Genomic DNA, 57,671 nt, shown 5'->3' on the forward strand with positions numbered 1-57,671 from the left:
CGTGGCGTTCTGCTCTCACGTGGAAAATGAACCGGATGTGGAGTTTATTCCGTTGGCTCAGCAGGAACTGGTGGTCATTGTTTCGCCTGATCATCCACTGGCTTCTCTGGACCAAATTGATCTCAAGGATACAGCAGATTACCCGGTGATCTTCTTCAACAAAAAGAGTGGGGTTCGGCCCATTATTGAGAATTTGTTTGCCAAGGCGGGCGTTACGCCACAGATTATTTGCGAGATTGAAGAAGATACGGCAATGGCAGGACTGGTGTCTATCAATTACGGGATCGGAGTTATGCCCCGCATTTCATCGTTAGATTATTTTAACGTCAAAACATTGCCTATTATTAATCCAGAATACGAGCGTTTTATCTACCTAGCCAGCATTAAAAATAGATATTTATCCCCGGCAGTAGTAGAGTTTCGGAACTTTGCCCTAAGTTACGGCAAGGAGTTTTATCTGAAAACGCATCAGCGTGTCTAAGCCGGAGTCTCGCAATATTTAAACTTGATAAATTTTAAATTGTGTTCTATACTTCATCATCGACACAAGCAATGTGAAATGATTCACGTTTTGATACTACAAGACTTACTTACAAAAGCAGGTGAATTCATGATGAAACGTACTTCTTTTCCAGTGGCGACAGGACTTTATGTAAACTATCTTTTGTTCGGCATGTTTAATATTATGCTGGCATCGCACATGTCCTTTTTAACAGAGCATTTGCATACAGATCAGGCGGGCATCAGTCTCTTGGTTTCTGCGATGGGATTTGGCAGGTTGTTTACCCTGTACATATCCGGGGTGCTCTCCGACCGTTATGGTCGTAAGCCGTTTATTGTGGCAGCCGGGCTACTGATGGCTGTATTCTTGGTCGGTATACCGCTGAGTTCCAGCTTTGAGATGGCGATCGTACTGGCTGTGCTGGCAGGCGTAGCGAATTCTTTTCTTGATTCAGGTACTTATCCAGCGCTGATCGAAGCTTTCCCCCAATCCTCTGGTTCGGCTACAGTATTGGTGAGAGGTTTTATATCCGTTGGGGCGGCATTTTTACCGCTAATGATTATCTTTTTTATGAATCACGATATTTTCTACGGGTTCTCTTTCTTTTTACCTGCCCTCATATTTGCTTTGAATGCAATGTACTTGTTCAAAATGAAGTTCCCAGACATGCGCGTGCAGCCCGCCAAGGGGCAAAGTGGCGGTAATTCTGTATCAAGCCTAGCGGGAAAATTGGAGGCAAATGACCGGAGTAAGCCGCGGTTTTGGCAGGAAGGGCTATGCCTTATCTTGCTCGGATTTACGGGACCTACCTTGCTTTATATTGTGCAGTTATGGTTGCCTACTTTTGGACAACAGTTTATCGGTATGACCGAATCAGAGTCTCTCAGATTATTAGTTTATTACAATATGGGTTCGCTGGTTTCCGTGTTTGTATTGGTCATTGTGTTAAGAAAATGGGTTAAACCAGTTCACATTATTCTTATTTATCCATGTATTTCCCTGTTGGCTTTTGGAGCGCTTCTCCTTTTCAAGTCAGGGGCTGCGTCCATTATTTGTGCGAGTGTTATCGGGTTTTCAATATCAGGTGTACTTCAGCTGACATTAACCGTAATGAGTGAATTTTTTAGTCAACGAAAAGGACAGATTACCGGGTTTGTTTATACAGCAACCTCGCTTTCATACACGATCATTCCTGTGTTTACAGGCTTTCTGTTGAAACATTCTCAGATATCGAGTGTTTTTATGCTAGCTATTATTGTGAATGTGCTAGGGATCGTACTGGCGGTGTTTGTTAATTTTCGGTACAGTTTAGTTTTTCCAGCAAGTCGCAAATTGTCGCCTAAAATTGCACTTGAACCCAAATAACGACGACTGGATCATATCATCTGCATGCTTATTCAGAATGCGTTATACTATGAATTATTGTACATGTTCGACTTGAAACTGTAATTTGGGAGTGAGAAAGAGATGGCTAAAATCGTAAAGGTGAAAGATGTCCTGATTGGTGAAGGAGCGCCAAAAATTTGTGTGCCCATGGTGGGAGAAACGTTGGAGCAGTTGAAGGAAGAAGCTACTTATTTACGTACGCTCGACCTGGATATCGTGGAGTGGAGAGTCGATTTTTTCGAACATGTGGAGGATCTGGAAAAGGTAAAGGCTGCCTTACATGAAATTCGGTCTATTTTAGCCAATATTCCACTCGTATTTACGTTCCGTAGCGCTCGGGAAGGCGGAGAAAAGGAAATCAGTGCGGCGAGTTATGTGGAATTGAATCGTACAATAGCCGCAACGGGGCAAGTCGAACTTATTGATGTAGAGCTTTTTAATGAGGAGGCTGATGTGAAGACGCTGGTAGAAGCAGCACATAAGCATAACGTGTATGTGATTATATCTAATCATGACTTTCATAAGACGCCGTCGAAGGAGGAGATTGTTTCCCGATTATGCAAGGCGCAGGAATTGGGAGGCGATCTGCCTAAGATAGCAGTGATGCCGACCAATACAGCCGATGTGCTCACTTTGCTGGATGCCACGCGTACTATGTCAGAAGAGCATGCAGATCGGCCGATTATTACGATGTCGATGGCGGGGAAAGGTGTCGTGAGCCGCCTGACCGGAGAACTGTTTGGTTCGGCTTTGACCTTTGGTGCCGCTAAGAAAGCTTCCGCACCGGGGCAGATTCCTGTCACTGAACTGAGAGAGATATTGACGGTGCTGCATAGCCATTCTTAAAAGACGGATGGCATGCTCGCCAGTCAGTAATATATCCGCAGTGAACCAAAAAGGAGGGCCCCCATGCGATAAGCATGCTGGAGCCCTCCTTTTTGGTGTAACTCTTAATTCAATCCCCGAGTAGGTTCATATAACTCCCAACCTAGATTCAGCGTTTGAATAATATAGTCTGCGACTTCTTCCGCATCCAACTGATCTGTATCGATCTTGGAGTGATTCACCGCGTAGATGTCCTGTCTGGAACGGAATAAATCCTCAATTTCCCCTAAAGTCTTGTTTTGTAGATTAGGACGGGTGTCAATCAGCATCTTGAGCCGATCTTTCCAGGAATCCCAATTTAAATCCAAGAAGAAAACAATCGATGAAGCCAAACAAGCTTGCTTCACCTCTTCCTGTAAAAATGCACCACCGCCAACGGAAATGATTTTAAGGCGTGTGTTGCTGCACAGCTTCAAAATATGCTCTTTTTCAATCTCACGGAAACGCTTCTCTCCATAAGTCTTGAAAATCTCTGTTGTTGGCATGTTGTATTCTTGTTCAATCTCCTGGTCAATATCCACGAAATCGCGATACAGCTTGCGCGCTAGATGGGAACCGATCGTTGTTTTGCCTACACCCATAAAGCCGATGAGCACAATATTTTGTTCTTTTAATGGAATCTCACTATTGTTTTGCACGATAACCACTCTTTTCTCACCAGTAATGTTGAGATGTAACGCTTCAAAGCACTAAATACATTATACGTTCATCAACCGTGTCATTCAATAGTATAGAGCACATCAGCAATGAGGTATACGATAAAAGAGACTCTGAATACCAATTAAGTGATAAACAGCAGGCAAACGAAACAAGGTATTTAAGTATTGTTTAATGCGTAAATTGAAGAAAAACAAACTTGCACAAGTATAAAAGAGGCAATTTTGTGTACTTAATTGAAAAAAAGGACATATTTTGGCGGAAAATATATTGAAATTACTGGAAATAGGATTATAATAGAATTATACAAATTGTAAATGTAATCGCTCTATTTACAATTTGTTCTTTATATTTTTTATAAAACGAAATTACTTTGAACCAAAAACCAAGTATACATATGCAAATAGTTGAATGATGCTTTATAGACGTGTATCGGTCATTGGGTTCATTGTGCGAAGGTGGTGATACGGTCTACACGTTCTAGTCAACGAAGAGTTGGAACAATGAAAAATATCTACGAGAGGGATGAATTGACATGAAAACAAACACAGCTAACGTATTGAAAAAGGGAATCAGTATCGCTTTATCAGGAATGTTGGTCGCCTTATTTGTCGGCAATTATTCTGCACATGCAGCTCCAGAAGTCGTTCATAAGACCATACTTGTTAAAGCTGGAGAAGTTTACGATGGTAAAGGCAAGACTGTAGTGGCTGATCCCGATACCTTGGGAGATGGAAGCCAGAAAGAGGCCCAAAAGCCTATTTTCAAGCTTGAAAATAATGCAACACTGAAAAATGTGATCATCGCTGCCCCTGCTGCGGATGGGGTGCATGTATATGGCAACGGCACAATCTCCAACGTAACGTGGGAGGATGTCGGTGAAGATGCCTTGACGCTTAAAGAACCAGGCACGGTAAACATTACGGGTGGTGGAGCGTTCCACGCATATGATAAAGTATTCCAAATTAATGCCGAAGGTACGATTAACATTAAAAACTTTAGAGCCGATGATATCGGTAAGCTGGTTCGCCAACTTGGGGGCTCTACATTCAGAGTGAATATGACTTTGGATAACTCGGATATTTCCAATGTAAAGGACTCGATCCTGAGATCGGACGGTCCTAACAGCAAAGCTAAAATTACGAATACTCGTTATCATAATGTAAAACAATTGTTCAAAGGTTTTAAATCCAGTAATACGAGTGAATCCGGCAATACTCAATATTAATTGGTATAGAAGAGAGTAAGGATAGGAGTACGGATGTGATAAGGGGCTGCCCAACAGGTCGTATGATCTGCTTGGGCAAGCCCCTTTTTGGGTGCAGCGAGTTACCCCAAAATGATCTGGGCTTCGTTCGGAACGAGGACTGTGATATGATCGTGCTATTACATTTTATACAAAAAAGTTGGGTGGCTATGAATCCTTTTCATAAATATGTGAATGTTGACGGTACCTTAAATGATACGCTGGTGCGGAATCGTGAGGTTTTATATACAGGTACGAATGGCCGGCATGTGGAACGTTTTTACGTGTCATCCTCTGAAAGTTATATATTTAAACCGCTAACCAACGATGATCAGAAGGGGCGGGAGAGATGGGTGTATGAGCATGTGCTTCCTGCGTTATCACCGATCTATCCCCGATTGCTAGCCTGGTCTGATGCAGGTGTGGATGGCGGAGAAGAATGGATTGTTTTTGAGGATCTTGGTCCGTTACATCATCTACACGCAGACGAAACTTTATTGCGAGCTGTTAGACTTGTTGCATGGTGGCATGCTTTGCCGACGGATCGTTTTGCTGGGATACCGCTGCGGGGACCAAAGCCACTCATTCAGGAGATGGTGTCCGAGCTATACACGCGCAAGCCGGATGTGTTACAGCTTTGCAGCTCACTAGGATTATCTAAGCAACAGATGCAGCGTATGTATGTACAGCTGGAGCATGTATCTTTTTCACAGCAGCTTGTACTGTCTCATGGTGATCTTCATCCGGGGAACTATGCGCTGAGCGGGGAACGGCTTATGGTGCTGGATTGGGAGCATACTCATCTGAACACACCGCTGTGGGATGTATATCACCTGATCGACATGTCCCATCCGTTGTTTCCCCGACGCATGACGTCCGAATTGCGTATTCGTATACTGGACACCTACGTGGAGCAGCTGGAGCTGTTGGGGATAAGAGTGGATCGAACGGCTTTTATGCTGGAATATGGCATGTTTGCTGTGGTATTTTCGCTCTGGATGCTGTTGTTAATCACAAGTGATTTGCAAAGGATTGGAACGCACCTGCATAGAAACGGCGACAAATGGTCAAAAGAGCAATTAGAGTCCCAGTTGGACGAAACGTTAGCCTGTTTGAACCAGTGTGCTGCGATGATGGATTGGGGACAAGCCCAGCGATGTAGATAGTAGCTTAAGACATAGACTGTATTTAGTTAGCCAAAGAAGGTAGGGAATATATCCATGAAAAAAGTTGGTTTGGTCATGAGAAAAATACAATTTGCTGAAGCACAGGGTCCGCGTATTTTCGCAGAACGTCTGAAGCAAATCGGGTTGGAATTGGGGGTGAACATCGTATTTGTATCACCGGAGCGCCATGTGAGCAGTCATGACTGGCTTCCGGGTTATGAACACGAAAAAGGCGACCTGGTCAATTATGACGTCGTACTGGACCAACTCCATGAGCAGCAGATTGAGCACGTTATTTATACGGTATCTGGCTTTACCTATTTGAACATGTTTTTTAAAAACAGCGTGCTTTTTCCGCATAGTTTTCCTGATCCGGCACTGACAGGCTATGAAATGATGAAGCCTTTTTATCAGATCGTGGACAAGGCTATCGTACAGACTGCCTTTCTCAAGCAGGAGATGGCTTCGAAGTTTGGCGTAACCGATGTGACAGTCATCCCGATCGGATTTAATGAGCGGCTGGTGGAAAAGCATTTTGATCCCTCGCAAGTGGTAGAGAACCGGGTGATGTGGATTGGTAGAGATGAGGAGAACCGACGTCCGGATTTGGTACTGGAGTATGCGAGGCATAATCCTGACAAGGATGTCTATATGGTATTTGGCGGTGAACGCTACAAGGAAAGTATGAAGAAATATGATATCCCGGACAATGTTAAACTTCAATTTGCGTTGACGCAAGATGAGGTGTTTGCGCTGATGAACACGGCGAAGGTGTACTGGAGCTGCTCCAAATTTGATACGTTCGCCATGCCGCTGACCGAAGCGCTCGCTATGGGTAAAATCGTGGTTAAGCCAGAGCATCCTTGCTATGGACATATCAGCTCTACGCATTCTTTTTCAGGGAATGAGAAAAACTGGTTTGAGCTGGTCAATATGGCTGCCGCCTCACCCCGTCGGGTTTCTACAGAAAATCAGGCATACGCCATGGAACAGTTTTCAAGTCAGGTGATGAAGCAGGGATACCGAGACTTTTTTGATCATTGGTTAAGCTGAGCAGCGAGGCATAATACTGTGGTTGCAACTCGCGTTTGGGTATCCAGAGTGAAATAAAAATAACCCGCAAGGGGGTCACTTTTTTTCAAAAATTCCATCTTGCGGGTTACGGTTCATCATTGACTTATCGTTTGGACTTTACTGGAACCGGGGTTCCTTTTTTAAAGCGAACCGGTCTTCTCGGAATTCTGTTAATGCCGGAGTCCTCCGATTTGGAAGGTAATGCTCTACGAGTTTTCTTTGTTGACAGTAAGCTTTGATTGGTTCTGCTGAACTCAACAGTGTAATTGTCTACAGATGAATCAATGGCAAGTCGGCGCATCCCCACTCGTCTGGATGATCCACTGCTATCGTTCCAACACCAATGAAAATCATGGTCAGTACTTCTCGGAAGCCGTGTGCGGTACGTACCACGCCACCTATTGGAGTGATTCTCAGCATAATAATAGAATGTGGTTCCCCCTACAGACCCGCTCCATACTTCTCTCGTATCACCAGGCTCTAGCCGATACCAGCCCATTTTAGAATAATTCATGGGATGACAGTCGGAATCAGGATAAGCATAGGCAGCATAGATGGTGTTACTCGTGTTGTTTGTAAAAAAAAGGCTCATCATGCACACTTCTTTCCTCATAAATTGGTATTACAATGTCATACTATGAGGAATGTAGAAGAAGAGAGTGGACAATATCTCTCAATCTATGAAAAATGAACCATTCGTTTACGTCCAACTTGCTAAACGATTCTATGATTGTATCTCCGCTATCGCTTCAGTATGAGCTGTCTTGCGATCCACAATGTAGCTAACTACCATGAGTAGCAGACCGCCGACAGTAATTAGCGATGCAACCCATGGAATAGCGGCTAGCCCCATTTGATTAATAACAACTCCCCCGATAAAAGCGCCGCCTGCGTTGCCCAGATTCAATGCGGAATGGCTGGAGGTAGAGGCAAGCAAAGGAGCCTCATAGGCCAGATTCATGATGCGAACCTGAATACCCGGCATGATGCCGAACGCAGCAATGCCCCAGATAAAGACAGTAATAACCGCCAGTACCTTGTTTTGAAGCGTAAACGTCAGAATGGCCAAAATAATAGCCAGTACAGCATAGTTTGCGATCAGGGATGGCAGCAGTTTCCAATCTGCAAGCTTGCCGCCAACGATGTTGCCGATCGTTACCCCTAGGCCAAACAGGACGAGAATCCAGGTAATGCTATGCTCGGCAAAGCCACTAATATCCGTAAGCAAAGGCGTAATGTACGTAAAGACAGTGAACAGACTGCCACAACCGACTGCACCTGTGAGCAACATCAGCAGCACTTTTGGATTAAACAGGCTTCGGACTTCTTGTTTGAGACTGGAAGGCTTGTCCTGATGAATCACCGGAATATAACGAATGATACCAAACAGAGAAATCAAGCCGATGACCACAATGGCTCCAAAGGAAGCACGCCAGCCGAGTTGTTGTCCGATAAAGGTACCAAAGGGTACGCCTATAATGTTCGCCACGGTCAAACCGGTCAGCACCATAGAAATAGCACCCGCACGCTTGTCAGGACGAACCAGTCGGGCAGCGATCAGGGAACCAGCTCCCAAAAAGGTTCCGTGCGATAATGCAGTAGCCATACGGGCCGCAATCAGAAACTCGTAATTGGGAGCAATGACGGAAAAAAGATTGCCTAAAATGAATATGATCATTAGCAGACATAGCAGCTTTTTCTGTGGTACCTTATGGGTTAATACGGTAAGCACAGGTGCACCAATAGCCACACCAAGTGCGTAACTGGTAATTAACTGCCCGGCTTGCGGAATTGTAACATGAAGATCATGGGCTACATTGGGCAGTAGTCCCATAATGACGAATTCGGTCATGCCAATGGCGAAGGCACCAAGGGTCAACCATAGCAAGGAGGGAGGGAAGCGGTTTGCTGTCATATTTTCTTGAGTACTCATAAGTGTCTTGTATCCTCCTGAAAAAATAGTAATGCGAGTATATCACTACAGGCGATATCTGGCGACCCATTTTGCAAGAATTTTACATACTAAGTTGATAAGTTTTATGTAATTTACAAAAGCGACAGGTAGGAAGGAGCCAAGTGTGTTATTTTGGTAGTATGATATGAAGATCGTAAATAACGTTGTAAGGAACGATCCAAGGAGGATACAACGATGGCACCTAAAGTGGTATATAGTATTACAGATTTAATAGGAGATACACCTTGTGTAAGGCTCCAACGGCTCACAGGGCCGCAGGATGCGGAAGTGTATGTGAAGCTGGAGTATTTTAATCCAAGCGGCAGTGTTAAAGACCGGGCGGCGGGCAACCTGATTGCCGAAGCGGAAAAGGCAGGACATCTAAAGCCGGGAGGCACCATTATTGAACCGACGAGTGGCAACACGGGAATTGGCCTTGCGATGAATGCGGCAGCCCGAGGTTACCGTGCGATTTTGGTGATGCCCTCGAATATGACGAAGGAACGGGTCAACATTTTAAAAGCCTACGGGGCTGAGGTCGTACTGACACCAGCAGAAGAACGGATGCCAGGAGCAATTCGCAAGGCACTTGAACTGGAGGCTGAAATTGATGGGAGCTTTATCCCGCATCAATTTGAAAATGAGGCAAACCCCGATATCCACCGTACGACCACAGCACTTGAAATTTTGGAACAGACGGAAGGGAAACTGGATGTGTTCGTCGCTTCTTCGGGAACGGGCGGTACCATTACGGGAACGGGTGAAGTGCTGCGTCAGCATTTGCCAGATCTGCGGATTGTTGTAGTTGAGCCGAAGGGCTCGCCAGTACTATCTGGGGGAAAACCCGGTCCACATAAGCTGGTTGGCACCAGTCCAGGCTTTGTTCCCACCGTGCTGAATACGGAAGTGTATGACGAAATCGTGCAGGTTTCGGATGAGGATGCGATTGCTACGACACGGGCGATTGCTGCCCAGGAAGGGATTCTGGTGGGCCCCTCTAGCGGAGCTACGATATGGACGGCGATTCAGGAAGCTCGGCGTTTGGGAGCAGGCAAACGGGTACTTTGCATTGCCCCGGATACCGGAGAGCGATATCTGAGCATGGGGATATTCGGATAAAAAGATGTGGATTGGGACCAAAGTGATTCGACTCATTTATATGTAGTATGATCCAGCCTCATTAAGTGAAGTAACAAAAGTGAATTGGCGATATGGCAATCAAGAATACACAAGTATAACAAGATGACTCCTGGAGCGCCTACTTCTTCACTAGCCTATTATAGCTCGACCTTGAAATATTATCTTTGAAAGAATAAAGGATGATGGGAGCGATATAGTAGATTCTTTTTCAATGGAGGAACATAGACATTGAATACATCCTTTTCATAATTCATAGGTTAATTTCACTCCTGACAATTAATAAGCCACAATCCATAAGGTTGTGGCTTATTAATTGTCGATTATAGCTTATATTCGTGAGAATTTTAAAAGTCTCACGGTTCATGCTCCGTTCTTCGATCTTATTTGTCTCTTCAGGATCCTCTTGAAAAACCCAAATAATCAGAGAAGGAAACACCGAGCCTATTATCCATTTCAGCAAGAGCTGCCTCAAACGGGTCAACTTATTAGTTGACTGCTTAAATGGTTGTGGAAAATAGTATAATGTACGCTGACATTTTTTGGCTTCTCTAATATTCGTGCAGCGATTATACCCAATTCAAGCTATTTATCAAAAATATGCAGCGGCTACGCAAGTGGGTTGATCGGTTGTCCACGTATCGATTGTGACCACTCGCACACCATCAGGCCACAACTCTTCCGAACGCACCTATAGAGGTTAAATGGACTGAACAGCAAACGATCGCTCGCTGCCTCACTTTTCATATTTTTGGCGGCTAGTACGTTTCCACTAAAGACTTCGCGCAAGACGTACAATTTTTCATTGCCTTTTTCCGGCTGGACTCCACCCATAGACAAGAGAACGTCACCGTTTTGTTCCGTCGTTTCGGCCAGTATCGTACGAATATGGTCATCGAGATGCAGCAAAAAGAGCTTGATATCGCTCAACAGATTTTGGGTACTTGTTGGGATGCCTGTAGTGCGTCAGTCAGTTCCTTTACAGTCATGTCCTGTTTGAATCGCAGTTCGTCCACAAGAGCCAGCACATCGTAGCCATAGGACGAGCGCTTCATGCTAAGCATCTCTTCTTCAGCCGATTTATACGAGACACCTGTATAAGAACATATCGGATTCTTGCAAGCATACGCCATGCTCTAAGCGTCAATCGTTTCGCTCTGTGTCGGTATTTTTTTATGCCATGCCGCATGGGCAGCAAAATGACTGCAATTTAGGAGGTTTGGAATACCTTTCAGGAATAAAGTATAAAAAACGGGAGAATTAGATATATTCTTTATTCATCGACAGCAAGATATGACATACGGTCACTCACAATAAACGTGATTTAGGGGTACCACTGAAATCATGTTTATTATAATCTAATTCAGAGAGGAAGAGGAAAATGAAAGTAGATCAAATGTTTGACCTTGATTTAAGAAAGAGCTATGAGGCCAGTGAGCTTAGCCCACAAGCTTCAATCATCAAAACAACCATTAAGGTATCCAAAGCAGTATGTAAAACTCTTACCTGTATCTGTACCGGTTCTTGTTCCAATTGTAAATAATTCATAAGCGATTCGTAAGTCAGGGGTAGTGAAATAGGCTACCCCTACTTACATTATGGAGATTGCATGATAAAACCTAATATATACAATTGGCATGTAGCCCGGCTGACCGATCATTTTAGTTGTGGTGCAACTGTTGGTCAGCCGCTTACTATCCTGTTTATTGATACAGGCGTCGATAAATCCCACTCAGAGATCCAAGGTAATCTAGTTGAGGCAGAATGCAAGTCATTTGTACCTTATGAGCCTTGTCTAAGCGATTACGTCGGGCATGGTACACAAATGGTTAGCTCTGTTACCGGCAAATATATATTGAAGGGGATATGCCCTTTCGCTCGGGTTGTTGTCTACAAAATTACGGACAAAAAAGGAATAAGCAAGCTTGAATGGTTGTATAGAGCGCTGGAAGAGGGTATTGCTAAAGGATATCCAATTATCAACGTCAGCTATCGTACAGAATATGAGGTCGACTTATTCGAGTTCAATAGGTTTCAGGCTTTGGTTGACTGCGCCAATGCGCAAGGCATATGGGTAGTCTGTTCCGCAGGAAACGATGGACGCGATATTACGCAGGAGTACAGAGTACCTGCGAATTTAAAGGGAGTATACCCAATTGGATCAACTAATAAGAACGGGGATATCTCCGGGTTCAGCAATACGCTCAACGATCAATTTTTTGCGCCGAGTGGTGATGAGTATGAAATCAATTACAACAATGATTGGGTAATGGTTGCCAAATCGAGCTTCGACACAGAGGATTACTTATATGAAGTGCTGGGATTTGACAAAGCATACACAGTGGGTATCGGTACGAGTATTGCCAGCGCCTTATTCAGCGGAGTTGTTGCCTCTCTTAGCGGAGAGCTTATCGCGCAGGGGATGAATGCCGGACGCACAGAAATGGAGTGTCTGCTCCGTCAAGGCGCGAGACTGATTGATGTTCAGCGGAATTATTATGAAGTAAGCCTTGCCGGTTCAATTCGTGCTTTAAGACAGATGAGAGGTTGATTGCATGTTGGAGAACTTTGAAATCTCGGAAAATTACATGTACCGGAAAACGTTGCTTGGCATGGAGTATTATACGCAGATATTTGATCATGAACAACTAGATGATGATGAATACCTTGACAGACTTGTACGGTTCGTTCAGCAGCAGGGGTTGATAGATTCCATTTATGTCTCCAGCCCCTCGACCTACGCTGCACTGCAAAGCCTGGAACAAGGCAGAACATTGAAGTCCAAAAAAAAGCGGAATCTTATCCTAAGTCTAAGCAAGTTCATTTCGCGGGCAATTTGTAGACCAACACCGTTTGGACTGTTCGCGGGAGTAGGCATTTCCCGATTTGGAAAAACGGGAGGCGCCGGGGAACATGTCGTCTGGGCAACTCCGGATTATAGCCTAATTTACCGCTTAATAGGGCTTTTCCATGGGGATGCGGATGTCCGCAATGAATTGAGACTGAGTGTAAATAACACCTCTTACATTGACCATCACAGGCTCGTCATCTCTTATCAGACTCTGTTTGCAGCAGATCAGGAGGAACGAAGCACTGAAAATATATCTATTCTCAAAACCCCGGTCATAGATTTCATCATGAAGATCCTTGATAAAGAGCAGCAGACTTTTCTGCAGCTTATGCAAGCTATAAAAGACGCCTTCGGCGTGGATGACACGATCAGCACAGATTTTTTGCAGCAATTGATAGAACAAGGCTTTTTGGTAAGTGAGATGATTCCCAATCCTCGGGATAGCGCTCCTCTGGCGCATCTGATACGTACACTAAAGCTGCTTGCTGCTCCCAAGGCAGCATATTACTCAGATATTTTGGAGAGAGTTGGACAAGCCATTCAGGACATTACAGTTGCTGCGGTCAAACGCGAAGGCATTGAGGCTGTCCGAAAACTAGTCCAGCTTATCCTTCCCGATTATCAGGGCGACTTGGTCAAAATAGACGTAAGACTGAATCAGGTAAATGAAATTCTATTGTCGGACAGCGATAGGCAATCGTTGGCCCAAATAGCTTCAATATTGAGCATGCTTTCTACGTACAGGAAAGAGGATACACTTTCCGACTATCGTCAGCAATTTACTGAGAAGTACGGAGTATATGAAGAAGTGCCCTTATTGCAGTTGTTCAGTAAAGCCTTGGGGCTCGGCAAACCTGAAGAGTACAAGAGCCACTACCAGAACGGAGATAAGTACAGGCACAAGGATGAAGGCAGGTTCCGACAGCTTAAGGCGCTAATTGCGGAGTGGCAGACCGAAGCGCTTGTCAATCATTCGGATATCGTGCTTGACGAGGTCAAAATCCAACAGCTGTCTGAATTGAGTCTGGAGAATGTCCATGTCTCGTTCGATTTGTATTATTCCTGCATGGAGAATGAGCAAGGTGAAGTTACGTTTTATTTAAACAACAGAGCCGGATCATTGGAAGCGTGTCAGAGCTTCGGAAGATTTGCCTACATGTTTGACAAGGATAGCCGTGATGAAATCTTCAATTTTGTCAGGAACCCGAAGGATCAGAAAGCAGGGGAGAGCGCCGCTGAAATCTCATTTTACCCATTCAGTCCCAAAATAACTAATATTATGACGGCAGGCCCGACACCAGACCAATCTATGGATATGGCCACGTTTCCCGAGAATCGGAAATTAGATGTTTCCCAGCTGCTGGTAGGGGCGGAGGATTCGGGATACTTTTATCTGAAGCACAGGGAAACAGGCGAACTGGTATTTCCCAAACTCAGCAGCATGTACAATACAGAGCTGGCGCCTTATCTGATCCGGTTTCTAAATGATATTAATCTGCAGTATCAGACCGGATGGTCCCATCTGGAGGAGTATCTCTATGATTCTTCTTTTACACCGAGAGTAACCTATAAAAATATCATCATCTGCCCCAAAAAATGGACATTATATGCGGATAAACAGCTCCAGAGCGAAGAACAGTTTCTGGCCTTTCTGGAGGATTGGATCATAAAGTATAACATTCCGCGATATGTATATTTGGTGGAGCTGGACAATAAGCTGTTGCTGGATTTGGATCGCCATCATCATCGAAAGCTTTTGCACAAAGAATATACCCGGAATCCGGAAGGCAAGGCGGCCGTTATTATGGAAACGGAGAAAGAATTGTTCGCTTCCGCTAACCGATATATGGAGGAGTGCGTATTTTTTTGCAAAAGCCCGATGTTTCAGTACTTGCCGATAGACAGATTGTCTGCACAGGCTACCGATAAAAGCTTAAATAAAGTGCTGAGTTCTTCGGTGAATGCCGTTTATTATCCAGGTTCGGATTGGATATCCCTGCAGGTATATTACAATCAGGAAATGCTAACCGATTTGCTGGGCAGTGCATTTAAGACATTCATGGACAATAGCGCCGAGTACTTCATTGACCAGGTTTTTTTTGTCCAGTATGCAGATAAGGAGCCGCATATCAGGCTAAGGTGCAAAATGTCGGGAAGCGTAGAGCATCAGCGTTTCACGGCCTTGAACTATGTTTTTGATTTCCTGAATACTGTAACCTCGTCCGGATTGGTTAGTTCCTATTCGGTTGTTCCTTACCGGCCTGAAATTTTGCGGTATGGCGGCGCAGCCTTCATTGAACAAGCGGAGAGGTTATTTGCTATCGATTCTTATCTAGTTTCAGGCTATTATGCAGGCAAGAGGTCAATTAATGCAACCGATCAGATGTTATTTTGCTGTACCGGACTTTTTGAGGTTGTGAACTGCGCGTATCCGCTGGCAGAAGATCAATTGAAGGCTATGGCTGCGATTATTGATCCAAAGAAATTCAGACAGGAGTATCGGGAACACAAAGAAGCGCTATTCCAAAGAATTCAACAGACCCGTTCCATATCCTTGCCAGCAAGCGATACAGGCGACAGGTTGCGGCAATACGCTGCATATTTCACGGCTATCCGGGAAGCTGACGACAGAACCAATTATTACGATGATATTATGTTCAGCATCATGCACATGTTCTGCAACAGAGTGTTCGGCCTGGACCGGGAAAAGGAAGAGCTTGCCCTACACCTGTGCTACTACAGTTTGGAAGATTATTTACAGGTAAGCAAATACCATGTTGCTTATTGAGGAGGAGCTTATGGCGGTCAAACAAGTCCCGGGAAATTTATCTGAAATAGTCAGGCAAAGCGCAGAAATTTACAAAGATATAGATACTGTAACCCTGCTAATCAAGAAGCACGCCATGCATGATTACCCTGAAATGGAGCTGATATCATTGGCTTCAGGATATCCCGGGATCAGCCTTCTTCTGGATAAACTAGATGAAGTCTACCCGGGGGAAGGGTGGGATGCGCTTGCTTTCAAGTACAATCAGGAGATTGTGCGCTTAATCGGCAATATACCGTTCCATTCATTGTCACTGTATACCGGATTGGCAGGTGTTATTTATCTGTTTAACGAGTGTTCAAGAGGTTCAACAAGATATACGAATGTGCTCTCACAGACGCTGGATATGTTTCTTAGCAGCTATGGGGAATTCTATGAGGAGACAAGGGGGAAATTGGAAGACTCCTTGATTGAGGATAGCGACTTGGATTTGATTTCAGGATGGACGGGGATTGCAGCTGCATTAATGGAGGTTAAGGAACGCCAAGACAGATACGCTAGGAAGCTGGATGCGGTGCTCCTTAAGATCCTTCAACTGATTACGGATGCTGTAGGCAAGCTGAGACATTTCGGGGAACTTCCCGAACAGACCATTTACTATAATCTTGGCATGGCGCACGGAATTACAGGAGCCATTAATTTGCTGGCTGTTGCACATCTCCGCCGCTACCCGTTAACAGGATTGAGAGAAGTACTGGAAGTTGCCAAGACTTTTCTACTCGGAAATATCAGAGAGTGGAACGGCACCCTTGTCATACCTAATATGTTCACACCGGATGAATCCGCAGAGACTAGTCGGAATCCAGGTTATCACAGAGATGCATGGTGTTACGGCACACCGGGAGCTTCTGTGGCTATGTTCCGGCTGGGATTGGCCCTGGAGGACAAAGCGCTGCAGCAGCAGGCTCTGCAATTGTTCAATACCGTCTACTCCAGACCAGATTCGCTAAGAAAGGTAATTTCACCGACGATCTGTCACGGCTATGCAGGCTTGCTCCTGATTCAGCACCATTTCAGCCGTACGGCAGCCATACCGTTCAAGAATGATTTTTTGCATCGTATGTTATCATACCGGAATACTCAAGAGGCAGTACCCTTTACAGACCTTGAGGGAAGCGTCGATGATCCGTTATCTCTCGATAAAGTAGGGCTGCTCGATGGATGTGCAGGTGTATTGCTGACACTGCTGACCTGTGATAATGAGAACTTGAGTACATGGAAGCAGATGCTGGTATTTAGCTAAAAGGAGGAGACGGTAATGTTCATTTTATTAAAAGAAATTATTACAGTCATGGTGGGACTGATTACCGATTTTCTCTCTTTTCAACTGGATGCATATTTTTATATTTGGTTTCTGGTCCTGTTTATTTCAAGCTTGGCAGCGACCCTGGTTCAACGAAGCGAAGGGACTATTACCTACAGCACAGCCGAATGTGTCGGAATAAATGTGCTAGTTGTCGTATTATACCTAGTAATCGGTACAATTTTGGCCAGATACTTTGCAAGTTTTGAGGATCAGCAGATTGTTGCTGGAGATAAGATTATGCTGTATAAAATTTCTTTTATGCTTACATCCGCTGTAATTATAGTGGATATTATACTAGATAGGTTGAAGAGAGGGCGGAAATTCTCCTACTCTTTGGAGTTTCTTGCCGGAAGCGCCGTGTGCTTCTTACTGTTCCAATTAAGCAACCAAACGGACTGGATAGGAACCAAGCTGTCGCTCTCCTATATTGTCATGGTAGCGATAGCCGCAGGTGTCTATACAATGGCAATGAAGTTTTTGCTAGAATACGAAAATCACAAAGAGAAATAGGTGATTAAGCCATAATGGAATTGAATATGGAGAGCACGGCATATAAAAAGATTGGTGAAGAAAAACAAACGGCCCATTCCTTGCTGGAGTTAATCAAAATTGCGAGATGGCCCAAGCTTGCGCTTGCTTGGAGCATCGTATTTACACTGATTTCCGCCGCTTTTTCATTAGTATTGCCGATCATTACAGGCAAGCTTGTCGATAAGATCTCAGCTATGGAGCTGACGATCCAGACCGCAGCTGTGCTTATTTCGCTGTTTCTGGCCGGAGGGATTTTAAACGCCGTGTCTTCTCTGCTCCTCAGATATGTGGGGAGCAAGTTTTTTCAGGAACTGCGACTGAAAATTTGGGAAAAAATTATCCATTTGCCGGTTAATTATTTTGATAACAACGAGAACGGCAAAATCATCAGCAGAATGACGAACGACCTTGCTATTGTAAGTAATTTTCTGGCTATCACTCTGCCTTCTATTCTGGCTGATGTCCTGATGGTCACTGGTTGCATCATCATGTTATTTGTGTTGGATTGGAGATTAATGAGTGTACTCGTTGCTCTGATTCCTATAACGGCGCTACTAATCTATCCCATTGGAAGAAGGATGAATAGAGTAGCGATTGAGGCACAGGATGCAGCCGCAGATTTTTCCGGTGAGTTATCCAAAATTCTCTATAACATCAGATTCATTAAAGCGACGACGTCGGAAAAGCTTGAAATGAAATATACTCGGGAGATACTTGGACGTATCTTTCGCTTGAACATCAAAGAGGGAATATTGTCAGCTGTCATTGAGCCGATTGTAACAATTATCATCATGCTAGCTTTGGTAGGAATGTTTTGGTATGGAAGCGCCGGCATTGCCGCTGGACATATCACTACAGGTACTTTGGTATCCATGATCTTTTATTTGTTTACAATGGTTTCGCCTCTGACCCAGCTCAGCAGTTTTTTCTCGCAGTATCAGAAGGCCAAGGGAGCAAGTAAGGAAATTTATACCATATATAACCAGCAGGATGAGAAGCAAGAAAAGTTAGGCAGTGTGCCGGACATGAAAAGTCATGATCAGAATTCGGATATCCTGCATTTTGCCAATGTTTCTTTCTCGTACAACCAGGGCCAACCGGTATTATCCAACGTGGAGTTAACCTTCAGAGGCGGTACCACTACAGCGATCGTAGGGCCTTCCGGCTCGGGAAAAACAACAATATTTTCTTTAATAGAGAAATTTTACTCAGAATATAATGGAGAAATCTATTACAATAATGTATATTTGGATAAGATTAGGACGGAAGAATGGCGTCGCAAAATATCCTATGTTATGCAGGATAGTGACTTACTGGTAGGATCAGTGAGAGACAATCTGGTATATGGCCTAAACAGAGACGCGGATGACCATGAGATTTATGCGGCTCTTGATACAGTAGGCTTGAAGGAGGTAATTTATCAATTACCGGATGGTTTGGATACCTTTGTTGGAGAAAGGGGAGTCAAATTATCGGGGGGACAGAAGCAGCGAATCCAGATTGCCAGATGCTTGCTTTCAGACCATGAGATTCTGCTGTTTGATGAAGCTACCGCCAATCTGGATAGCGAGTCAGAGCAGCTTGTACATGATGTAATCAAGCTTCTCTCCAAGAATAAAATGACCATTGTTATCGCTCATCGTTTGTCAACCATCTACAAAGCGGACCAGATAATCTTTTTGGATAAAGGAGAAGTAACGGGGGTAGGCACGCATCACGAATTAATGAGTTGGCATGATAAATATCGTGATTATGTTCAATTCCAGCTTCCCACACAATTAAGTTAGGGAGGGGCGGTGGCGTTGTATCATCAATTGTCAACGTGGATCATTGATAAATACTTTCAAGACGAAGAATTGGAAGCGGAGAAGCGTGTTTATGTGCTTTATTATCTAGAGAACATACTGGCTGGCACAGAAAAAATACTTCTTGTATTGGTCAGTGCCTGTTTGCTCGGTGTATTAGCCGAAACGGCTGCGATGCTGCTTTCCTATACAGTGGTCCGGCGAAAGTCCTTTGGCTGGCATGCTCGCAAGTCGCATCATTGCACCTGGGTCAGTCTACTGACCTTTGTGTTTGTTCCCTGGCTCTTAAAGGAAGTAGAATGGAACCGCTTTTTTTTGGCGACGCTCTGTCTGCTTTCTATCATTCTGATTGCCAGATACGCTCCGGCCGATACGGAGTGCAATCCATTGGTAGATCCGAAGTTAAGAAGAGCATGCAGATTACAAGCTATCTTTTTAAGTATAGTGTTTGTTTTCGTGGCCATCGCACTAGATTTTTATCCTTGGTTAATATTCGGGCTGTTTCTTGAAGCAGTCGTCATCACACCAGTATTCTATTCCATAATGAGAAGGAGTTATGCTAATTATGAACAATATCAAGAATATTAAAGAACACAGAAACAACCATACCCAGAGACTCAAGGCTAAGCTACTGGAGCATATGAGTAAAAGAGGTGAAGGAGGAGGGATTTGTTTCGGGTTGTTCTATGAACCAGTCAACCCAAAAGTTTGGAAATTGAACAAAAAATGATTACATCCGGCATTTATTTTTTGCAATACACCAGCTATCTTGTAATATATCATATGGTCAGCGGCAATGGTCTAAGCGTTTTCCGTATGAATTATAAGCTGCTGCTGTTTTTAGTCATGTATTATTTTATCGGAATAACAGCTCTGAATAACTTCGGACTGATTGTTTACCTATTTCTATTTGTGCTACTGGCATTATACGGGTGGTTGACCGACAAATATGAATCCTTGTGGGTCATAGGCTTCTACGCCATCCTTACCATCTTTATTACGACACTGCTGGGTTATTTCATAACGGTAATCAGCTATGCGGTTCCTTATGAATATAAAAACAAATGGACGGCGCCCTTCCTAACCGCTTGTTCACCTCCGCTGATCTACTTGGCGCTCCGAAAGCTTGTGTCTTATTTGTTTCCTACTCCGGCGGTCAGGCTTTTGAAGCTATATCGGATTAAGCTTATCGTCGGAGCTTCTTTAATCTTAGTCTTGGGGATCATCGGACTCGGACTCATTATCTATTCGGAGTGTGAAAGCAACAATCCGTATCCAAGCAGATTAAAGATTGTGTTGATGCTGATCGGCTTGACCTCCATCTTCCTGATGACGATCAATTGGCTGTATCGCTTCCTGCGTGAACGTGAGCTAGAGAAGAACAAGACGGAACAATACCTGCAGCTGGAGGCTTATATTATGGAGATTGAAAAAATGTACGAAGACATCCGCGGCTTCAGACATGACTATACCAATATCCTGTTAATGCTGGACGAGGGGATCAGAACTGGGGATTTGTCGATGATCAAGCGGATATATGAGAGTTCTATCCAACCTACTGCTTCACAGTTGAACGGATATTCCTATAGTCTGGATAACCTGATTAATCTGGACGTGAGTGAGCTCAAGAGTATTATTACATCCAAGGTGCTGGTGGCAAAGAAGCGTGGAGTTGACGTAAAACTGGAAATTGATAGCGGTATCAGTGAAATGTATATGGATATTATAGACCTTTGCAGAGTAATCTCTTGTTTCCTGGACAATGCAATCGATGCGGCATTAGAGACCTGCAATCCGTCCATAAATATTGTACTGATCCATGAAGACGATATTCAGACGGTGACGATACGAAACTCTTATAATCATTCTGCACTTGACGGGATTAAGGTGAATGATCTCTACAAACGGAACTTTTCAACGAAAGCGGACAATCGGGGTCTTGGCTTGTACAATATAGCAAAGGTGCTGCGCAGCAACAAGTATGTAACTTTGGATACCAAAAAGGAACCGGATTTTTTCACGCAAACATTAATTATAAAGAGAGCGACATCATGAATATTTTTATCCTGGAAGATCAGTTTATCCAGCAGCGCATAATGGAAAAGATGGTCCGTAAAAGCTGCGAGGAACTTGGCATCTGCTGCAGCAATCTCATTGTCACCAGTAAGCCGGATCTCCTGCTTTTTGAATCTAAAGCTTGTGCGAATAACTTGTATTTCCTTGATATTGAAATCTCGGGTTGCCAGATGAAGGGACTGGAAGTTGCCCAAGAAATCAGAAAATATGATATGTATGGGCATATTGTCTTTGTAACTACCCACGGTCATCTGTCTCCGCTTACCTTCCAATACAAGGTAGCAGCTCTTGATTTCATTATCAAGGATGCTACTCAGGATGAAATGGAAAAAAAGGTAAGAGACGTTCTTGCTGTTGCCCATCAAAGAAAGCCTGTGTTGGATGTCGATGATTGGTTTATACTCGACAATAAATTTACGAAATTTCAAATTTCCTTCTCCAGCATTTATTACTTTGAAACAACCGGTGTTCCCCACAAAATCCGTCTGGTTTCCGAAAACAGAACTCTTGAGTTTTACGGCGATCTGAAAGATATTGAGGCTAAGGACCCCAGGTTGTTCCGGTGTCATCGGGCATTTATCGTAAACCTGATGAAGGTGGAATCTATAGATAAGAGCAAGAAGGAGATCATTTTTCAAACCAATCAGAATTCCGGAGAAGCAAGGCGCATTATTCCCGTTTCCCGCCAATTGTTGAAGCACCTCTTAGATAAGATGGGAGACCGGAGCCTCCTGAACAGACCTGTTTACGAATAGAATAGATATGGAGGGCATAGTCCTTCGGGAAGAAAAGGGGAGGAATATGGAACAAAGATTATCCGTTCAAGCAGAGGTGAAGGGCATTGATGCCACCAGTTTAAAATTAATTGCAGTATTAGCAATGCTAATTGATCATATTGGAGGGCTATTTTTTGCCGATTTTTTGGGCTTTCAGGTGGTAGGCAGAATTACATTGCCTATCATGGCTTTTTTTGTAGCCGAAGGATATATCCATACCAGAAGCTTCAAAAAATATACAATACGCCTTGCTCTAACCGGGCTAGCCAGTGTGGTGCCTTACGGATTGGTATTTAAAGATTGGTATACTTCGGGAAACATCATGCTAACGTTGTTGATGGGCCTACTGGCAATATGGTTCTATGACAACACGACCAATCCTGTACTTAAATACTTGGCGATTTCGGCTCTTTGCGTAGTCTCTTTTTTGGGAGACTGGAGTGTAATTGGAGTGTTACTGGTTCTAGCTTTCTATGTCGCTCGCAAACAACAGAAGATTTACAACGGATGGATTATTGCAATAATTGCGCTTATGTTCATTTTCGGAGTCATCATTATATGGGCTGTTCCCGATTCGCTCAGCATCATGGGCATCAACGCCAGCACAATGAACGAATATCTTTATCCGTTTGCGATCGGCGGGGCCTGTATTTTTGCACTCCCTCTGCTATCCCGATATAATGGAGAGAGGGGAAAAGGCCCACGAACCTTTTTCTATTTGTTTTATCCGCTGCATTTGCTCGCGCTTTATCTGCTGAAGTTGGCTATTGATTATTACATATAAGAAGGGCTGTCTAATAAGTAACTAAAATAAAAAAAATGGACGGGAAACGACATGTTTTCCGTCTATTTTTTTATATAGTGCGATCGGTATGAATGATAACTTGGCGGTGAAAGTCCACCAATATACGCAAAAATACCTTGCTTGGCCTCGTCCCGGATTTCATAACGATTAAGGTGAATCAGTTCTTTCTTCAGTATGCTGTGGAAGGACTGAACTCAATACAAGCATTGTCGAACACGACCGTAAGTAAGTGGTAAAATAGGTGTGTGATAGCGGTCCCACGGACTCTTCATATGTGGATGAAGCAGGGAATATTTTGAGGGTTGAAGGAGGAGCAGCATGAAGATTATGCCTTTACAGAAACGTGGAATCTCCGATAGTCGGCTGGCGCTTGGTTGTATGCCTTTTGGTGGTGAATGGAGCCATGCGCCGTTTACGCAGGAGCATATCGTTGAAGCGGAGAGAGCTGTAGAAGCTGCACGATCCATCGGGATTACGATGTTCGATCATGCGGATATCTATCGTATGGGGAAAGCAGAAGAAATTTTCGGTCAGATCTTAAAGGGACAGCCGGGCTTGCGTGAACAAATCGTAATTCAGTCCAAATGTGGCATTTTTCTGCCGGATGGTACGCTCCCGGGCCGTTTTGATTTCTCATATGCTCATATTATGGAGTCCGTGGATGGTATCCTGAAGCGCCTCGGTACGGAATATTTGGACATCCTGCTGCTGCATCGCCCCGATCCGCTGGTAGAGCCGGAAGAAGTAGCGAAAGCGTTCAGTGAGCTCAAGGCATCCGGCAAAGTAAGGCATTTTGGCGTCTCTAATATGAATGTAAGCCAAATTCGTTTTCTGGAGCGGAGCCTAACGGAGCCGTTGATCGCTAATCAGCTGGAAATGAGCCTGGCCCATCTGCATTTTGTAGATCAGACCGTACATGTGAACCAGCAGGCGGGGACGAATGTACATTTTGGCGAAGGTTTGCTGGAATATTGCCAAACCGAGGATATTCAGCTCCAAGCCTGGGGACCGCTGGCGCAGGGACGTTTTAGCGGAGGTTCTTTGGAAGGGGCGCCTGAGTATGTCGTTAAGACGGCAGAGCTGGTGCAAAAGCTGGCTTCTGAAAAGGAAACGACACGTGAAGCGATCGTTCTTGGCTGGCTTATGAAGCATCCAGCACGGATTCAGCCTGTCATTGGCAGCGCCAATCCTGAACGAATCCAAGCATGTCAGGATGCGGAACGCCAGAGCGAGCTGATGACCCGCGAGGAATGGTATCAATTGTACGTCAGTGCGCGCGGACAAGCCTTGCCGTAACTCGTTTAATAAACCCTCCCCTCGTCTCATTAACAGACGAGGGGAGGGTTTATTTACATGGATGCATCTCATATTGCCTCAGTAGCTATTCCTCTTCGTAGCGTGCAAGGGCCTTGGCGGTTGTTTCCTTCATTCGTGAGATCAGCCGTGAGCCTTGGACGACCTTGACACGTTTGCCAAGGAAACGGATTTTGGATAGCATATATTCACATTCGTCTGCCTGGAAGGTGAGTGTAATACGATAGGTATCTGCTTCCTGAACATATTCGACCTCTTTTTCAAAGCAGGAAAAAGCATATAAAATACGAGACATTTCACCGTTATATACAGGAACAATTTCGATGATGCCCTGTTCCTTGCGCGACTCCAGTATACCGAGTATACGTTGGGTGAATTTATCGGCCTCTTCGGGTAGAAGCTCATCTTCCGTGATGTTCACGATATTAGATAGCTTGGTAGACATGAGCGCGCGGTGTCTGCGATTATACCACAGGAGGCTCCATTCTTTTTTGACCATGGAAAACTCCAGCTTATATGGAAAACCGGACATTCGCTCATGCAAGCGTCCGTTGCGCAGTTTGTAGGTCACACAGATGCCAGAACGGGATCGCAGAATGGAACGCAATTCACGCAAGAGTGGATGGTATACCGATACAGCAGGGATACCTGCTTTTTCCCGCAAACTTCCATCGGCCTCCAGCGGCTCGTCGTCTGCAAGTAATTGCCGAAGCTTATCAAGTGTAGCCGGGGTAAAAGCCTCTGTCGCTGCCGAGTCTGCAAGCATAGATTTGAGCCAAATTCTTTCCTGTGATGTGGTAGCAAAAGCGCCCGATTCATCCAGCCGTGAGACGATCTGGTAGTTAAATATTTTCTCGAACAGGCTCATAATAGGCTTGCAGCTCCTTCCATTCCTGTCTGAATTCCTTCCGTAGCCGCTGAGGCTCCAATACCTCACAGCTTGATCCGAAGCTGCGAATCCACGGTTTAATCTCAGTGATTCCATTCACTGTGATTTCATAGATAAAGGATTCACTTTCCTCCTCCGCGATCGTACCCCATTGTCCCTGTGACAGCACACGTTCCCGAATAAAGTTGCGCTTCGCGCCCTCAGGATTGAAAAAACGTACCCGCACCTTCACAGGACGACCCGTATCAACAAGCCAGCTGTACCGCATTTTTTCTTCCAACACCGCTAGCAGATCGGCATGAAACTGCTCTGGTACAGGCTTGCCCTCCACCAATTGAGTCATGCCCTCCATACGAAACTTCATGATTCCTTTACCGCCTACATGACCCAGAATATACCAACGTCCATATTGATGATCATAGATGACTTGTAGGGGCAGAATGGTGTGTTCACGGCCGTCGGTCTCTTTTTCAAACAGCGGGTTTGTGTTTTGTGACCCGTACATGCTTCGTTTGGATGTCGAAAAATATAAAAAAGTTACACAGCGGCGTTGCCGAATGGCGTGTAGAAGCGGATGAATATGGGCTTCGTCCAGAATGCGTGAATAATAGTGGTATTTATATAAAAAAGGTTCGGCCATCTCCCGATCTCCGAGCTGACGGCGCATGGCTTTTTTAAGATGATCTCGCAGCAGATATCCCTGTACAGAGGGGAGCTGGGTGTTGGCCATAATGTCTACAAAATCATATAAGTCCAGCAGCTCCTCGTCCGTCAGTTCTGTCACCAGATCGTTGCGGACAGCATAGCGGTAAGGTCTGCCGCCGGGTTCCTTGCGAACGACGCCGACTTCAACCAGATATTTCAGATCGGAACGAATCGTTTTCTCATCCGGTAGTGAACTGTCGGAAGGCAGCCCGTTGCAGCAAGCATCCAATAGTTCCATGGTGGTCATAGGCTGTGACTGTAGCGCTGTCAGCAGAAGGGATAAGCGGACGCTTTCCGATTCCTTGAGCGATTTGGCCCGAAACAGAAATAACAATAATGGATCAGCCGATTCGTAATAATTAAAGCGCAGCATCTCATTAAAATCATGTCCGTGTTCCGCAGGCAACTGCTGTTGTACCGATTGGACAATTTCCTTGAGACGCCGGATTGTTTTATCAAAGGTATGTACCGAAATGCCCAGTCTATCTGCGAATTGCTGCCGATTATAGGCGCCGCTTGTTAATGTGAGCATACGCAGGAATTGAATTTCTTTATCAAAACTTTCTCTCGCCATGATGCATTCCCCGTTTCTGTTGCCGTTCTCCGAAAGCAAGTATCCCTTTATTCTAACAGGGAAGGGATGCAGGAAAAAGGGAAATTATTCATCTTTGTAATACTTTCACCATGTTCACGACTTCCAAAATAAAGCATCATAGGAGTATAAGATAGCACGATGAAATAAGAAGCAATACATAACAGAAGGGTGATGCAACATGTTTGGACGACGCAAAAATGAAGTGTTATATCCATGGGTAGGTAAGCTTTCGATTTATGAAACGATTAAGCAGGGACTGGACCCTCAGGGCAGGCTTACGGATGATCATTTACCAGATGATGAAGAATATTGGGCAGGTCACACGATGCGTTGGGTGGCAGGAGGATTGGATGGAGCATTTGGGCATCATGGCGCTGTCGGAGATGGAGAGACTGACAAAATTAAGGATCTGGCGCAGTTGTTGTCCAGACAATGCCGCAAGCCAGGGATGAAGACGAGACGTGAGACGTATGTACGCTTGATGGAGGAAAATGCGCTCAGCCTGATTGATCCGCTGCTAGATGCGGTGCGCGAGCATCCAGCAATTCAGCCGGATCGATTGTATGAGGAAGCACGTTGGCTGGCTGAACACGGAGCACATCGCAATGTGGTGAAGGTCGGTATTGCGCTGCTTGGATTACTGGAGACGGATCAGCACCACGAACTTATTTTAACACTAGCCAAGCATGATGAATTCACGCTATATGCAGCTGTAGCTATCCGTAATATTTCGGAGCAGGCCAACGAACAATTGTATAATTTAGCCTCACAGGTACATGGCTGGGGACGTATTCACGTAGTAGAACGGCTGGAGCCTGCGCGGCAGGAAATACGTGACTGGTTATTAAGGGAAGGATTCCGCAACAATGTCATGTATGAGTATCTTGCTTATGAGTGTGCTCATAAAGGCGAACTGCATACAGCCATCGCTGTACCGCACATTGATCAGGAGTTGTTTGACGGGGCGGGTGATATTCTATCGGCTTTGCTGGCAGCAGGCGGACCTGCGGAAAGTATAGACGATTATGAGCATGCCACTATGGTCATAGGCAACTACCTTCGCCATGCTAAGACCATGTGTACGACTGTGAAGCATTTTACGATCATCATGGATATTGCGGATTTTCTCGATGAAGAAGACGATTCATGGGAGGCACGTTATGAGCATGAATGGACGCCGGAATTACGTAAACGTTACGCGTCAATATGCCAGCAGATGATGGACGATCCGCAGTGGGTGAAGCCGGTAGAGCAGGAACTGCAGTATGCAGATTCACCGCATCTCCACTGCGCCATTCGCGTAGCTCGAATGCTAGCACTAGATGTATGGCCCGTGCTATTTGATCAATTAAGTAAATATCCAGTCAAGCCTAATCTATACTTTGAACTCATCAAGACAGAGGATGAACAGCGGGCTCGTAAGCTGGTGGCTTTTGCAGAAAAGCACTTGCCTCTGGAAGAAATTGCTTCTGGTCCTGCTGATGTGCCGGGCTTTGGACCGGAGTATGAAGCGCATCAATGTCTGGGTATTTTGCTTCAGCTATTGTCTTCTTACGAAGGAATGGGACAAGAGCTAGTTGCTGCCGGACTTTGGAGTCCGGTGATCTCCAATCGTCATGCAGCACTTCATGTACTCAAGGAATGGCCTTCTGAGATGTGGGGAGAGGAAACGACAGAGCGTCTTCGCCGCTTATCGATAGATGAAACGGAGGAGTCGATTAGAGAACAGATTCGGGAAATACTTTAATGATAAGGGAGGGAACAACATGACGGATATGAAGCATGGGCAGGGTTTCATTCAACCGGAAATGCGTGAGACGATTTTGCGTGAGCTGCGCGCGTTGGAGCAAGCGGAGCAGGTGCGCATTGTATACGCCTGTGAATCAGGTAGTCGGGCGTGGGGGTTTCCTTCACAGGACAGTGACTATGATGTACGATTTATCTATGTAAGACCCATAGAATGGTATTTATCTATTTTTGATAAGCGGGATGTGATTGAACGGCCAATCAGCGATTTGCTGGATATAAACGGCTGGGATTTAAAAAAGGCGCTCCAATTGTTTCGCAAATCCAATCCGCCTTTGCTGGAATGGCTGCAATCTCCGATTTCCTATCTGGAGCAATATGCAGTGGCTGATCAGATTCGTGCGATCTCGCCGTTAACCTTCTCTCCGAAGTCCTGCATGTACCATTATCTGAATATGGCGCGGGGAAATTATCGGGATTATTTGCAGGGAGAACAGGTGAAGATTAAAAAGTATTTTTACGTGCTGCGCCCGTTGCTGGCCTGTAGCTGGATTGAACGTCACAACAGCATGCCTCCAATGGAATTCGTAGAATTGCTAGAGGAACTCATTCCGGCACATACCGAACTTTATCAGGTGATCGAACATTTGCTTGATCGTAAAAAAGCGGGCGAGGAGCTGGATGTGGAGCCACAGCTTTCGGTGGTGAATGATTTTATCCAGCAGCAAATTGCTTATTTTGAACAAAAGGCGCCCTTGCTTCAGCATATGGAGAGTGGACGTGATCAGCAGTTGGATGATATGTTCCGCGCTGCGGTGAATGAAGTATGGAAAGTATAAGCTGGGAAGGAGAAGTAGAGTATGCACATCACGCTAAAAGCAACCGGAAACAATGCTGGGATGATTTCGCACTTGCTTGCCAAAAATCCCTACAATACGTATGATCGCACGGAAAAGGGTGCGCGTGTACGCATGGTGTACACCGTGTTTACCGAGGAAGAGGCAGAAATCGTCATTCAGGCTTCGCCAGATTCGATAGATTTGGTCAAAAACAGTCCAGATAGCTATGATATTACACAATATATTAATGACCGGGAGTTTGTAACCAGCAGCTTATTTTGCACCTATATTCGTGGCTCGCTTGGTACGGCACTGAACGGCAAACCCAAAGAAGAGTATGCAGAATGGGTGACGCATCCTTTCGCGCTGGAGTTATCGTTTGGGCCTGTTGCTTCGGATTTACCGGATTCTGTGGTGGAGGGACTATTTGCTCCGCTGGGCTATCAAGTGGACATAGAACGAGGGGAAGCAGACTATTCTTTTCAGCTGAAAAATCGAAGCACTGTCAGATATGTCACGTTAAGTGGCCATCAGACGGTGCAGTATGCGCTACGTCAGTTATTGCTGTTGATTCCGGTGTTGGATAACTATAAGCACTACTATATCAGTGAAGAAGAGTTTGACAAGCTGAGACGTTACGGTGAAGGCTGGCTGTCAGCGCATCCGCTACGCGAGCTTATCATTCGACGCACGCTTCGTTTTACCAATCTGATTGAGCAATTTGAGCAATCTGATTGTGATGAAATAGGTATTAAAAAACATATTGAAAAGGATACTGTCCAAGCTCAAAAGGATAAGCACGAACAGATTCAACAGCCAGAACAGCCACATGAGGAAGGGAAGCAACAGCCTACAGTACGGCTAAATGAGCTGCGGTATCAAGCTATTATGGACGTAATTCGCAAGCTGCCTCGCAGACAGAAAATCGTAGATTTGGGTTCAGGGGAAGGGAAGCTATCGGCTCGGATGGCCCGAATGACGGGCGTTGAAGAGATTTGGGCGGTGGAGCCGTCTGCGTATGCACAGTTGAGAGCCGTGGAGCGTTTTAACAAGCTGGAAAGGCATGCCGATGCGATCAGTCCTACACCCATGATGGGCTCTCTCTTTTATTATGATGAACAATTGCGGGGAAAAGATGTGATGATCCTATGTGAGGTCATTGAGCATGTGGATGAGCATCGTCTGAACCGGGTGATGAAGACGATTGTAACGGAGTATCAGCCGGGCGTGCTGATCGTGACGACTCCCAATCGTGAATATAATGAAGTGTATCGTATGAATCAGCAAGAGATGCGGCATGGCGATCACCGTTTTGAATGGAGTAGAAGCGAGTTTCAGGAACGATGTGAGCAGTGGATTGTGGAAGCTCCTTATTCGGTAGCGCTGAAGGGGATCGGAGAAGAGGTCGAAGGCTTTGGACAACCGACCCAAATGGCTATATTTACGCGCAGAAAGGAGCAGAAGGAAGCATGAGCAATTCATCCAAACGTACGATTCATTTACCGCATGCTGGACTGGTTGTGTTGGTGGGGGCCTCCAACAGTGGGAAAACCACATTATTAGACAAGCTGGTGAGCGAAGGGATTCTGCTGGAGACAGAAGTGGTATCCTCGGATCATTTTCGCAAGCTGGTCGGAGATACGGAATTTATAGACTGGAGTGGACTTCCAAGACTGGAATCGGACGTACTGTTCTATGAGTATCAGCAAATGTCAGCCAAGGCGTTTGAGGCGATGGATACGATTCTGGCTATGCGCTGTCGCTTGAATAAGCTGACGGTTGTGGATGCCACCCATTTGTATGCTGAGGACCGTCAAAAATATGTACAGTTGGCAGCCAAGGCGCATGTTCCTGTAATGGCTTTGGTACTGGATGTATCCGAAGCTGTGCTGCTGGAACGTGATTTAGGCAGGGAGCATCCGCGTGGCCGCCAACGGGTCAAGCAGCAGGCACAGCTGTTAAAGCGGAACCTGCGTGGGATCCGTGAGGAAGGCTTTAACGCTTGCTATATCCTTAAGGATATAGAAGAAATGAATTTTGTTCGCCGTGCGCAGCCACTGTTTCATGAGATTGGCTCAGGTATTGACATCATTGGTGATATCCATGGGTGCTACCATGAGATGCTGGAAGTGATAGAGCGGCTAGGATATACGGAAGATACGGAAGGACTATACCATCATCCAGATGGCAGAAGACTAGTATCTGTCGGGGATGTGATGAGCCGTGGCCCCAAATCGTTACAAGCGGTGCAGTTCTGGAAAAAGCACGTGGATGCTGGACTAGCGTATATGATTGACAGCAATCATGGCTGGAAAATCGGCCGTTACCTTGATGGAAGAAAGGTGACTCTCAGTCATGGGGATGAACGATTTGCAGAGGAACTGGCCCAGTATGAACAAAAAGCGGGCAAGGCAGCGGCGGAACAGCTTAGAAGCGAGTTAAGGGATTTTCTGCTACATGCACCCTCACATCTTATTTTTGGCAGGAATGGATTGCGACACGTGGTCGTGGCTCATGCGGGGATTAAGGATCATTTTATCGGTAAACAGTCGGCACGTATTTCTGATTATTGCCGTTATGGAGATACGGAAGGACAGGATGCAGACGGAAAACCAATCCGCAAAGATTGGTTCGTAGACCATGAATCGGGAGAAATAGTAGTATGGGGACATGATCCTAGACCGCAGCCTACCCTTGTGAATCAGACGGTGAATATTGATCAGGGTGTGGTATTTGGCGGTATGCTGACCGCTTATCGTTTTCCGGAAAAGGAATTTGTCAGCGTTCCGGCACATGAGAATTATGCGAATGATCCCGATAGCCCACTTGTCCGGTGGCAGAGAAAACGGTTTTCCCCGCCGAATTTACGCAAGCTCATCGCTGGTTACAGTGTACTGACGGAATCGTATGGCGAAGTGCGCGTTCAAGGAGAATCGGTCAAAACCGCTATAGATGCCGTGTCACATGTGACAGTACCGATAGAGGAACTGGTGTATATTCCACCGACCATGAGTCCTGCTCCAGCGGTGTCTGCAGAGGAAGGTTATCTGGAGCATCCGCGTGAAGCGCTGGCTTATTATCGCGGGCAAGGGGTACAAACGATGGTGGCCGAGAAAAAACATATGGGTAGCCGGGCTATTTTGCTATTATTCAAAAACGAACAGGCCGCTGTCGAGTATGTAGGCTACCCGACATTGGGCACGATCTACAGTCGGAGCGGGAGAGCTTTCTTTGAACAAAGCCTTGGGAAGCAAGTGCTGGAAAAGCTGAATGTGGATCTACGGACTGCCGGATATTTTGAACGGAACCAGACGGATTTTGTGTTGCTGGATGCGGAAATTGTACCGTGGAATCTCAAGGCTCGGGAATTGATTGCTGCACAGTATGCGCATGTGGGTGAAGCAGCTCTGCTGGATCGCAGTAAGCTGGTAGACAAGCTGAAGCAGGCGAAGGTTGCGGGCCGAGAGGTTGGAGACTGGTTGGAGGAAATGGAACAGAAGTACGCGAATGCCGTGACGTTTCAAGAGGCTTTTCAAAAATATTGCTGGGATGTGGACGGTCTGGATGAGATTCGTATCGCACCGTTTCATACGCTGGCACACAGCGGAAAGACTTTTTTCGACCATTCTCATATTTGGCATATGGAGCAAAACCGGGAGCTGGCTGGGCTGTCTTCCCTGTTTATGGAGACAGAGTATCGCGTGATCACGGACGAAGCAAGCGAGGAAGAGGTCATTCGTTGGTGGAACGAGATGACAGAGGATGGTCATGAGGGGATTGTGATCAAGCCGGAACGCTTTTTGATGAAAAATCGGGACAAGATGATTCAGCCTGCAATCAAGGTGAGAGGCCGGAAGTATTTGCACATCATTTACGGTATGGATTATCTTGCCCCTGAGAATTTAAAGCGTCTGAAGCAGCGTCGAACGAACAAAAAGGAGCGTCATGCCCTGATGGAAGGAGCGCTTGGTATGGAAGGCGTGGAACGTTTTGTCCGCAAGGATACGGTAGATCGTATTCATGAATGCGTCCTTGCCGCACTATCTCTGGAATCAGAGCCGATTGATCCAAGATTGTAGTTTGCGAGGGAGGGATTGAGATGGAAAGGGGTACACCGTTAATTGATATTGGTGTGAACTTGATGCATCGTTCGTTTCATGCAGATCGGGAACAGGTGGTAGAGAGAGCCGCGGCTGTAGGGATTTCACCGCTGATTATTACCGGGACCAGTGTCCGCAGCAGTCGGGAAGCTTCTCAGTATGCAGCGCGTTATCCGGGCAAGCTGTATGCGACAGCTGGCGTGCATCCCCATGATGCCAAAGACTGCAGTGCAGACACGATTCAGCAGCTCCGCCAGTTGGCGGGTCAGCCGCAGGTCGTATCCATAGGGGAATGCGGATTGGACTATAACCGTGATTTTTCGCCACGTGATGTGCAGCGCCGATGGTTTGGCGAGCAAATCCAACTGGCGGGTGAGCTGAAAATGCCGTTATTTCTGCATGAACGAGATGCACATGAGGACTTTGTCGCTATGCTTCGGGAGTATCAAGGGCTTGTCGATAAAGCGGTAGTGCATTGTTTTACCGGCACGGAACAGGAATTGCGTACGTATGTAGAAATGGGACTGTATATCGGAATCACCGGCTGGATTTGCGACGAACGGCGGGGGAAGCATCTGCGTGAACTGGTCAGAGATATTCCCTTGGACCGTCTGATGATTGAAACGGATGCTCCATTTTTGACCCCGCGTAATTTGCCTGTGAAGCCTAAAGAAGGGCGTAATGAGCCCATGTATCTCGCTCACATTGCTGCTACGATAGCCGAATGTACAGGTCGAAGCATGATGGAGATCGAAATCGCGACGACGGAAACGGCTAAACGTTTCTTCGGATTATAGGATTGTCAAAGCCATAGATGTGGTATATATTATAGTGAATTAAAAAGCATTGTCGGGAGCTTGAGAAAGTCAGGCTGAGAGGGTGGCCCTTGCCACTGACCGTGAAATCTGATCTGGGTAATGCCAGCGTAGAGAAACCAAGAACACTATACAGGAATGCCGCTTTTTTTTGCGGTTGTCGATAGATTCAATGTATGTCCTAGCATTTTACCTTGATCCTGACTTGGCTGGGTATCAGTGTAGTAGTTTAGACTACTGGTTATATAAGGCATATCGACGAATGATGTTTTGTATGGTGCTTCACCTTTTACTGCGCATAAAGCTTGCCTGGAGATTCAGCTCCAGACAAGCTTTTTTTCATGGCCAAGAGGCCAACTATAAGGAAAAAGGGGAGCACGCAATAATGAATACTGCTGTAAGAGCGTCCAAAGGGTTGAAACTGACGGATATTTTGGTCACGATTGTGATCGCTGTTGTGTTCGGGTTGATCTACAAAATATGGGGACCTGCCTATGATTTGATGAAACCATTGGGTCTACACGCCGAGCAACTGATGTATGGCATGTGGTTTATGGCAGGTACGTTTGCTTATCTCATCATTCGCAAGCCGGGTGTTGCGATTTTGGCAGAGGTGGCAGCGGCAACGGTCAGTGCTTTTTTGGGAAGCGAATGGGGTATGTCCACCTTGTACTATGGCCTGCTGCAAGGCTTGGGAGCGGAGCTGTTTTTTGCGGCTTTTCTGTATCGGAACGCAAACCTGTGGGTTGCTTCGCTAGCTGCGGCTGGGGCGGCTGTCACTTCTCTGATTTTAGACTTCAGCTACGGGTATATTGATCAGCTATCGACTTGGAACTATGTTTTGTATATTGGATTTCGGATGATTGGCAGTATTGTGATTGCCGGGGTATTCGCGTTCTATCTGGCTAAGGCATTGGAGGTAACCGGAGTCACGCGAAGTTTGAGGCCTGCAACGGAACAAGATTATAAGGGGCTGGATTGATGAGCCGGGCAACCGAAGATGTGGTGGCTTCGATCACCCGGCTACGGTTGAAATTCCCCGGTGAGCAAGAGCTGCTTTTTCACAATATGTCTTTGTCTGTCCGCAAGGGGGAAAAGCTGCTGCTACTGGGACCGAGTGGATGCGGTAAATCAACACTGCTCCAAGTGTTAAGCGGTCTGATTCCACGCACGATAGAAGTGCCTATGAAATGCGATGCTGCTGTAATCCCAAGTGTCTCAGGTATTGTATTTCAAGATCCTGATACGCAGTTCTGTATGTCATATGCAGATGAGGAACTGGCTTTTGTGTTGGAAAATAATCAGGTTCCCCGGGAGCAGATGCGATCCCGTATTCGCGAGCTGCTGATACAGGTGGGTCTATCGACGGATGATATACATATGCCCATTGGCAGCATGTCACAGGGAATGAAGCAGCGGCTGGCGATTGCGTCTGTGCTGGCTATGGAGCCAGAAGTGCTTTTTCTGGATGAGCCCACGGCTTTGTTGGACGAGGAAGGCACTACACAGGTGTGGGATACCATTCGCAACATTTCGGTAGACCAGACACTGGTGATTGTGGAGCATAAAATTAATGAAATTGTCCATGATGTGGATCGGATTGTGGTGCTTTCTGCTCAAGGGGAGATCATTGCAGATGGAAGGGCCCAAGAAGTATTTCATGTGCACCGGCAGGGATTGTCCGAGTACGGCGTGTGGTATCCGGGAGTATGGAATGAAGCGTCTTCGCCACGTTGGAGTGAAGCAGTGACGCAACAGAATGGTGCGGGGACTGATGTGCTGGAGCTGGAACATTTTAGCGGCCTCCGCGGTTTAAGTTCAGTGATTTATGTGGAGCATGCGCAGGTGAAGCCTGGCGACTGGATTGGCGTGGTTGGTGAAAACGGGGCTGGCAAAAGCTCGCTACTGCTCTCCATGATGCGCTTACTTCGCACACAGGGACGTTATAGCGTGCGCGGAATTGAGGCAGGCAGTACAGAACAACTGGCAGAGCGTATCGGGTTCGCGTTTCAAAATCCCGAGCTGCAATTTGTAGCGCATACCGTACGAAAGGAACTAGAGTATTCGTTACCCAAGAGCTTGTATACCGTTGAACAGTGCCGGGAACGGGTCGATCGGATGCTCGTACAGTTCGGACTGGAGCGGCTGGACGAGCGGCATCCGTATCAGCTTTCGTTAGGCCAAAAAAGGCGGTTGAGTATTGCTACGGCTATGATTCGTGAGCCGGAAGTGCTGCTGCTCGATGAACCGACCTTTGGGCAGGATGCGCGTAATACCTTTGTCATGCTGGATATGTTGGAGCAGCTGAGAGCGGCGGGCACGGCCATTGTGATGGTCACCCATGACCCGGAAATTGTCCGTCGATATTGTACCGATACATGGCGGATTCAGAAAGGGGAACTACAGTATGAACCTGTCCTTTCCCCATCATAAAACATGGCTGCATCGCGTGAATCCGGGCCTAAAGCTCGTGATGTTTTCCATCCTGTTTGTGGTCGTTATAGTCATTCATGATCCGAATGTCATGTTTAATGTTGCGTGTGCTATGCTGTTGCTGCTTGTCTGGTCAGGCCATCCATGGAAGAGGCTGCTGCTATACGGGTCTCCCTTTATATTGGTGTTTATTTCAACTTCAACGGGCATGATGATGTTCGGCAAAGGGGTGACGACCTGGTGGACATGGGGCTTGATCCATGTGACGCAGGAAAGCTTTTACCGAGGCATGCATCTGGGCTTTCGTGCGCTGAGTATGGCTGCGGTAGGTTTGTTGTTTGGTTTAACGACTCGTCCAGTGGACCTTTTTTATTCACTGATGCAGCAATGGAAGCTCCCTCCGAAGTATGCATACAGCTTTTTGGCAGCCATGCGGTTGATGCCTATGATGGTGGAGGAATTCCAGGCATTGAGACAAGCCCACCGTATTCGAGGTTTACATCAGCATGTGTCCAAATGGAATATGTATGCCACGCTTCGCAGGTATGCGATTCCGCTACTCGCTCAAAGTATTCGGCGTGCCCAGCGCATTGCTATTGCTATGGAAGCCAAGGGTTTTACCAATGAAACCAAGCGAACGTATTATTATGCGATCGGCTATTCGGCTATAGATATTGTATTCATATTCTATTTTGTCGTCATGCTTACGCTGGCTTGGGGACTTGGGATTTGCTTTCCTTATGTAGGGGTGTGGGATGTACGTTAATTGTTGTCAAAAGGCTTTGCCCGTTTTCTGCTCTGTGGTATATTAATGCAATGGGAATTGACGGCTCGTACAGACCCGCCTGGGCTGGCGGGCTTATTACATTTTCCCTGAGAAATGGATCATCAGGAGGCCAGGTTTCATGATTACGCTGCATCAGGTAAACAAGCATTATACCACCTCAAGCGGCCAATTTCATGCGGTTCAATCCGTGTCCCTTCAAGTGGAGGAGGGGGAAATCCACGGTATTATAGGTGCCAGCGGTGCCGGTAAGTCTACCTTGCTCCGGTTGATGAATGTATTGGAAAGGCCGGATGAGGGAAACGTGGTTGTGAACGGGGAAGATCTGACTCGCATGCCGGAAAAACGTCTCCGTGAAGCGCGGCGATCCATAGGGATGATTTTTCAGCATTATCATCTTGTTCACAATCGGACGGTCAGTGGAAATGTAGCAATGCCGTTGGAGCTGGCAGGTGTCGCGAAAAAAGAGAGAGCAGAACGTGTGCGCGAATGCCTGCAATTCGTCGGTTTAGCTGATAAAGCAGAACAGTATCCGGCACAATTGAGCGGAGGCCAAAAGCAACGTGTAGCGATAGCCAGAGCGCTGGCGAATCGACCTGCGGTGCTGCTGTGTGATGAGCCGACCTCGGCGCTTGATCCGCAGACGACCGCGGATATTCTGGGCGTGTTACGGGAGATCAACCGTGAACTGGGAGTTACCATTGTAATTGTAACGCACGATATGGACGTGGTACGCAACATTTGTACCCATGTATCAGAAATGCGGGATGGACAGCTGCTTTCCACGCAACGTGTAGCTGACGCTGCGGTAGGTTCAACAGCGAAAGCAGGTGAAGCTGATGAATGAAATGCTGAACATCATTGCGCAATATCAGTCTGAGATATGGAAAGCCATCGGAGAGACGTTTATCATGGTAGGGATTTCCATCGCAGCAGCTGTACTGTTAGGGCTTCCGGCAGGAACGATTTTGTATTTGTGCGGCAAAGGTCAAAAATATGAAAATCGACTGCTGTTCACCCTATTGAACAGTGTGGTCAATGTCATTCGCTCGTTCCCGTTTTTGCTGCTCGTCGTGTTTATGATTCCATTTACACGTCTGGTCGTAGGGACGGCGCTGGGTACGATGGCTGCTACGGTTCCCTTGTCAGTGGTGGCCATCGCCTATTATTCGAGGCTGGTGGAGCAATCATTGCTTGAGGTGCCGAAGGGTGTAATTGAAGCCGCTACTTCTATGGGGGCATCCACTCTTCAGCTTATCTTCAAATTTCTGTACGTGGAAGCTCGTTCTGGGCTTGTACTGGGTTTGACCACGTCCACCATTAGCTTCATCTCCTACTCCACGGTGATGGGCATTGTGGGTGGCGGCGGGGTAGGCGATTTTGCCATCCGCTACGGTTACCAGCGTTTTGAAACAGGCTTGATGGCGTTCACCATCGTCGTCATGATTATTTTCGTACAAACGATCCAGTTCACCGGAAGCACCATATCCCGCCGGATCGACAAGCGGTAAATGGTTTATGAATCTCTTCATTAACACTTGCACCGCCCACTATGGGAAATAAAAATGACTTTACAGTGCCTCCAAAGCGGAGCGGGCAGAATTGTTCTGGAGAAGCGTCAGCGATCGGAAGAACAATCTGCACGCGAAGCGGCTATGCTGTAACTCATTTTTATCTTCCCGATCACAACTAATTTTGGAGGTTCCACATCGAATGAGTCGGAAAAACAACATGAAAACGAACTTGAAATTACTTACACTATTTGCTGTCGTTATGCTACTGGTTGCCGGATGCGGTGGTCAAAAGCAGGCTGCACAAGAAACACAGTCCAAAGAAGCGACTTCCCAAAAAGAAGTGACCCTGAAAATAGCGACGCTCATCCCACCGATGACAGATGTGCTAGATATCGTGAAGCCGCTGCTTAAACAGGACGGAGTCAATCTGGAAATCGTCGTGCTTTCAGACAATATCCAACCGAACAACGCATTGGCAAGCCATGAAGTGGATGCTAACTTCTTTCAGCATGCTCCTTTTATGCAACAATATAATGAAAGCAACAAGTCTGATTTGGTAGCGATAAAACCAATTTACAACGCCATTTATGGTGCGTACTCCAAAAAATACAAGAACGTTAAAGACCTGCCCGAAGGTGCGACTATTGCCATTGCCAATGACCCGGCCAATACAGGACGTTCTTTGGTAATGATGGAGCAAAACGGTTTGATCAAGCTTAAAGAAGGCGTAGGCTATAATGCTACACAGGCTGATATTATTGAGAATAAGAAAAAGTTTGTGTTTAAAGAAGTGGATTTGTTGATGCTGGCGCGCTCAATGGATGATGTGGACATGGCTGCCATGTATCCCGCATATGCCAAGCCGCTCGGTCTGACACCGAAGAAGGACGCGCTGATTACCGAAAAAGACGATACGCACTTTGCCATTAATCTGGTAGCGCGTAAGGATAATGCAGATTCCGATGCCATTCAAAAGCTGGCAAAGCGAATGACCGGACCGGAAGTGCGTAAATTTTTTGAGGACAATTACAAGGATAGCGTTGTTCCAGCATTTTAATTAAATAAGTATTGAAACATTATTTATGATGATATTTGACCTGTATAATGGAGTGAAGTCTGTGAAGAGCAGATGGTCTCCCTTGTGCAGGTTTTTTTCTTTTTCATCCTTAATATGGATAAATTTCATCGAAATCAGGGTACAAAGTCTTATTTTTTAAGATTTTAGTGTATTACAGCATTATGAATTTTGGTCATAAAGGGTGATGGAGTAATGATAAGGAACCTATTAAAATAAATATACGAACAAACATTCGTTTTCGATTTCGTTAACGGTGTTTTAAATGGGTCAAAAAATTCAGCTGACAACGGGTCAAAAGCGTGAATAAAAAGGAAGGGGAACGACATGAAGCTGCTTGTAACTGTAAAAAGTCTGGGAAAACGCAAGCCCGCACTCGCACGACAGGAAATAGAACTGAGTCCTGCTCCAAAAACATTGCGAGATTTGATTACTGCAACCGTTGCTTTGAATGTTCAAAAGCTGCGGGATAAGCAGGAGAGTGTCGCGCTGATTCCATTCCTCACGGGAGAGGAAGTTGAGGCACAAGGCGAGATAGGCAAAGTAGGATTCGGTTCCGTATATAATGATGGTGTCCCGGATATTAAGGATGCTGTGAACACAGCGATGCAGGCTTTTGAAGATGGTTTATACAGAGTTTTTGTGTGTGACGAGGAAACTATTGAACTGGATGCTCCTTTGGCACTTAAGGATGGGAATGAAATTGTATTTATACGCTTCACAATGCTGGCTGGAGGCCTATGGTAGAGGGGGAAATGAAATATGCATCGAGAGAACAATGAGCAAGAATATTTCACCACACTGAAGGAGCGCGCGGCGCAACTGGAGGGACAACAACAGGAGTTGGCTCAGTATGTTGTGGAACTGAGTAAGCTTCATTACATACAGGAGAACGAGGAGCCATTTAACGAATGTCAGCGAATATTAAAAGAACGGGCGACAGAAAGCGGAGAACCGCTGTTTAAGCCACTGACAGAGGTATTGCGTGCTCTAATTGGACAAACAGCGGGCGATGTATTCACACATCTAACAGAGCATGTTACTGAATATCCATACAGCACCGGGTATGCGCGAAAGCCGTTTCGTACTTCGGATATTACGGCCCATACTTCCCGGATTTATAAAAGAATGGTGCAGTTGATCCGAATGGACTGTATCGGATTCTCTATAATGGATTATTTAACGAAAAAAGATTATGAATCAGGTAGGGATTACCGGATTCAGGAAACGATTGGTGATTGGATTGCTTACGAGCTAGACAACGGCAATTCACAGGTGCTTGAGGCGCTAAAAGCTATTATTTATGGGGATAATCAGGCGGCGTTACTTACACGCAATATGATTAAAGGCATGCTCCTGAGTCATCAGGAGGAGAATTATCGCATGATCGGAGAGCTCCTGGCAGCTGCCAAACTCCAAGAGGGATTGCGCCAAAGTATTGTGGAACAAATGGATGAAGGAACCCCGGAGGCTCTAATATATCTGTTAAAGTTGATCATCGACCAAGGCTTCATTCGTTACAGCTCGGTAGTGCGGGCGCTTGCAGTATGGACGGGAATGGGCTTGGAATCCGCCAATCAACGGGTCGTTCGCCAACTGATCGAGCAGGCATATGAAGCATTGACTCGTAGTGAACTGCGCCAGGAATGGCTGACCAGCTCAAATGCTAATGAAGTGTATATGAGTTTGTGGGCTACCGCAGTACATGAGGAACGTGATCTGTATGGACAGGTTCGGAAACTCATGGAGCAGGGAGCAACTTACCAGAAGATCGTAGCACTGTATGTACTGTCTAACAGTGACAACAAGGATGTGCGCCTCGGAATTGCGAGAGAATATCTGGATGAAACAGATCCGGAGCTTCAATATTGGATTCTGACGAACTATACAAGCAATTATTTTTATGAATGGATAGAAGGCGGGACCGTCGCGGATCGGATCGTTAAAGTGGTGCGCACTCCTTTGCTGGAGAGCAAAGAGGAGCGGCGTAAGGATTTTGAACGACTTCATAACCTGTTTGTACATATAAAAAAGGGTGAGTCCACCGAGCCCTCCAAGGTGCTAGATTTTGTAAATCTGTATCACCGCTCAGATGCACCTATTCAAAAAATGCTATATCTCGCTGGCTATGATATGGACGCTTCTTGGATTGGGGAAATCATAGCCTTAAAGGAACAGATTAGCCCTAATCTGCGTGGCGAACTGTTGAACCATTTTGTGCAAAATCCTGAGGATACGGTACAGCGTGATTTTATTTTTTCCAGTTTGTCGGACAAAAGTATGAGTATCCGTGAGTTCGCTGTGGCCAAGGCGCGTAAGCTGACGCTGTCGGAACCAGAAATGCAACAAATGGAAGCCTTACTAAAGCTCAAGACGGGCTCATTGCGACAAAGTGTCATTGGTGTGTTGCTCTCACAATCGGAAGAGCCGCTCGCTGGCTCATTGGAACGCTTGCTGCGTGCTAAGGCGGAGCTGCAACGATTGGGTGGACTGGAGGTATTGACGAAGATATATGCAGATCCGGATCGTGCCGAACAGTATGAAAACCTGCGGGCTTTGGCCGATATCATTCAGCAACCTACAGCCAAAGAGGAGCAACTGTTGTCCAAGCTGGGACAGGAGGATGCTTATACAGGGGCTAACGGTTTTGGCCTGTACGATCCGAATGTCAAGGAAGCTTGGTTGGAAGAGAAAGTGGATCTGGGTGATTTTAGATTGGCCGATGTTTTTGTTAGTCCATTGGAGAAGCTCAAGCAGTTTTTGACTGGACTGGATGAGCTTGTTCATCATCATCGTGATGTGGAATATACAGCGGAATATTATTCGGGCTACAAAGATACATTGCTTATTGGGACGAACCTTCGTCCTCTACGGCTGGTTCAGGTCGATGAAGAAGTAGATTCCAGGCTGTCTTTATATCCTCTTTACGAGGAGTGGGACCGTTATTTGCAGGAAAGCGGCATAGAAGCACGTGAACTGCTGGAGCTTGTTTTTTATGACCGATTGGAGCCTATGGACCGAACGCTGGATCGCTACTATCGATACTTTTCTTTTAAAATGGACTATTCAGAGCTAAGCAAGCACAAGCTGCTGGAAGGATGGCGTAAAGATTTCGCCGAGCAAATGTATCCTGTGGATCGGATTAACGAGGTTCAAAGATGGATGGCAGAGCTGACCTACTCCGATCAGGTAAGCACATTAGTTAATGCTTATTTTATGGACACATCCGGTGACCAAACATTTGACGTAATTGACCTTGCTTTAAATTCACTAATGCAGTGCGTGCCTAAGGACAGACCAGCAGAGGATTTGGGAATGCTCCATCTATTGTCCGGCCCGTGGGTGGCACTGGAGAAGGGGCAGGTCCATGACGATGAGTCCTTTAAGCGCTTTTTCCATACTTTTGTGAACTACGCAGAACTGCCAGGAGCGGAAAATCGCTTTTATTCTCCGCTGGATCTGGAGGATTATTTCAAAGCCTATGAAAAAGGGTTGATCGGTGTAGGGGAAGTATATCGGGAACTGCTGACCGGTAGTGAAAGCAGAAGACATATGAGTACCTTAACCAATGCCCGCAATACATGGATTTCTAGCAACCCGGAATTCTTGGAGATACGCCGTACGGTTATTGATCGACTGTTAGAGGTTGAATTGGTTCGAGGCGATTTGCCTACCGAGGCTACGCCAAAGGTTATGGGCTTGAACCGAATTGAAGGCATGGATTATTTTATCCGTATTCTGGAGGGTCTCGACAAGGAAACATTCGTGCGTGGTTATGTGTACGGTTACGGTGATCGTATTACCAAAAAGGAATCGTTCAGTCACTTGCTCAAGGCATGTTATCCGAGTGATGGCGAGGATGCCACGTTGCTCAAGGAAAAGTTGAAGGACACTAAAATTACAGATAAACGTCTGCTGGAGGCGGCAATGTATGCCCCGCAGTGGATTGAGATTGTAGCGGGTTATCTCGGATGGGAAGGACTTCGCAGTGCGGCATGGTATTTCCATGCGCATATCAATGAAGGTTTTTCGGCCGAGAAGGAAACGATTGTAGCTCATTACTCGCCGATTGCTCCGCAAGATTTTAATGATGGTGCCTTCGATATTCACTGGTTTCATGAGGCTTATGAGACGTTGGGCGAGGAACGTTTTGATCTGCTGTACGATTGTGCCAAGTATATTTCGGCTGGAGCCAATCATCGTCGATCCCAGTTGTTTGCGGATGCGACGCTGGGTAAGCTCAAACGGAGTGAAATGGAAAAATCAGTGGAAGACAAGCGAAACAAAGACCATTTGCTGACCTACAGTTTGATTCCACTTGCTCAGCCACCTGAACCAGATGTACGCGAACGTTATGATTTTATCCAAAGGTTTCTGGAACAAAGCAAAAAATTTGGGGCACAGCGTAAGGCTAGTGAGGCACTCGTTTCACGAATTGCACTCGGGAATTTGGCACGTAACGCAGGTTATGATGACGTAACCCGTCTCGTCTGGGATATGGAGGCTCGCAAGCTGGATGATCTCCGGTCTTATTTTGAGCCACATGCTTTGGACGAGGCTACAACGGTGCAGCTCGTCATTGATGATGAAGGAGCGGCAGATATTGAAATTGTAAGCAAAGGCAAGACGCTGAAATCCATTCCGGCTCGTTTCAAGAAGGATGAGTATATTACGGCATTGAAGGAGCTTAAAGGAGATCTGGTGGATCAGTATCGCAGAGCTCGGAAGGAATTGGAGCGCTCTATGGAGTCTGGCACGACCTTTATGGTGAAGGAATTGAGAGGATTGCTGGGTAATCCTGTGCTTGCTCCGTTGGTGCGGACACTGGTTTTCAAGGCTGGCGAGCACCTCGGATATTTTAATGGGGATACGTTGGTGTTGACTGATCCTTCTGCTGAACAGCATTCTATAGGAGAAGAGGATAAGCTGATTATCGCTCACCCCCTTCACTTGTTCGAAAGTGGCCGTTGGAACGACTTCCAGAAGGACTTATTCGACCGTCAGATACGCCAGCCATTTAAGCAGGTGTTCCGTGAGCTGTACCTGCTGAATGCTGATGAACGTGCCAACGCGACCGTTTCCCGTCGATATGCGGGACACCAGGTACAGCCGAATAAGACGGTATCCCTATTGAAAGGTCGGCAATGGACGGTCAGCTATGAGGATGGACTCCAGAAGGTGTACTATGCTGAGAATCTGATTGCCAACCTGTATGCCATGGCGGACTGGTTCTCACCAGCAGATACCGAGGCTCCTACGCTGGAGACCGTGCAGTTCTTTGATCGGACAACGTATAAGAGCGTACCGTTGGACGAAGTTCCTCCTGTTCTGTTCTCCGAAGTTATGCGGGACGTGGATCTGGTCGTCAGTGTTGCCCATGTAGGCGGCGTTGATCCAGAGGCCAGTCTGACGACGATTGAAATGCGTAGGGTCATTGTGCAGGAATCACTTCGCCTGCTGAAAATTAGCAATGTACGCGTGGATGGGAATTATGCACGTGTAGATGGGACTCTTGGCGAATATGCTGTGCATTTGGGAAGCGGGGGTGTCTATAAGCAAGCGAAGGGAGCGCTGCATATTATTCCGGTGCATTCGCAGCATCGTGGACGCATCTTCCTGCCGTTTCTGGACGAAGACCCAAGAACAGCCGAGATTTTATCCAAAATAGTGTTGTTGGCCGAGGATCAGAAGATCAAGGACCCGCAAATTCTTACACAGCTTCAAGCGTAGGATAGAATTCTGATGTATATAGATTTATAATGAACTCAACGTTCGCATCTAGACAATGGTTTCAAATCCTCGACTGTGTAGGTGGAAACTTAGTTTAGTTGCGGAGGTTGAGTTATTTAATATTGAGCGTTTATCAAGCACGAATAAGGAGATATGGGTAATATTTTAGGTTCTGTGGTTTGATGGAAATCTAACAGTATAACAATTGACGATCATAGGAGAACATAACGATGTTTAAAAGTATCTTTCTAAAAGAGTACTCAACTGAGTATCAATCACAAGTTGTCGATTTAATTTTACATATTCAAAAAGATGAATATAATATCGCCATAACCAAAGAGGATCAGCCAGATTTGCTTGATATTGAAAACTTTTATCAGCGTGGTAACGGCAACTTCTGGGTGGCTCTTCGTGAAGGAACCGTAGTGGGGACTGTAGCTTTGTTAGATATTAGGGACCGTAAGGCAGCACTCAGAAAGATGTTTGTAAAACAAAATTATAGAGGTAAAACATTCAATGTTTCGAATCAATTATTGCATCATGCCATAGGATGGGCTAAGGAAAGGTCTATTGAAGAAATCTATCTTGGAACAACACCACAATTCGTAGCAGCTCATCGATTTTATGAGAAGAATGGATTTGTTAGTGTAGATCCAGGAGAATTGCCGATTAGTTTTCCAGTCATGAAAGTGGATAAAAAGTTTTACAGATACATTATTCAATAAAATGATCCTGAACCAAAACAATGCTGAGGGAAATTCCAGTTCAAAATGTGTGACTTAGTGGCCGCCGTGTCGTCTTGCTGCCAAGCCGCAATATAAACTATCGCTGAGCAGGAATTTCTTTTGTTTAGGACAGGCGTTTGCTAGAATAAAAGGGTATGTTGTAAGTCAACGTTAACCAAATTGCTGGGAGGGACACAAGTATGAGCAAAAAGATTAAATGGGGAATTGTCGGCACAGGCTGGATCTCAGATCAATTTGTGGCGGATTTGGCGCATGTTACGAATGGAGAAGGGTATGCCGTTGGATCACGTACTATTGAAAGCGCTACCGAATTTGCAGCTAAGCATCAAATATCACGAGCTTACGGGAGCTATGAGGAATTAGCACAAGATCCCGAGGTAGATGCTATTTACGTAGGGACTCCTCATCCTTTTCATAAAGAAAATGTTCTGACGGCTCTTTGGGCGGGCAAAGCGGTCTTGTGTGAGAAACCCTTCACCGTCAATAGTAAAGAATTGGAGGAACTAATCGGCTTTGCACGTGAGCGTAAGCTATTCCTGATGGAAGCAATGTGGACACGTTTTTTGCCTCCGATTCGCCAAGTGCAGGAGTGGATACATGCGGGACACATTGGCGAGGTAAAGCTGGTTAAGGCAGAATTTGGTTTTCGGGTAGATTGGAACCCGGAGGGCCGGCTTTTGAACCTTGAGCTGGGCGGAGGTGCTCTGTTAGATGCAGGAATTTATCCGGTTTCTTTTGCTTCAATGGTCTTCGGTCCTGAACCTGAGCATGTATGGAGCACTGCTCATATCGGGGAGACAGGCGTTGACGAGACATTTTCGATCTTGCTGGATTATGGGCAAGGACGCACGGCTATGCTTAACGGGGCAGTCCGTCTCGGATTGACGAATGAGGCATACATCCATGGAACCAAGGGCTATATTCACATTCCGTCATTCCTAAACAGCACATCGGCTACTTTAGTTGTGGACGGTGAAGAGGCACAACACTTTCAGGATGACCGATCCTCTACAGGCTATGCCTTTGAAGCAGAAGAAGTCGGGCGTTGCTTGAACGAAGGTTTGCTCGAAAGTTCTACTATTTCTTTAGATGAATCATTAGGAATTATGAAACTGATGGATCAGATTCGTTCACAGTGGGGACTTCGGTATCCGTTTGAATAATCATATTCATTCCAGGGACCTTTCAGGTTCTCTGGAATTTTTTTGTTTGTGAGCGTTATTTTTGTATACATAAGTCTTTCCAATTCCCAAATAGCGACTTTGGTCGCACGCTAGGTAACGCCATATGAGTAAGTCAAGAGTGGGACATATGAATCATTTTTTGTGATTTAAATTAGTTAAAAAACCGTCATTAAAAAGTTACAAAAGTGTAATTTATTCATCGGTTAACTGAATTGTGAACGCTCTCTTTTTATGAAAAAGAATGAAGGTCCTAGTATTGAATTTCCAAAAACTTTCAATGAAATTTCCGAAAATGTGCGGTAGGGTGGTAAACGTGTCACTTGAGCCATTGCGGCTTTTGCTGACTTGCTTGCTTATCCCGTGGCTCTGGATTCTTGTCGGAGCTCGCAGGATCGAGAGCCTTTGCAAGCCTGTGAGCGTTGAATAGGCATTCACCTCATGACCTAACATCAAGGAGGAATTACAAACGTGAAAGTGAAATCAACATGGTTGTTCCGTATGGTGATGATGACAGTGATCGCGGCTGTCGTGATCGGACCTATGAATATTGCAGGAGCGGCAGGAAGCCGGACAGATCGGCCTTGGATGAACACGAGCCTGTCGGCTGAGAAACGGACAGCGCTGCTGCTACAGGAAATGACGCTGGAAGAAAAAATAGATTTGGTGACTGGCAAGGTCAACAATTACTATGGATTCTATAATAATTCGATGGAGCGGTTGGGCATTCCGGCGCTGACGATGGCAGATGGACCTGCAGGTGTACGTATCGCTAATCCGGATGTGCAGGACAAGCAATCGACTGCGTTGCCTGCTCCAATTGCGCTGGCTGCAACGTGGGATATCCAAGCTGCCAAACAGTATGGGGATTTGCTCGGAGACGAGGCTTTTAATACAACTCATAATGTGGTGCTTGGACCCGGGATGGATATTGCCCGAATTCCATGGGGATCGCGAAACTTTGAATCTATGGGCGAGGACCCGCTGCTGCAATCTCAAATGGCGACCGCTTATGTCAAAGGTATACAAAGTCATCCTGTTCTGGCGACTGCCAAACATTACCTTATGAATAATCAGGAGACAGAGCGTTTCACAACAAATGTCAAAGTCAGTGACCGTGCGCTGCATGAAATTTACATACGTCCGTTTCAGGAGGCTATTGCCAAGGCAGACTTGGGCGGAGCTATGTGCTCCTTTAACAAGGTCAATGGCGAATCGGCATGTGAGAACAAGACCATCATGACAGATCTCTTGAAAAAGGAAATGCAATTCAAGGGCTTCGTGATGAGTGATTACGGCGCGAACCTGAGTACAGTCGAATCGGCAAATAGTGGCTTGGATCTGGAAACACCGGGGACTCCTTATGGAAAATGGGGAGATCAGCTGCTGGCTGCTGTCAAGAATGGTAAGGTAAGTGAAAAAACGATTGATGATAAGGCTGGGCGCATTCTGGTGCAAATGTTCAGCAAAGGTTTATTTGATCACCCGGCTCAAAATAACCAAATTGATGCCCATGACCATGGCAAGACAGCCCGTCAATTGGCTGAGGAAAGTATGGTACTGCTTCAAAATAAAAACAATGCATTGCCATTGTCTAAAGATAAACTCAAGTCTATTGCTGTGATTGGCCCCGATGCAGATAACGGCACTGTGGCAGGCGGAGGCAGTTCGCTGGTGAATCCGACGTATACCGTGAGTCCGTTAGAGGGCATCCGCAATCGTGTCGGCAAAGGAGTTACCGTCCAATATGCACCGGGCACAGACCCGATCTCTGCAGGAGACATTATGCCAGGGCCATCTGCTGTTCCGTCTTCACTGTTGACTACATCTGATGAGAAAGAGGATATCAGTGTTGGATATGCGACTTATGGAGATGGCGAACAGGGACTTCGAGGCGAATACTGGAAGAATAACAAGATGGAAGGCAATCCGATTCTTGTACGCAATGATGACCAAGTCAATATGAACCTTGGATTTTATAATTATCAGGGCTTCAATGCGAAGTCCCCTAAAGTTCCAAATACACCAACGACACTGAACGGCTTGATATCTGCACGCTGGACAGGGGCAATTGCAGCTCCCAAGGATGGTGACTATGCATTGTCATTAACCAGTTTGGGATCAAGCAAGCTGTATCTCGACGATAAGCTTTTCGTGGACAATCAAGGTGAAAAGCTGGGCACTACGAAGAAAAACATCTCCCTTAAAGCGGGTGAAAAGCACAAGATACGTATTGAATACCGCGCTGATTATCCGACCAATGGTCGTGATTCCGGTGGTATGGTTCGTCTGGGCTGGGAACCTCCGGCAGATACGTCAGATAAGCTGATTGACAACGCTGTGAAATTGGCGAAAAAATCGGATGTTGCGATTGTTGTTACGCGCACGTATGAGAGTGAGGGATATGTTGAGCGTTCCGATATGGAGCTCCCGAATAATCAGGATCGGCTGATCCGTGCGGTTGCGGCTGTAAATCCGAAAACCATTGTCGTACAAATGAGCGGCAGAGCCGTGCAAATGGATACATGGCAGGACAAAGTCCCTTCCATCGTACAAGCATGGTTTGCTGGACAAGAGCAAGGGAATGCTATAGCGCGCGTCTTATTTGGAGATGTAAATCCTTCGGGCAAGTTGCCGGTAACCTTCCCGGTTAACGAGCAGTCTACACCTGTATCCTCACCAGAGAAGTTTCCGGGTGTGAACGGTATAGGTGACTATTCAGATGGTATTTTTGTAGGCTATCGTGGGTATGAGAAATCGGGTATTCAACCGGCGTTCTCCTTTGGACACGGTTTATCCTATACAACATTCGGATATAGCGATCTGAAAACCAAACAGCATGCGAGTGGAAAAAAATCCGATCGCATGAGTTCCGTCGAAGTTTCGCTCAAATTGAAGAACACCGGCAAAACAGCCGGAGCTGAGGTTGTACAGGTGTACAGCGGTAAGCTTCCGACAAACGTAGAGACTCCATCCCGTCAACTGGCAGGCTGGTCCAAGGTAGAATTAAAGCCGGGTCAAGAGAAGAAGGTTCGCATTGAGCTCGACCCGAAAGCTTTCTCTTATTGGGATGAAAAGTCCAAAGCATGGGTTATGCCGGCGGGTGAAGTGCCCATGTATGTGGGTAGCTCCTCACAGGATTTACGACTGACAGGAAGTGTTACGATTCCGGCTACCTCTACAGCAAAGGCAAAAAAGTAAATCCCGTTACATTTGTTTTAAAATGGTTATATTCAAGAGAGCACGGGCACAAGCACCGGCTCTCTTTTTGCTATCGGTATGTAAACGTCTAACAGGTATGCAAAGGGAAACCCAAGTGGAAGCTGAAATAGTAGAGAGAGTGGGGACAGGCTAGTGATGGGGAGAGGAGGATATTAGATGAAGAAACTCCAAAAGCAACGACGTACTGACATCTGGCTGCTTATAGCTGTAGTAGCCATTTTGATCTGTGCGGTCCTGGCCAGTATGGCTATACGGAATGTTCCGGGGCCAAAAGCAGAAAATAATGTCAACATGTGGCTAACAACACCCGATCCGGCGAATCGTCTAACCCAACAAGCCCCGATCCGTTGGGATAAGAATGATAAGGATAGCAGTAAAGAAAAGGCTGCGAATGCGGATACACTGACGATTGAGATTAAGCCAGATATTCGTTACCAGACGATGGAAGGGTTTGGCGCAGCGGTGTCCGGTTCGTCCGCTTACCTGATGAATCATGGCATGTCTGCCAATCAGCGTGATCAGCTGCTAAATGATTTGTTTACAGCCAGTGGCATTCAACTCAGTTATATTCGCCATACCATTGGAGCATCGGATTATTCCGTAGATGAACAGGGGCAGCCTGGCAGCTATACCTATGACGATGTGGCAACAGGCAAGGACTATGAGCTGAATCATTTCTCCATCGCTAAGGATCGGGATGTAATCGACGTGCTGAAGCAAATCTTGAGAAGAAACCAGGATTTAAAGATTATGGGGACCCCGTGGACAGCTCCACCCTGGATGAAATATGGGGAGCAGATTTATAACGGCTGGTATTTGGACTATACCGATCCGCGCATCTACCAGGCTTATGCTAACTATTTTGTTCGTTACCTACAGGCTTATGCGAACGAAGGGATTCCGATTCAGGCGATTTCCATTCAAAATGAGCCAGAATTCACGACGTCCAAGTATCCCAGCATGAGTATGGGGGCAGCAGAACAGGCGAATTTTATTAAACAATATCTGGGCCCAACCCTAAATCGAAACCATTTATCTACTCAGATTATTGCCTTTGACCATAACTGGGATACAGGGAGTGAATATGCCAAGACCGTGTTAGGAGATGAACAAGCTCGAAACTATACGCATGGAACAGCCTTTCATTGCTACAAAGGAGAACCTACGGCGATGAAAGATGTGCATCATGCTTTTCCAGATAAGCCTGTATATATGACAGAATGTAGTGGGGGAGCGTGGAGTCCGGGCTTTGGAGATGATTTGAGCTGGGATATGTCCAAGCTGATCATTGGTGCACCCCGAAACTGGTCGCAAAATGTCCTCTTTTGGAATATCGCACTTGACCCGTCCGGGGGGCCGACCAATGGGGGGTGCACCAACTGTAGAGGTGTAGTGACCATCGACCCGTTAAGCGGTGCAGTTACGAAAAATGTGGAGTACTATGCGATTGGGCACGCCAGCAAATTTGTCCGTCCAGGTGCGGTACGTATTGATTCTACACATTATAGTGGAAGTATCGAAACGGTCGCCTACTGCAATCCGGACGGTACGCTTGTCCTGATTGCCGCCAATACAGGAGAGAACACAAAGACATTTAAGGTTCGGCAGGGAAATAAGGTTTTCAAATCTACCCTTCCATCCAAGTCCGCGGCTACCTTTCAATGGAATCCTACGGCTTTCTGACACGGTCTGTACATCAACGTTTTATAGAAGTTTTAGAGCGCTTAGCCCATCTGGCTGAGCGCTCTTTTTTCATTTGCTACAAAATCCAGACTGCGAAAAAAATAAAATTTTAATATTGTTCAGAATTGGTTCAGAGGCGGATGATAAGATCTTTTCACTAATAACAAGAATGAACCGTTTACGGGGGAGAGTCTGATGAATCAAGAAACAAATAAAGAATGGCAAAAAGTGCTGATGGTGACGTTGCTGGCAGGTATGGCATGGGGGCCCCAGCTTGTTCATGCGGAAACGAAAGGGGAGACGTCTGCGGTTGTGACTAAAACCAGTACAGTCTCTTTTACAGATCAATCCACTATGTCATCCCAGGCATTACAGGCGGTGCAGGAGGCTGTGAAGCAAGGACTAATCACGGGTTATCCAGATGGTTCCTTCCGCCCAGATCAACCGTTAACGCGCAAGGAAATGGCAGCTTTGCTGGCTAATGCACTTAAGCTTGACGCTACGGAGCAAGCAGTAACTTTTAAGGATACGCAGGGGAGTTGGGCCGCTTCTTATATAGAAGCTGTGCGTGCGGCAGGTCTAATGACCGGAGATGAATCAGGTGCTTTCCGCCCGAATGCTGCGGTGAGCCGTGAGGAATTGGCAGCAATTCTGGTGAGAGCGATTGGAGGAACCCATGTTCAAGGCGGAGATGTTCAAGACATTTCTGATGGGGATCAGGTGAGTTCATGGGCCAAAAACAACGTAGAAGCAGCTCTCAAACTGGGGTTAATGGATACGCCGGATAATCGGTTTGACTCTAAAGTACAGGTGAAACGTCAAGATATCGCAGCCTTTCTGGTGAATGTGTTCCAATCGGGTGAACGGACGGGAATCCTTTCTCGTATCGACGGGGATATCGCTTATATGGATGGAAAGCCCTATTTGATCGGCCAGCAATTGAAGCAACTGTTCGGAGCGGACAATGTGCCGGCGCTTCAAGGGGCTACCCTGACCTATCAGGCATCGAACCGAAACGTAGCTGATCTGTCGGCGCTTCAAATTGTGCAAAGTGGTACGGCCCAACATCCGGTGACTTTATATAGCAAAGGGTCAGAATTTAAAGGCAAGTTAGCTATTGCAGCGGATTTTGTGCGAATTCAAGGAGCTACGTTACCTCAGGTAACCTTGATGCAGGGCGCCAAAAATGTAGAGATTCATGCAGACGTAAACGAAATGATCGTAGATACGCATGAGCCTATTCAGATCCAGGGAAGTGGTGTATGGCAGCAGCTTAAACTGAATTTTGCCGATACACAGGTACGTCTCGCCAATGGGATACAGACTGTACAGACCCGTCTTGCGGAGCGGGGAACAGAGACTCAAATTATACGTGATACCACGTTGGATGCATCTTCGGATACATCCTCAACAAGCACTAAAAAAAGTTCATCCGGTGGTGGCGGTGGCAGTTCTACAACGAATCCAACGCCAACACCAATACCAACACCTAATCATGTACCTGTCTCAGCTATAGTTCCTTCCGATCAATATGCCATTACGGGTTCCGGAGATACGCTAGTGGATTTGAAAAATGTGTTTTACGATGCCGATCAGGATGAGTTGTCGTATCATGCGGTCACTTCGGATGTATATGTAGCAGAAGCAGAAGTGGCAAATAAACAGCTTACTTTAAAACCTAAATCAGTAGGAAGCACACAGGTATTTGTTACGGCAGAGGATGGAAAAGGCGGCAAAGCGAGCGTGTTTTTCAACTATACAGTGACCAGCTCTACTTATGAGGAGGACATTAATCACAGTCCTGTCGCGAGCAACAGCCTAAATGACATTCCTTTGCTCTTAAATGAAGGTGGCAAGCAGATTAGTCTGTCTGACTTGTTTAATGACGAGGATGGCGATGCACTGACCTACACGGTGGAATCGGCTTCGCCAGAAGTGGCCACAGGAGAAGTTACAGGCGATCAGCTTATACTTACGCCGCTTCAAGCTGGCACTAGTCTAATGACGATAACAGCCCATGACGGCAAGGGAGGCACAGCCTCGCTTCAATTTGCTGCTATGGTGAATGCGCCTTTGCCTGATCCGCAGTCTGAGAATCACATACCTGTGGCTTTGCCTCATTTGCCTATCGTAGTTACTAATGTGTTGCAGGACAAGCTGATGCTGTATCCAGGTTCGTTATTTATGGACCAGGATGGCGACACCTTGACGTATACCCTCACTTCCTCCAATCCCCAAGTAGGCAGTGTGGTGGAGAATGGAGAAGATTCATTTGTAGCACTGCATAACGCTGGTATTACGATGATTGAGATTTCGGCGAATGATGGTCGTGGGGGCGTTTCTTTCACTTCATTTATGCTCCAAGTTGAAGCTCCTCAACCCGTAAATCATCGTCCGGTAGTGACCCGTGTGCCTGAACCTCAATATTTGGACCCGGGAGATGGTCAGCAAATATTGCAGCTGAATGATATGTTCTCTGATGAGGATGGCGACACGTTGACCTATACTGTGGTGTCTTCTGATCCATTGGTGGCAGGGGGGCAGGTAGAAGGGAATACACTTTTCATACAACCGTTGCGTAATGGTGTGACGTTCCTTACGATGACAGCAAATGATAATCGTGGTGAAACGACATCTTTTACAATTCCAGTGATTGTTGAGAAAAGAGATTTGTTCATTTCCGAAGTCGTGTGGCAAGGCGAACCGGATTATCTGGACCAGGCGATTGAATTGTACAATCCGACCAACAGACCGTTGGAGAAAAATAAAATCTGGATTGAGCGATCCGACCAACCAGACCCGATTATCATAAATGCCAATGACGGAGATGTCATTATGCCTGGGCAAACCTTTGTAATTGCGAATGATTTGAGTTCGTTCGGATCGGAAGATTGGTATTATACCTTCCTGCAGTTACAACATAACAATTCGGAACCCGTTACGCTTAAGCTGTACTACAACAACGTGCTCATTGATATGGCAGTTATTGGTCAAGGGCAGGCCTTGGGACGGAACAGTGGTACGGTCATTGGTAATACAGATCCATATCAAGCTGGCGAATGGAATGTTGAGGGGACGAACTCCCCTGTTAATTTAGGTGACTTTATCGGTAGGGAGAGAATGACACCATGAAAAATAAGAAGTTAACCGCTCAGCTGGCAGCTGCATTGCTGCTGCTGAGCCCCTCGCTTCCTGCCGGAGCAGAGCAAGCTACCGTGATAGATGCGGCTTCCGTAGCCAATGGGCCGACAGGGAACAATACTGCCACCTGGACGGACGTACAGCAGCTTACAACACAGCAATTGGAACAACTGCAAAAAGCCCGTGAACTCGGGATTATCCAAGGCGACCCCGCCGGAACGCTCCGACCTGGGCAGAAGCTCACACGTCAGGAGCTAGCCGCACTGCTGGTCAAAGCATTGCAGCTTCCGACGGGCAACCTGGACGGCGCTGCCTCCTTCACGGACGTGCCCGCCGATAGTTGGGGGCGCCCGGCTATAGAGGCAGCCCGTAAGGCCGGGCTGATGCAGGGCGACGCCAACGGACGCTTCCGTCCGAATGACCTGATCAGCGCCCAGGAACTGGTCGCGCTGTTGGTCAGGTCCGCTGGGACGGGGACGTCTGCGGGCACGCCCGCTAGCACAACCGACTCGCCGTCGGCACAGACGCTGCCGACGGTGTGGAAGGACGCCAGCCCGTGGGCGGCCCCGATGATTCGGGCGGCGCTGAATAACGGGCTGATGAGTGAATTTGGCGGAAATCTACACGCCAAAGACTCGGTAAGCCGCGTAGATGCGGCCAGCCTACTCGTATCTGCTTTGTTTCCACAGGAGCGTGCTTCGCAGCTCGAGGAAATGGACGGCAAGCAGATACGGATCAATGGCATCGCGTATGACGTGGCAGAGCCGCTGCGCGGCATTTTTCACGCGGATAATCAGACCGCGCTGCGCAACGCGGGCATTCGTTTCCATGCCACAGGCCGGACGGTGGACAAGGTGACTTGGTTGGAGCTTCGCAGCAGCGGGACTTCGGCTCGTGACGGCGAAGCGGAGTTCAGTGGCAACATTGTGCTGAACGGACACGGCTCCACGCTAAACGGAGATTTGGTGATCGCTGGTGATTTTACATCCGTACTGCACTTGAATGTGGAACAGCAGTTAACGGTGGATGCCCGGGTACAGCAGGATTTTTATGCACAGGATGTACAGGTGCAGGGACAGACCCATATTAATGGCGGAGATAACAATACAGTTGTATTTGATAGCTCAACGTTGACGCAAATGGATGTCACAAAGCCTGAAGTTCACGTTGTACTTAGTGGTACCGCAAGCGCGACGATCATGAACGTCCAATCCAGCGCAAGCATTGAGGTTAGCGCGAATGCTTCCTTGCCGCAGCTGAATGTTAATGAAGGGGCGAACAAAGTCAATCTTCAGGGAACGGTTCAGACCGTTCAGGTAAATGGCAGCCAGTCCGTCGAGATGACAGGTAATAGTACAATCCAACAGCTGACCGTCACAGGGACGGGGGCTTTGGAATTGAAAACGACAGGCAGTATTGAAAATATTCAAGTCAGCAACCCGGCAGCTAAGGTAAATGTGAGTGGAAATGTACAGGTTTCTGCGGTCACACTGGGTACCGGAGTAGCTTCCAACGCTGTTACGGGTCTAGCTGCGGCAAGTGTAACAGGTACGTCCTCATCTTCTGGAAGCTCATCCAGTTCAACCAGCAGCGCTAACCGTTCACCGGAAGTCGTAAATGCTTCAGTAGAGCGTGTAATTACAGAAGGCGCTGGTGAACAGTTGTACGATTTACGCCAATTCTTTACCGATCCTGATGGGGATACCTTGACCTTTTCGGCAGCTTCTCTTCAATCCGGCATCGTACGGGCGTCCGTATCGGGCAATACATTAAAGCTTACGCCAGTCAGTGTCGGAAAAGCATCCATCAGTGTATCAGCTAATGATGGACGGGGAAAAAGGGTGTCGTCTACCTTCAAAATCACCGTGAATGGCCAGCCAGTGTCTGCGGGTATACCAGATCAGGCCCTTACTGTGGGACAATCGGACTCGGTACTGCATTTGAATGATTATGTTCAGGACCCGGAAAATGCAAGCTTAACGTATCAGGTTACGGTTGATGATCCTGCTGTAGCGTCGGTGGTGCTTGCGGAGGATGAATTGCGTCTGAGTCCGCTTCGAGCGGGCAGTACGAGCGTTCATGTCACTGCCAATGACGGACAGCAAGGAGAGGATGGTAGCACAGGCCAAAAGCAGATTGATTTCAAGCTAACGGTTCAGGGCGCTCCTAACCATG

Annotated in this window: 43 protein-coding genes and 1 riboswitch (2 of these 44 only partly in view); of the genes, 37 read left to right on the plus strand and 6 right to left on the minus strand. The window is 46.4% G+C overall.

Going from position 1 to position 57,671, the window contains the following annotated elements; all coding sequences use genetic code 11:
* The 3 genes from NSQ57_RS04595 to aroD form a co-directional block, all read left to right on the plus strand.
* Positions 1-481, plus strand: partial view of a LysR family transcriptional regulator gene (locus NSQ57_RS04595; protein ID WP_069012907.1) — the 3' portion only. It extends 431 nt beyond the left edge of the window; only the last 481 of its 912 coding nucleotides appear in the window; the start codon falls outside the window, past its left edge; its stop codon occupies positions 479-481.
* A gap of 129 nt (positions 482-610) precedes the next feature.
* Complete coding sequence (locus NSQ57_RS04600; RefSeq protein ID WP_165149983.1) at positions 611-1,867, plus strand: MFS transporter; 1,257 nt, start codon at positions 611-613, stop codon at positions 1,865-1,867.
* A gap of 102 nt (positions 1,868-1,969) precedes the next feature.
* Positions 1,970-2,734 (plus strand): type I 3-dehydroquinate dehydratase, encoded by a 765-nt coding sequence (gene aroD, locus NSQ57_RS04605; RefSeq protein ID WP_342425686.1) that lies wholly within the window; start codon positions 1,970-1,972, stop codon positions 2,732-2,734.
* A 104-nt stretch (positions 2,735-2,838) separates the two neighbouring features.
* Here aroD and NSQ57_RS04610 read toward each other — a convergent pair whose 3' ends face one another.
* Entirely contained in the window at positions 2,839-3,411 is a 573-nt protein-coding gene (locus NSQ57_RS04610; RefSeq protein WP_029517614.1) for a shikimate kinase, read from the minus strand.
* A 554-nt stretch (positions 3,412-3,965) separates the two neighbouring features.
* On the opposite strand from NSQ57_RS04610, the gene NSQ57_RS04615 reads away from it, so the two are divergent.
* The 3 genes from NSQ57_RS04615 to NSQ57_RS04625 all read left to right on the plus strand — a co-directional run bounded on the left by NSQ57_RS04615 (position 3,966) and on the right by NSQ57_RS04625 (position 6,895).
* Complete coding sequence (locus NSQ57_RS04615; RefSeq protein WP_029517613.1) at positions 3,966-4,658, plus strand: pectate lyase; 693 nt, start codon at positions 3,966-3,968, stop codon at positions 4,656-4,658.
* 146 nt (positions 4,659-4,804) lie between these two features.
* Entirely contained in the window at positions 4,805-5,842 is a 1,038-nt protein-coding gene (locus NSQ57_RS04620; protein ID WP_342426114.1) for an aminoglycoside phosphotransferase family protein, read from the plus strand.
* Between the two features lie 54 nt (positions 5,843-5,896).
* A complete protein-coding gene (locus NSQ57_RS04625; protein WP_069012910.1) occupies positions 5,897-6,895 on the plus strand; it encodes a glycosyltransferase in 999 nt (332 codons plus the stop codon).
* A 124-nt stretch (positions 6,896-7,019) separates the two neighbouring features.
* Here NSQ57_RS04625 and NSQ57_RS04630 read toward each other — a convergent pair whose 3' ends face one another.
* Positions 7,020-7,511: a DUF1036 domain-containing protein gene (locus tag NSQ57_RS04630; RefSeq protein ID WP_165149987.1), complete on the minus strand. Its 492-nt coding sequence runs from the start codon at positions 7,509-7,511 to the stop codon at positions 7,020-7,022.
* Between the two features lie 129 nt (positions 7,512-7,640).
* Positions 7,641-8,849 carry an MFS transporter gene (locus NSQ57_RS04635; RefSeq protein ID WP_029517609.1) on the minus strand — a complete coding sequence of 403 codons (1,209 nt, stop codon included), beginning with the start codon at positions 8,847-8,849 and terminating at the stop codon, positions 7,641-7,643.
* A gap of 216 nt (positions 8,850-9,065) precedes the next feature.
* Here NSQ57_RS04635 and cysK point away from each other — a divergent pair, with 216 nt between their 5' ends.
* Positions 9,066-9,989 (plus strand): cysteine synthase A, encoded by a 924-nt coding sequence (gene cysK / locus NSQ57_RS04640; protein ID WP_342425687.1) that lies wholly within the window; start codon positions 9,066-9,068, stop codon positions 9,987-9,989.
* Between the two features lie 944 nt (positions 9,990-10,933).
* Here cysK and NSQ57_RS04645 read toward each other — a convergent pair.
* Positions 10,934-11,062 (minus strand): hypothetical protein, encoded by a 129-nt coding sequence (locus tag NSQ57_RS04645; protein ID WP_256026159.1) that lies wholly within the window; start codon positions 11,060-11,062, stop codon positions 10,934-10,936.
* A gap of 326 nt (positions 11,063-11,388) precedes the next feature.
* On the opposite strand from NSQ57_RS04645, the gene NSQ57_RS04650 reads away from it, so the two are divergent.
* The 11 genes from NSQ57_RS04650 (at position 11,389) to NSQ57_RS04700 (ending at position 24,280) form a co-directional block, all read left to right on the plus strand.
* A complete protein-coding gene (locus tag NSQ57_RS04650) occupies positions 11,389-11,550 on the plus strand; it encodes an FDLD family class I lanthipeptide (RefSeq protein WP_080561132.1) in 162 nt (53 codons plus the stop codon).
* 66 nt (positions 11,551-11,616) lie between these two features.
* Positions 11,617-12,558, plus strand: a complete 942-nt coding sequence (locus NSQ57_RS04655; protein WP_209018268.1) for a S8 family serine peptidase — start codon at positions 11,617-11,619, stop codon at positions 12,556-12,558.
* Between the two features lie 4 nt (positions 12,559-12,562).
* Positions 12,563-15,646 carry a lantibiotic dehydratase gene (locus tag NSQ57_RS04660; RefSeq protein WP_342425688.1) on the plus strand — a complete coding sequence of 1,028 codons (3,084 nt, stop codon included), beginning with the start codon at positions 12,563-12,565 and terminating at the stop codon, positions 15,644-15,646.
* Positions 15,647-15,656: 10 nt separating this feature from the next.
* Entirely contained in the window at positions 15,657-16,928 is a 1,272-nt protein-coding gene (locus NSQ57_RS04665) for a lanthionine synthetase C family protein (RefSeq protein WP_342425689.1), read from the plus strand.
* Between the two features lie 15 nt (positions 16,929-16,943).
* Positions 16,944-17,501, plus strand: a complete 558-nt coding sequence (locus tag NSQ57_RS04670) for a DUF5823 family protein (RefSeq protein WP_016819877.1) — start codon at positions 16,944-16,946, stop codon at positions 17,499-17,501.
* A gap of 14 nt (positions 17,502-17,515) precedes the next feature.
* A complete protein-coding gene (locus NSQ57_RS04675) occupies positions 17,516-19,309 on the plus strand; it encodes an ABC transporter ATP-binding protein (protein ID WP_081317629.1) in 1,794 nt (597 codons plus the stop codon).
* Between the two features lie 9 nt (positions 19,310-19,318).
* Complete coding sequence (locus tag NSQ57_RS04680) at positions 19,319-19,915, plus strand: accessory gene regulator AgrB (protein ID WP_340954377.1); 597 nt, start codon at positions 19,319-19,321, stop codon at positions 19,913-19,915.
* A 138-nt stretch (positions 19,916-20,053) separates the two neighbouring features.
* Entirely contained in the window at positions 20,054-21,382 is a 1,329-nt protein-coding gene (locus tag NSQ57_RS04685) for a GHKL domain-containing protein (RefSeq protein ID WP_029517600.1), read from the plus strand.
* Entirely contained in the window at positions 21,379-22,158 is a 780-nt protein-coding gene (locus tag NSQ57_RS04690) for a LytTR family DNA-binding domain-containing protein (protein WP_029517599.1), read from the plus strand. The genes NSQ57_RS04685 and NSQ57_RS04690 overlap by 4 nt, the downstream gene beginning before the upstream one ends.
* 46 nt (positions 22,159-22,204) lie before the next feature.
* Positions 22,205-22,963: a TraX family protein gene (locus NSQ57_RS04695; RefSeq protein WP_029517598.1), complete on the plus strand. Its 759-nt coding sequence runs from the start codon at positions 22,205-22,207 to the stop codon at positions 22,961-22,963.
* Between the two features lie 339 nt (positions 22,964-23,302).
* Positions 23,303-24,280 carry an aldo/keto reductase gene (locus NSQ57_RS04700; RefSeq protein ID WP_342425690.1) on the plus strand — a complete coding sequence of 326 codons (978 nt, stop codon included), beginning with the start codon at positions 23,303-23,305 and terminating at the stop codon, positions 24,278-24,280.
* A gap of 85 nt (positions 24,281-24,365) precedes the next feature.
* Here NSQ57_RS04700 and NSQ57_RS04705 read toward each other — a convergent pair whose 3' ends face one another.
* Positions 24,366-25,166, minus strand: a complete 801-nt coding sequence (locus tag NSQ57_RS04705) for a WYL domain-containing protein (protein ID WP_340931420.1) — start codon at positions 25,164-25,166, stop codon at positions 24,366-24,368.
* Positions 25,141-26,466: a WYL domain-containing protein gene (locus tag NSQ57_RS04710; protein ID WP_029517595.1), complete on the minus strand. Its 1,326-nt coding sequence runs from the start codon at positions 26,464-26,466 to the stop codon at positions 25,141-25,143. Before NSQ57_RS04710 ends, NSQ57_RS04705 begins: the two co-directional genes overlap by 26 nt.
* 199 nt (positions 26,467-26,665) lie before the next feature.
* Between NSQ57_RS04710 and NSQ57_RS04715 the strand changes: the two genes are divergently transcribed.
* The 19 genes from NSQ57_RS04715 to NSQ57_RS04805 all read left to right on the plus strand — a co-directional run.
* Positions 26,666-28,234 (plus strand): hypothetical protein, encoded by a 1,569-nt coding sequence (locus NSQ57_RS04715; protein ID WP_029517594.1) that lies wholly within the window; start codon positions 26,666-26,668, stop codon positions 28,232-28,234.
* A gap of 19 nt (positions 28,235-28,253) precedes the next feature.
* Entirely contained in the window at positions 28,254-29,072 is an 819-nt protein-coding gene (locus tag NSQ57_RS04720) for a nucleotidyltransferase domain-containing protein (RefSeq protein ID WP_029517593.1), read from the plus strand.
* Between the two features lie 21 nt (positions 29,073-29,093).
* The gene (locus NSQ57_RS04725) at positions 29,094-30,545 is read left to right on the plus strand and encodes a 3' terminal RNA ribose 2'-O-methyltransferase Hen1 (RefSeq protein WP_165150001.1); all 1,452 of its coding nucleotides are present in this window, start codon (positions 29,094-29,096) and stop codon (positions 30,543-30,545) included.
* Positions 30,542-33,151, plus strand: a complete 2,610-nt coding sequence (locus NSQ57_RS04730) for a polynucleotide kinase-phosphatase (RefSeq protein ID WP_342425691.1) — start codon at positions 30,542-30,544, stop codon at positions 33,149-33,151. Before NSQ57_RS04725 ends, NSQ57_RS04730 begins: the two co-directional genes overlap by 4 nt.
* 20 nt (positions 33,152-33,171) lie before the next feature.
* Entirely contained in the window at positions 33,172-33,969 is a 798-nt protein-coding gene (locus NSQ57_RS04735; protein ID WP_029517590.1) for a TatD family hydrolase, read from the plus strand.
* Positions 33,970-34,011: 42 nt separating this feature from the next.
* Positions 34,012-34,123: riboswitch (TPP riboswitch) on the plus strand.
* A gap of 249 nt (positions 34,124-34,372) precedes the next feature.
* Positions 34,373-34,969 (plus strand): ECF transporter S component, encoded by a 597-nt coding sequence (locus tag NSQ57_RS04740; RefSeq protein WP_029517589.1) that lies wholly within the window; start codon positions 34,373-34,375, stop codon positions 34,967-34,969.
* The gene (locus tag NSQ57_RS04745; protein ID WP_342425692.1) at positions 34,969-36,420 is read left to right on the plus strand and encodes an ABC transporter ATP-binding protein; all 1,452 of its coding nucleotides are present in this window, start codon (positions 34,969-34,971) and stop codon (positions 36,418-36,420) included. Before NSQ57_RS04740 ends, NSQ57_RS04745 begins: the two co-directional genes overlap by 1 nt.
* Positions 36,395-37,186, plus strand: coding sequence for an energy-coupling factor transporter transmembrane component T (locus tag NSQ57_RS04750; protein ID WP_039272469.1), 792 nt, complete (start codon positions 36,395-36,397; stop codon positions 37,184-37,186). Before NSQ57_RS04745 ends, NSQ57_RS04750 begins: the two co-directional genes overlap by 26 nt.
* A 139-nt stretch (positions 37,187-37,325) precedes the next feature.
* Entirely contained in the window at positions 37,326-38,051 is a 726-nt protein-coding gene (locus tag NSQ57_RS04755; protein WP_165150007.1) for an ATP-binding cassette domain-containing protein, read from the plus strand.
* Positions 38,044-38,715 carry a methionine ABC transporter permease gene (locus tag NSQ57_RS04760; RefSeq protein ID WP_039272472.1) on the plus strand — a complete coding sequence of 224 codons (672 nt, stop codon included), beginning with the start codon at positions 38,044-38,046 and terminating at the stop codon, positions 38,713-38,715. The genes NSQ57_RS04755 and NSQ57_RS04760 overlap by 8 nt, the downstream gene beginning before the upstream one ends.
* Positions 38,716-38,917: 202 nt before the next feature.
* Positions 38,918-39,775 (plus strand): MetQ/NlpA family ABC transporter substrate-binding protein, encoded by an 858-nt coding sequence (locus NSQ57_RS04765; RefSeq protein WP_342425693.1) that lies wholly within the window; start codon positions 38,918-38,920, stop codon positions 39,773-39,775.
* A gap of 345 nt (positions 39,776-40,120) precedes the next feature.
* Entirely contained in the window at positions 40,121-40,540 is a 420-nt protein-coding gene (locus NSQ57_RS04770; RefSeq protein ID WP_165150009.1) for a hypothetical protein, read from the plus strand.
* Positions 40,541-40,555: 15 nt separating this feature from the next.
* On the plus strand, positions 40,556-45,523 hold the full coding sequence (locus NSQ57_RS04775; protein ID WP_342425694.1) for a DUF4132 domain-containing protein: 4,968 nt from the start codon (positions 40,556-40,558) through the stop codon (positions 45,521-45,523).
* A 230-nt stretch (positions 45,524-45,753) separates the two neighbouring features.
* Positions 45,754-46,248: a GNAT family N-acetyltransferase gene (locus NSQ57_RS04780; protein ID WP_342425695.1), complete on the plus strand. Its 495-nt coding sequence runs from the start codon at positions 45,754-45,756 to the stop codon at positions 46,246-46,248.
* Between the two features lie 200 nt (positions 46,249-46,448).
* Positions 46,449-47,432 (plus strand): Gfo/Idh/MocA family oxidoreductase, encoded by a 984-nt coding sequence (locus NSQ57_RS04785; RefSeq protein WP_342425696.1) that lies wholly within the window; start codon positions 46,449-46,451, stop codon positions 47,430-47,432.
* A gap of 489 nt (positions 47,433-47,921) precedes the next feature.
* Positions 47,922-50,651, plus strand: coding sequence for a glycoside hydrolase family 3 C-terminal domain-containing protein (locus NSQ57_RS04790; protein WP_318628258.1), 2,730 nt, complete (start codon positions 47,922-47,924; stop codon positions 50,649-50,651).
* Positions 50,652-50,828: 177 nt separating this feature from the next.
* Complete coding sequence (locus NSQ57_RS04795; protein WP_342425697.1) at positions 50,829-52,355, plus strand: glycoside hydrolase family 30 beta sandwich domain-containing protein; 1,527 nt, start codon at positions 50,829-50,831, stop codon at positions 52,353-52,355.
* 195 nt (positions 52,356-52,550) lie between these two features.
* Positions 52,551-55,487, plus strand: a complete 2,937-nt coding sequence (locus NSQ57_RS04800; protein ID WP_342425698.1) for an S-layer homology domain-containing protein — start codon at positions 52,551-52,553, stop codon at positions 55,485-55,487.
* Positions 55,484-57,671 carry the 5' portion of an S-layer homology domain-containing protein gene (locus tag NSQ57_RS04805; RefSeq protein WP_342425699.1) on the plus strand. 1,865 nt of this gene lie beyond the right edge of the window, so 2,188 of the gene's 4,053 nt are visible here — the first part of the coding sequence; it begins with the start codon at positions 55,484-55,486; the stop codon falls past the right edge of the window. The genes NSQ57_RS04800 and NSQ57_RS04805 overlap by 4 nt, the downstream gene beginning before the upstream one ends.

Origin of the sequence: Paenibacillus sp. FSL L8-0502, from assembly GCF_038593055.1 — a bacterium.
In the GTDB taxonomy this organism is placed as follows: Bacteria; Bacillota; Bacilli; order Paenibacillales; family Paenibacillaceae; genus Paenibacillus; species Paenibacillus polymyxa_D.

What these genes read in the sequence shown, in the direction of transcription:
- cysK (WP_342425687.1), top strand. Translation starts at nt 9,066, where the DNA reads ATGGCACCTAAAGTGGTATATAGTATTACAGATTTAATAGGAGATACA.
- NSQ57_RS04660 (WP_342425688.1), top strand. Translation starts at nt 12,563, where the DNA reads ATGTTGGAGAACTTTGAAATCTCGGAAAATTACATGTACCGGAAAACG.
- NSQ57_RS04615 (WP_029517613.1), top strand. Translation starts at nt 3,966, where the DNA reads ATGAAAACAAACACAGCTAACGTATTGAAAAAGGGAATCAGTATCGCT.
- NSQ57_RS04700 (WP_342425690.1), top strand. Translation starts at nt 23,303, where the DNA reads ATGAAGATTATGCCTTTACAGAAACGTGGAATCTCCGATAGTCGGCTG.
- NSQ57_RS04710 (WP_029517595.1), bottom strand. Translation starts at nt 26,466, where the DNA reads ATGGCGAGAGAAAGTTTTGATAAAGAAATTCAATTCCTGCGTATGCTC.
- NSQ57_RS04735 (WP_029517590.1), top strand. Translation starts at nt 33,172, where the DNA reads ATGGAAAGGGGTACACCGTTAATTGATATTGGTGTGAACTTGATGCAT.
- NSQ57_RS04755 (WP_165150007.1), top strand. Translation starts at nt 37,326, where the DNA reads ATGATTACGCTGCATCAGGTAAACAAGCATTATACCACCTCAAGCGGC.
- NSQ57_RS04690 (WP_029517599.1), top strand. Translation starts at nt 21,379, where the DNA reads ATGAATATTTTTATCCTGGAAGATCAGTTTATCCAGCAGCGCATAATG.
- NSQ57_RS04625 (WP_069012910.1), top strand. Translation starts at nt 5,897, where the DNA reads ATGAAAAAAGTTGGTTTGGTCATGAGAAAAATACAATTTGCTGAAGCA.
- NSQ57_RS04750 (WP_039272469.1), top strand. Translation starts at nt 36,395, where the DNA reads ATGAACCTGTCCTTTCCCCATCATAAAACATGGCTGCATCGCGTGAAT.
- NSQ57_RS04670 (WP_016819877.1), top strand. Translation starts at nt 16,944, where the DNA reads ATGTTCATTTTATTAAAAGAAATTATTACAGTCATGGTGGGACTGATT.
- aroD (WP_342425686.1), top strand. Translation starts at nt 1,970, where the DNA reads ATGGCTAAAATCGTAAAGGTGAAAGATGTCCTGATTGGTGAAGGAGCG.
- NSQ57_RS04685 (WP_029517600.1), top strand. Translation starts at nt 20,054, where the DNA reads ATGATTACATCCGGCATTTATTTTTTGCAATACACCAGCTATCTTGTA.
- NSQ57_RS04740 (WP_029517589.1), top strand. Translation starts at nt 34,373, where the DNA reads ATGAATACTGCTGTAAGAGCGTCCAAAGGGTTGAAACTGACGGATATT.
- NSQ57_RS04775 (WP_342425694.1), top strand. Translation starts at nt 40,556, where the DNA reads ATGCATCGAGAGAACAATGAGCAAGAATATTTCACCACACTGAAGGAG.
- NSQ57_RS04650 (WP_080561132.1), top strand. Translation starts at nt 11,389, where the DNA reads ATGAAAGTAGATCAAATGTTTGACCTTGATTTAAGAAAGAGCTATGAG.
- NSQ57_RS04785 (WP_342425696.1), top strand. Translation starts at nt 46,449, where the DNA reads ATGAGCAAAAAGATTAAATGGGGAATTGTCGGCACAGGCTGGATCTCA.
- NSQ57_RS04665 (WP_342425689.1), top strand. Translation starts at nt 15,657, where the DNA reads ATGGCGGTCAAACAAGTCCCGGGAAATTTATCTGAAATAGTCAGGCAA.
- NSQ57_RS04695 (WP_029517598.1), top strand. Translation starts at nt 22,205, where the DNA reads ATGGAACAAAGATTATCCGTTCAAGCAGAGGTGAAGGGCATTGATGCC.
- NSQ57_RS04655 (WP_209018268.1), top strand. Translation starts at nt 11,617, where the DNA reads ATGATAAAACCTAATATATACAATTGGCATGTAGCCCGGCTGACCGAT.
- NSQ57_RS04745 (WP_342425692.1), top strand. Translation starts at nt 34,969, where the DNA reads ATGAGCCGGGCAACCGAAGATGTGGTGGCTTCGATCACCCGGCTACGG.
- NSQ57_RS04675 (WP_081317629.1), top strand. Translation starts at nt 17,516, where the DNA reads ATGGAATTGAATATGGAGAGCACGGCATATAAAAAGATTGGTGAAGAA.
- NSQ57_RS04620 (WP_342426114.1), top strand. Translation starts at nt 4,805, where the DNA reads ATGATCGTGCTATTACATTTTATACAAAAAAGTTGGGTGGCTATGAAT.
- NSQ57_RS04635 (WP_029517609.1), bottom strand. Translation starts at nt 8,849, where the DNA reads ATGAGTACTCAAGAAAATATGACAGCAAACCGCTTCCCTCCCTCCTTG.
- NSQ57_RS04725 (WP_165150001.1), top strand. Translation starts at nt 29,094, where the DNA reads ATGCACATCACGCTAAAAGCAACCGGAAACAATGCTGGGATGATTTCG.
- NSQ57_RS04630 (WP_165149987.1), bottom strand. Translation starts at nt 7,511, where the DNA reads ATGATGAGCCTTTTTTTTACAAACAACACGAGTAACACCATCTATGCT.
- NSQ57_RS04800 (WP_342425698.1), top strand. Translation starts at nt 52,551, where the DNA reads ATGAATCAAGAAACAAATAAAGAATGGCAAAAAGTGCTGATGGTGACG.
- NSQ57_RS04715 (WP_029517594.1), top strand. Translation starts at nt 26,666, where the DNA reads ATGTTTGGACGACGCAAAAATGAAGTGTTATATCCATGGGTAGGTAAG.
- NSQ57_RS04730 (WP_342425691.1), top strand. Translation starts at nt 30,542, where the DNA reads ATGAGCAATTCATCCAAACGTACGATTCATTTACCGCATGCTGGACTG.
- NSQ57_RS04780 (WP_342425695.1), top strand. Translation starts at nt 45,754, where the DNA reads ATGTTTAAAAGTATCTTTCTAAAAGAGTACTCAACTGAGTATCAATCA.
- NSQ57_RS04795 (WP_342425697.1), top strand. Translation starts at nt 50,829, where the DNA reads ATGAAGAAACTCCAAAAGCAACGACGTACTGACATCTGGCTGCTTATA.
- NSQ57_RS04705 (WP_340931420.1), bottom strand. Translation starts at nt 25,166, where the DNA reads ATGAGCCTGTTCGAGAAAATATTTAACTACCAGATCGTCTCACGGCTG.
- NSQ57_RS04760 (WP_039272472.1), top strand. Translation starts at nt 38,044, where the DNA reads ATGAATGAAATGCTGAACATCATTGCGCAATATCAGTCTGAGATATGG.
- NSQ57_RS04600 (WP_165149983.1), top strand. Translation starts at nt 611, where the DNA reads ATGATGAAACGTACTTCTTTTCCAGTGGCGACAGGACTTTATGTAAAC.
- NSQ57_RS04770 (WP_165150009.1), top strand. Translation starts at nt 40,121, where the DNA reads ATGAAGCTGCTTGTAACTGTAAAAAGTCTGGGAAAACGCAAGCCCGCA.
- NSQ57_RS04765 (WP_342425693.1), top strand. Translation starts at nt 38,918, where the DNA reads ATGAGTCGGAAAAACAACATGAAAACGAACTTGAAATTACTTACACTA.
- NSQ57_RS04720 (WP_029517593.1), top strand. Translation starts at nt 28,254, where the DNA reads ATGACGGATATGAAGCATGGGCAGGGTTTCATTCAACCGGAAATGCGT.
- NSQ57_RS04645 (WP_256026159.1), bottom strand. Translation starts at nt 11,062, where the DNA reads ATGAAGCGCTCGTCCTATGGCTACGATGTGCTGGCTCTTGTGGACGAA.